This is a genomic window from Mycobacterium sp. SMC-8 (assembly GCF_025263565.1).
Lineage (GTDB): Bacteria > Actinomycetota > Actinomycetes > Mycobacteriales > Mycobacteriaceae > Mycobacterium.
This window is the reverse complement of record NZ_CP079865.1, coordinates 6,362,298-6,419,968: the sequence shown is the minus strand read 5'-3', so window position 1 is coordinate 6,419,968 and position 57,671 is coordinate 6,362,298. Positions and strand designations below refer to the sequence as shown.

Here is a 57,671-nt window from a genome sequence, read left to right as displayed (position 1 = left end):
CACCCGCTGCTATGGCGTATCCCGCGGGCGTGCAACGCGATTGGCGGGAGACCGGTGAGGTGCCGGTGCCCGGCAGGACCATCGGCCCGATCACGGTGGTCGAACGCGACTATCCGGCGGTCGCCGACAAGTGGGCGACACTCGGGCCGCTGGTGGACCGGTTGGGCGTCACGACGAAAGGCGTGACCACCTGGCCGGTGCAGGAGGTCGCCGAGCTGTCCAAGCAGTTCGGCGTGCTGGGCTCGGGTCCGGCGGCCGGCCGTCCGGCGATCACCACCGCCGAGCGGATGGCCGACGTCATCCTCGCGCTGTCCGGGACCTCCAACGGGCGGTTGGCCGTCGAGGGATTCCGCGAGTTGGAGCGGCGCACCGGCACGTCACTGGTGCATCTGGCCGAGGGCAGCGAGGAGCGCCGCATCACCTATGCCGACACGCAGGCCAGACCGGTGCCGGTGATCACCAGCCCGGAATGGTCGGGCAGCGAGACCGGCGGCCGCAGATACGCGCCGTTCACGGTCAACATCGAACAGCTCAAACCGTTCCACACCCTGACCGGCCGGATGCACTTCTATCTGGACCACGACTGGCTGGAGGAACTCGGCGAGCAGCTGCCGGTGTACCGGCCGCCGCTGGACATGGCCCGGTTGTTCGGGGAGGGCGCCGTGGGGGACCGCGACGGCATCGGTCTGACCGTGCGGTACCTGACCCCGCACTCCAAGTGGTCGATTCATTCGGAGTATCAGGACAACCTGTTCATGTTGTCGCTGTCGCGAGGCGGGCCGACGATGTGGATGAGCCCGGCCGATGCCGCCAAAATCGCCGTGCGCGACAACGACTGGGTGGAAGCCGTCAACCGCAACGGTGTCGTGGTGTGCCGGGCGATCGTCAGCCACCGCATGCCCGAGGGGGTGGTGTTCGTCTATCACGCCCAGGAGCGCACGATCGACGTGCCGCTGACCGAGACCACCGGTAAGCGGGGCGGCATCCACAACTCGCTGACCCGGCTGCTGGTCAAACCCAGCCACCTCGCCGGCGGGTATGCCCAGACGGCGTTTGCGTTCAACTACCTGGGCCCCACCGGGAATCAGCGCGACGAGGTCACCGTCGTGCGGCGGCGCTCGCAGGAGGTGGTCTACCAGTGAAACCGATGGCCCAGATGGCGATGGTGATGAACCTGGACAAGTGCATCGGGTGCCACACCTGCTCGGTGACCTGCAAGCAGGCGTGGACCAACCGGCCCGGCACCGAGTACGTGTGGTTCAACAACGTCGAGACCCGGCCCGGGCAAGGTTATCCGCGCACCTACGAGGACCAGGACCGGTGGCGCGGCGGTTGGGTGCGGGACCGGCGCGGCCGGTTGCGGTTGCGCGGTGGCGGACGATTCAGCAAGCTGCTGCACATCTTCTCGAACCCCAAACTGCCGTCGATCGAGGACTACTACGAGCCGTGGACCTACGATTACGAGACCCTGACGAATGCGCCACTGGGCGAACACATCCCGGTCGCGCCACCGCGCAGCCTGATCAGCGGCGAGCCGATGAAGGTCGAGTGGTCGGCCAACTGGGACGACAACCTGGGCGGCTCACCCGAACTGCTCTCCGGCGACCCGGTGCTGCGTCAGGTCAGCGAGCAGGTTCGGCTCGAACTCGAGCAGACCTTCATGTTCTATCTGCCGCGGATCTGCGAGCACTGCCTGAACCCTTCGTGTGTGGCCTCGTGCCCGTCGGGTGCGATGTACAAGCGCAGCGAGGACGGCATCGTGCTGGTCGATCAGGACAGCTGCCGCGGGTGGCGGATGTGTGTGTCCGGATGCCCTTATAAGAAGGTGTATTTCAACCACAAGACGGGCAAGGCCGAGAAGTGCACACTGTGCTATCCGCGCATCGAGGTGGGATTGCCGACGGTGTGCTCGGAGACCTGTGTGGGCCGGTTGCGCTATCTGGGGTTGGTGCTCTACGACGTCGACCGGGTGCTGGAGGCGGCCTCGGTACCCGAGGACACCGATCTCTACCACGCACACAAGTCGATCCTGTTGGATCCCAACGATCCCGAGGTGATCGCCGCCGCCCGCGCCGAGGGGATCTCCGATGAGTGGATCGAGGCCGCGCAGCGTTCCCCGATCTACGCGCTGATCCACACCTATCAGGTGGCGCTGCCGTTGCACCCGGAGTATCGGACCGTGCCCATGGTCTGGTACATCCCGCCGCTGTCGCCGGTGGTGGACGCGGTCAGCCGCAGCGGTCACGACGGCGAGGACGTCGGGAATCTGTTCGGCGCCCTGGAGGCGCTGCGCATCCCGATCGAATACCTGGCCGGACTGTTCACCGCGGGCGACACCGCGGTGGTCGAGGGTGTGCTGCGGCGCCTGGCGGCGATGAGGTCCTACATGCGCGACATCAACCTCGGCCGCGACACGCAGCCGCACATCCCGGAGTCCGTCGGGATGACCGAGGAACAGATGTACAACATGTACCGGTTGCTGGCCCTGGCGAAATACGATGAGCGCTACGTGATCCCGACCGCGTACGCCACCGACGGGCTCCCCGGGATCGAGGAGCCGGGCTGCTCGTTGTCGTTCGACGGGGGACCGGGCATGTACGAGTCCGGGCCGTTCGGCGAGGCCAGCGGCGTGCCGGTGCCCGTCGCGGTGGAGACCTTCCACGCACTGCGCCACCGGCAGACCAGCGAGCACATGGCGGCCAACGAGTCCCGTCCGTCCCGGGTCAACCTGCTGAACTGGGACGGACGCGGCGCACCCCCCGGGTTGTTCCCGCGGAACGGGGACCGCGGATGAGACTGCGCAGACGCTCTCCGCTGACCGACCGGCTGGTGTGGCAGTGTGCCTCGCTGGTGTTGAGCTACCCCGACACTGGGCAGCTGGAGACCGCCGCCGAGCTGCTGTGCCATATCGACGGTGCTGCGGCCGAACAACTTTCGCGCACGATCGAGGCGGTGCGCGGGGTCGATCCGATGGGCGCGGCCCAGCGGTATGTCGCGACGTTCGACATGCGCCGGCGCGCCACCCTGTACCTGACGTACTGGACCGCGGGGGACACCCGCAACCGCGGTCGCGCGATGCTGGAGTTCGCCGACGTCTACCGGCATTCCGGTGCCCGGATGCCGGCCGGTGAGGCGCCCGACCACCTGCCGGTGGTGCTCGAGTTCGCCGCCACCGTCGACCCCGACGCCGGGCGGCGCCTGCTGAGCGAGCACCGGGTCGCTCTCGAGGTGCTGCATCGGGCACTGGCGGAGGCGGACTCTGCGTATGCTCCGGCGGTCGCGGCGGTGCTCTCGACGCTGCCGCCGGCCACCGACGGCGAACTGCGCCGCGCGCACCGGTTGGCCGCGGACGGTCCCCCCGCCGAAGCCGTCGGACTGCAACCGTTCACGCTGACCGTCCCCCCGCGCCGGGTCGCGGCCGGCGCCGGGACAGAAAGGCCGCGGTGACATGTCCGGCTGGGAGATCTTCTGGGACGTCGTTCCGTACGTGACGCTGGCGATCGTGCTCGTCGGCACCTGGTGGCGGTACCGCTATGACAAGTTCGGCTGGACCACCCGATCGTCACAGCTCTACGAGAGCCGGCTGCTGCGCATCGCCAGCCCGATGTTCCACTTCGGCATCCTGGTGGTGATCGTCGGCCACGTCATCGGCCTGGTGATCCCCGAATCCTGGACCGACGCCATGGGTTTGAGCAACCACGCCTACCACATCCAGGCGCTGGTGCTGGGAGCCATCGCGGGCGTCTGCACGCTGGTCGGTATCGCGCTGCTGGTGTATCGACGGCGCACCACGGGTCCGGTGTTCATGGCCACCACCGTCAACGACAAGGTGATGTATCTGGTCCTGGTGCTCGCCATCGTCGCCGGGTTGGCGTGCACGCTGATCGGGGCGACACCCCTCGGCGCCGAGCACGACTACCGCGAGACGGTGTCCCCGTGGTTCCGCTCGATCTGGGTGCTGCAGCCGCGCGGTGACCTGATGGTGGCCGCGCCCCTGTGGTTCCACATCCATGTGCTGATCGGTCTGACGCTGTTCTGCCTGTGGCCGTTCACCCGGCTGGTGCACGCGTTCAGTGCCCCCGTCGGGTACCTGTTCCGTCCGTACATCGTCTACCGCAGCCGCGACGTGGCCCGGCAGGGTGAACTGATCGGATCGGCCCCCCACCGCCGCGGCTGGTGACCCGCTCAGGGTTGGTGACCCGCCGGGGCTGGTGTTCCGCCGAAATCGCATTCCACGTGCGTCAAGCCTGAGAGTAGGCGCACCACAGGCAATCTCGGCGACGGTCCGGCGGGGTTCTCATGCGGTCCAGTAGACCTGGCCGTCGGCGCCTAGCCGGGCACCCTCGGCCGGGGCGTGGGGCTGCAGCCTGCCGTCGTGCATCAGATGCGTGACCGGGGCACCGCAGCGCAATATCGCGACGTCGGCGACGAGGCGCCGGTGACAACGCCACCAGACCGCCTCGCTGCACATGATCGCGGTGCGCTGCCGGTCGGCTTGCCCGAGCAGTTCGGCCAGGGCGGCGCCGAATTCCTCGCTGCGGGTGTAGGCGGCGTAGGCGGCGAACTGGGCGACGCGCCACCAGGTGTCGACGGTCTCGGTATCGGAGCCCAGACGCCGACGGCCGCCCAGTCGTGGCTCCCAGCGGTAGTTCAGTCCCGCCGCGGGGGCCCAGGTCTGCATCGCGGCGCGCTCGACATCGGGATTGTGCCGGCTGGCCGGGAAGCGGCGGATGTCGACGAGCATCCGCACCCCGGCGCCGTCGAGTAGCTCAATCAGCCCGTCACGCCGCAGCGTGCCGTGGCCGACGGTGAGAAGCCCGGTCATGCCGGGCGGTGCTCGACCGGATCGATGTCGGCGGACACCGCGCGTAGCGCCGGCAGTGGTGAGGCCATGCGCCGACGCTAGCGCGTGGGTCACGGGGCGGCTGAGCCGCCGAGGATGAAGGGGCGACTGAGCCGCCGAGGACGACGGGGGGCGGGCGTCAGTAGCGCAGGCGGTCCCCGGCGACGCGGACGTCGGCCCGGGCGTCCGGGTGGGCGATCGCGTGGATCGGGTGGGTCAGCACTGGATGCCGGCAGTGCGGGCACGATGCCTGAGCGCGGTTGGCCGAGCTGAAGGTCAGATGCCGACACTCGCTACATCGCACGACGTAGAACGCGCCGATCCAGTTGGCCAGCCCCAGGAAGATCGCCAGCGTCGTCAAGGTCGCGAGCACCGTGATGAGAACGATGGTGAGCACCGTATAAACCGTCATGACCTACCTCCAACAAAGACGTCTGACGGGTGCCTTTCACGGTACGCCTGGCCCGGCGTGAATCCGGCGGAATCGGAGGCGAATCCGCCGCTCAGGCCTTCCTGGCCCGCTTGTAGACCTTCTCGAGTTCTTTGCCCCGCAGGCCGTTGAGTTCCGCCTTGCGCACCTTGTGAACCACCAGTGGGCACCGCTTGCACCGCGGTTTGCTGCGGCAGCATTTCTTCTTGGGCTTGACGCCGGCGAGCTTGGTGGCTTTCACGTGACGGGAATCTCTCGTTTTCGCGATCGGTGCACTGCACTGCGACAATCACCGGCGTGAATTCTCGTCCGGACTTTCGCAACGTCGCCATTGTGGCCCACGTCGACCACGGCAAGACCACCCTGGTCGACGCCATGCTGCGGCAGTCCGGTGCGCTGAGCCACCGCGGCGATGACGCGATCGAACGCCTGATGGATTCCGGTGACCTGGAAAAGGAAAAGGGAATCACCATCCTGGCGAAGAACACGGCCGTCCACCGGCACCATCCCGACGGCAGCATGACGGTCATCAACGTCATCGACACCCCCGGTCACGCCGATTTCGGCGGTGAGGTCGAACGCGGCCTGTCCATGGTCGACGGCGTCGTGCTGCTCGTCGATGCCTCCGAGGGGCCCCTGCCGCAGACCCGTTTCGTGCTGCGCAAGGCACTGGCCGCGCACCTGCCCGTCATCCTGGTCGTCAACAAGACCGACCGCCCCGACGCACGCATCGCGGAGGTCGTCGAGGAAAGCCACGACCTGCTGCTCGACGTCGCCTCCGATCTCGACGAGGAAGCTCAGGCCGCCGCGGAGAAGGCTCTCGACCTGCCCACGCTGTACGCCTCGGGCCGCGCCGGCATTGCCAGCACCACAGCGCCGGCCAACGGGGAGAACCCCGACGGTGAGAACCTTGACCCGCTGTTCGACGTGCTGCTCGAGCACATCCCGCCGCCGCAGGGCGATCCCGAGGCGCCGCTGCAGGCCCTCGTCACCAACCTTGATGCGTCGGCCTTCCTCGGCCGCCTCGCGCTGATCCGCATCTACAAGGGCCGCATCAAAAAGGGCCAGCAGGTCGCGTGGATGCGCGATGTCGACGGCCATCCCGTCATCACGAACGCCAAGATCACCGAACTGCTCGTCACCGAAGGTGTGGAACGCACGCCCACCGACGAGGCCTTCGCCGGTGACATCGTCGCCGTCGCCGGCATCCCGGAGATCATGATCGGCGACACGCTCGCCGACCCGGACCACGCGCACGCACTGCCGCGTATCACCGTCGACGAGCCCGCGATCTCGGTGACGATCGGCACCAACACCTCGCCGCTGGCGGGCAAGATCTCCGGTCACAAGCTCACCGCCCGCATGGTCAAGAACCGCCTCGATGCCGAGCTGGTCGGCAACGTGTCCATCAAGGTCGTCGACATCGGCCGCCCCGACGCGTGGGAGGTGCAGGGGCGAGGTGAGCTCGCGCTGGCCATCCTCGTCGAGCAGATGCGCCGCGAAGGATTCGAGCTGACCGTCGGTAAGCCGCAGGTGGTCACCCAGACCATCGACGGCAAGCTGCACGAGCCGTTCGAAGCGCTGACCATCGACAGCCCGGAGGAACACCTCGGCGCCATCACCCAGCTGATGGCCGCGCGCAAGGGCCGCATGGAGCAGATGACCAACCATGCCGCCGGTTGGGTGCGGATGGACTTCATCGTGCCCAGCCGTGGCCTGATCGGGTTCCGCACGGACTTCCTGACGCTGACCCGCGGCACCGGCATCGCCAACGCGGTGTTCGACGGATACCGGCCCTGGGCGGGTGAGATCCGGGCCCGCCACACCGGGTCGCTGGTGTCCGACCGCAGCGGCCAGATCACGCCCTTCGCCATGATCCAGCTCGCCGACCGAGGCCAGTTCTTCGTCGAACCGGGCCAGGAGACCTACGAAGGCCAGGTCGTCGGGATCAACCCGCGCGCCGAGGATCTCGACATCAACATCACCCGCGAGAAAAAGCTGACGAACATGCGGTCCTCCACGGCCGACGTGATCGAGACGCTGGCCCGCCCGCTGGAGCTCGACCTGGAGAAGGCGATGGAGTTCTGCGCCGAGGATGAGTGCGTCGAGGTCACCCCCGAGATCGTGCGCGTGCGCAAGGTCGAGCTGACGGCATCGCTGCGGGCCCGGGCCAAGGCGCGCGCCAAAGCGCAGGCAAACAGCTGACCCCGGTGGACCGTCCGCCCCTGGCTACCCTGTAGAGCATGCTGACGACCCTGCGACGCGTCAGCGCCGGTGTCAGCGCGATCGGCATGACGTTGGCCCTGGTCAGCGGCTGTACGGTGAGTCCGCCGCCGGCGCCGCAGAGCACCGACACCACCGAGGTGACCCCTCCGCCGCCGATGAAGGCGACCCAGATCATCGTGGCGATCGATTCGATCGGGCCGGGCTTCAACTCTCATCTGCTCTCCGACCAGTCTCCGGTCAACGCCGCGATCAGTTCGCTCGTGCTGCCCAGTTCGTTCCGCCCGATACCCGATTCCCGGACCCCGACGGGTTCGCGCTGGGAGATGGACACCTCGCTGCTCGAATCAGCGGAGGTCACCAGTGAGAACCCGTTCACGGTCACCTACAAGATCCGGCCCGAGGCGCAGTGGACCGACAACGCCCCGATCGGCGCCGACGACTACTGGTATCTGTGGCGGCAGATGGTGAGCCAGCCCGGCACCGCCGACCCGGCCGGCTACGACCTCATCACCGGTGTGCAGTCGGTCGAAGGCGGCAAGACGGCCGTGGTGACGTTCTCCCAGCCCTACCCGGCGTGGCGCGAGCTGTTCAACGACATCCTGCCCGCCCACATCGTCAAGGACGTGCCCGGCGGGTTCGCCGCGGGGCTGGCCCAGACGCTCCCGGTGACCGGCGGGCAGTTCCGGGTCGACACCATCGACCCGCAGCGCGATGAGATCCTCCTGGCACGCAACGACCGCTACTGGGGCAAACCCGCCACTCCGGATCTGATCCTCTTCCGTCGCGGCGGTGCACCGGCCGCACTGGCCGATTCGATCCGCAACGGCGACACACAGGTCGCCCAGGTTCACGGCGGATCGGCGGTGTTCGCGCAGCTTTCGGCGATCCCGGATGTGCGCACCGCGCGGATCGTGACCCCGCGGGTCATGCACCTGACGCTGCGGGCGCAGCAGCCCATGCTCACCGACCCGCTGGTCCGCAAAGCCGTACTGGGCCTGCTGGACGTCGACCTGCTCGCCGCCGTCGGCGCCGGCGACGACAACACCGTGACACTGGCCCAGGCCCAGGTGCGCTCACCCTCGGACCCCGGCTACGTCCCGACCGCACCGAAGGCGATGACGCGCGAGGAGGCGATCGCGCTGCTCTCCGAGGCCGGCTACCAGATCGAATCGGCTCCGGCGCCCGAGCCGCTCGAGCCGCCTGCGCCGGCTCCGCCGGACAACAACCGCGGTCAACTCACCAAGGACGGTCAGCCGCTGACGCTGGTCCTCGGTGTCGCCGCCAACGACCCGACGTCAGTCGCCGTCGCCAACACCGCCGCCGACCAGCTGCGCAATGTCGGCATCGCCGCATCGGTGTCGGCGCTGGACCCGGTCACCCTGTACGGCGATGCGCTGGTGGACAACAGGGTCGATGCCGTGATCGGCTGGCACCCGGCCGGGGGAGACCTCGCGACCTCGCTGGCCTCGCGTTACGGATGCCCGGCGCTGGAGGCCACCCCGGTGCCGACCACCCCGGGAGCGCCGGCACCCACCTCGGAGACACCGGAGACACCGGATCCGTCACCGACGGGCACGGCCCCGGCACCGATCGGCACCACCCCGGGGCCGACCGGCACGATCCCGACGCAGACCCCGACGCAGACTCCGACCCAGGCCTCCGACACCGACCGGCTCGTGCAGGCACCCAGCAACATCACCGGCATCTGCGACCACAGCATCCAGCCGAGGATCGACGCTGCGCTGCGCGGTGACGCCGACATCGCCGACGTGATCGCCGAGGTCGAGCCGAGGCTGTGGGAGATGGCCACGGTGCTGCCGATCCTGCAAGACACCACGATCGTCGCCGCCGGCCCGAGCGTGCAGCACGTCAGCCTGACCGGTGCGGTCCCCGTCGGCATCGTCGGCGACGCCGGCAACTGGGTCAAACTTCCGCAATAGCCGCGGGCTCATTTCGCCGACGCAGCACCGCGAGGCCGTACGCCGCGTAGGCGCCGACAGCGAACACCAGCAGCAGCCACAGCGGGGGACGGGCGAGTTCCCAGACGAACAACGCCGCGAACAACGGCGAGCGCTGCGTGATCGCCAGCACGCCCGCCGCGCAGCTCAACGACACGACCGCCACCGGCAACTGCGTTCCCGTCCACTGGTTCACCGCCAGCGCCACGAGCGAGCCGGCGGCCGCGCCGGTGGCCAGCGCGGGCGTGAGCAGACCGCCGACGGCGCCCGCACGCAGGAACAGCGTCGTCAACAACGGTTTGAGCAGCAGGATCAGAGCCGCCGAGGTCACCGTCAGCCCGGTCTTCATGCTGACCTCCAGGATGCTGCGGCCGTTGCCGGGTAACTCGGGAAGCCAGATCGAGCAGACGCCGGTCAGCAGGCCGGCCGCGGCGATTCCTGGAATCACGTTCCAGGACTTCAGTTTCATCGTCGGGGCGGCGTGCATCAGCCGGTCGAACGCCAGGCCCGCCGCCACCGCCACCGGAGCCATCGCCAACGCCAGAAACCCGAGCAGATAGGACAGGCGGGCATCAGGCCAGGACAGCGGATGCTCCAGGTGGGTCACGGGTGCGGCGACCAGGACGGCGATGCTCGACGTGATCAGCGCGGTGCCCAGCGCGCGCGGATGCCAGGTGCGCAGCACGATGCGGGCCGCGAAAATCGCCCCGCCCAACGGCACGCTGTACACCGCGCCCAGCCCCGCGCCGGCCGCGCACGCCAGCAGGATCTTCCGGTCCGCCGCGGTGAGCGCGAGCCGGGAGACGGCGGTGTCACTCCACGCGGAGGCGAGCTGCCGCGGCGCACCCTCACGGCCCAGCGAGGCGCCGGAACCGACCAGCAGCACCTGCAGCCCTGCGTCAGCCGTCGCCGTCAGCCCAGCCCTGTCCCGGCGGCGCCGCAACGCCCACCACCCGCAACCGGCCAGGGCGCCGCCCAGCATCGGGCCGACGGCGCGGCGAATGTGGTTGCTGCCCTCGATACCGCTGAGCAGGGTGCCGAAGCTGTAGTGGTAGGTGAGGTGCTCCACCGCGTGCAGCAGCAGCGTCGTGGCTGCGCCGGCCATCCCCGCGATCACACCGACGACGACAACGGCGCACCCGAACTGCACGGCGCGGCGGTTCACGAGCCGAATGTATGACAGGCCCGGCAACCGCGACGGCGAACGGGTTGGCAAGCTGGACCGAATGGAGACCCCGCGCCTGCTGTTCGTCCACGCCCACCCCGACGACGAGACCCTCGCCACGGGGGCGACGATCGCGCACTACGTCGGTCGCGGTGCGCAGGTGCAGGTGATCACGTGCACCCTCGGGGAGGAGGGGGAGGTCATCGGTGACCAGTGGGCGGGGCTGGCGGTCGACCGCGCCGACCAACTCGGTGGCTACCGGATCAGTGAGCTCACCGCCGCGCTGGCCGAACTCGGCGTCGACCGGCCGCGCTATCTGGGTGGGGCCGGTCGTTGGCGGGACTCGGGCATGGAGGGCACACCGGCCCGGAAGCAGCAACGGTTCGTCGACGGCGACGTCGCCGAACAGACCGCCGCGCTGGCCGCCGCGATCGACGAATTGCGCCCGCACGTCGTCGTCACCTACGACCCGAACGGCGGCTACGGACATCCGGACCACATCCACGTCCACCGGATCACGACGGCGGCGGTGGAGGCCGCGGCGTGGACTGTGCCGAAGCTCTACTGGACGGTGACGTCGGCGTCGGCGCTCACCGCGGGACTGGCCGCCCTCGGCGACGTGCCGGACGGATGGATCCGGGTGTCCGCCGATGACCTACCGCTGGTCGGCTACCCGGACGACGAGATCGACGCGGCCGTGGAACTGAGCGCACACACGCCGGCGCGGATCGCCGCGCTGCGGGCGCACGCGACGCAGGTCAGCGTCGCACCGGACGGGCGTGCGTTCGCGCTGTCGAACAACGTCGCGCTGCCGGTCGACTCCACCGAGTACTACAAGCTGGCGGCGGGAACGGCCGGTGACCGTGACCACCGCGGCTGGGAGACGGACCTGCTTTCCGGGCTGTCCCTCGGTTGACGCCGCGTTGCGCGGGGTAAGCTGCCCGCAACCCAGCGCGCGGAAGGGAAGCACATGGACCCGGATCTGGATCCCAACCTGCAGCATTGGCAGGATCGTCTCGACAGCTTCCAATGGGTGGTCGGCTCGCTGGTTTCGGTGCTCGACAGCATCCCGACCTGAGGGCGCCGGCCTCGCCGGCCCCGGGCCGGCTTCGCGTGGTTGTCCTGGTGTTACTCGCCCTCGACGGCGTGCTCTCGGCCTTGATGGCCGTCTTCTTCCTTCCGCTGCGCATCGGTGGGGTCCCGTTCCCGGTCAGCGCGCTGCTCAGTGGACTGCTCAACGTCGCGCTGGTGTGGGCCGGGCTGCAGTGGACGTCGGCGCCACGGCTGGCCGCTCTGCCCCTGTGGACCTGGCTGGCCACCGTATTCCTGTGCATGGCCGTCCGGCCCGGCGACGACATCGTCTTCGGCGGGACCGGGATCATGGAGTTCGGCACGGTCTTACTGGTCGTGCTCGGGGCGCTGCCGGCGGCGTGGTTGTTGACCAGGCTCCCGCCCTCGGCGGGGGCGGGCACCGCCGGCCGCTCGGGGTGACTACTGTGATCCCTATGTCACGCGGACTGCGGACACATGGTGTTTCAGAGAGTGAGACGCGAGGATGATCCGCGATAACGCCGGAGTTATAGGGACGTGGCTCTGAACACCCAGCGCGGTTCTGATCTGCCCAGCCCGATGGTTCCCCCGAAGGCCGGCGCGCCCAGCCCTGCCGCGGTGCGGCGGGTACTGAGGCGGGCCCGTGACGGGGTGGCCCTCAACGTCGACGAGGCCGCGATCGCGATGACCGCGCGTGGTGAGGATCTTGCTGACCTGTGCGCGTCGGCGGCGCGGGTGCGCGATGCCGGTTTGGATGCCGCCGGACGGCGGGGCGCGACGGGCCGATTGCCGGTCAGTTATTCGCGCAAGGTGTTCATCCCGGTCACCCACCTGTGCCGGGACAAATGCCACTACTGCACATTCGTCACCGTGCCCGGCAGGCTGCGCGCCGAGGGCCGAGGCATGTTCATGGAGCCCGACGAGATCCTCGACGTCGCCCGTCGCGGTGCCGAACTGGGCTGCAAGGAAGCGCTTTTCACGCTCGGGGACCGCCCCGAGGACCGCTGGGACGAGGCGCGGCAGTGGCTCGACGAGCGCGGGTATGACTCGACGCTGGACTATGTTCGCGCGATGGCGATCCGGGTGCTGGAGGAGACCGGGCTGCTGCCGCACCTGAATCCGGGCGTGATGTCGTGGTCGGAGCTGTCCCGGCTCAAGCCGGTGGCCCCGTCGATGGGCATGATGCTGGAAACCACCTCGCGACGGCTGTTCGAGACCCGCGGGCTGGCGCATTACGGCAGCCCGGACAAGGATCCCGCGGTGAGGCTGCGCGCGCTGGACGACGCGGGACGGCTGTCGATTCCGTTCACCACCGGGCTACTGGTGGGTATCGGTGAGACGCTGGCCGAGCGCGCCGAGACCGTGCACGCGATTCGCCGCTCGCACAAGGAGTTCGGCCACGTCCAGGAAGTGATCGTGCAGAACTTCCGGGCCAAGGACCACACCGTCATGGCGTCGGTCCCGGACGCCGGACTGGAGGATTTCCTGGCGACCATCGCGGTCACCCGGCTGGTGATGGGCCCGAAGATTCGCATCCAAGCCCCGCCGAATCTGGTGTCGCGGCAGGAGTGTCTGGCGCTGATCGGCGCCGGCGTCGACGACTGGGGCGGGGTGTCGCCGCTGACCCCTGATCACGTCAACCCCGAGCGGCCCTGGCCCGCGCTCGACGAGTTGGCCGAGGTGACTGCCGAGGCCGGCTTCGACCTGGTGCAACGCCTGACCGCGCAGCCGCAGTACGTGCAGGCCGGGGCGGCGTGGATCGACCCGCGGGTGATGGGACACGTGGCGGCACTGGCCGATCCCGACACCGGATACGCCCTCGACGTGAATCCGGTGGGCCGGCCCTGGCAGGAACCCGATGAGGCCACCGAATCGCTCGGCCGTACCGATCTGCACTCGGCGATCGACACCGAGGGCCGGCGCACCGAGACCCGGTCGGATCTGGGCAGCGCGTTCGGTGACTGGGAGTCGATCCGGGCGAAGGTCTCCGAGCTGGCTTCCCGGGCGCCCGAGCGGATCGACACCGATGTGCTGGCCGCGCTGCGCTCGGCCGAGCGGGACCCGGCGGGCTGCTCCGACGACGAGTATCTGGCGCTTGCGACCGCTGACGGCCCTGCCCTGGAAGCCGTTACCGCGCTGGCAGATTCGTTGCGACGCGACACGGTCGGTGACGACGTGACATTCGTGGTCAACCGCAACATCAACTTCACCAACATCTGCTACACCGGCTGCCGGTTCTGCGCGTTCGCCCAGCGCAAAGGCGACGCGGACGCGTACTCGCTGTCGGTCGACGAGGTCGCCGACCGCGCGTGGGAGGCCCACGTCGCCGGCGCCACCGAGGTCTGCATGCAGGGCGGCATCGACCCGGAGCTGCCGGTCACCGGCTACGCCGATCTGGTCCGGGCGGTCAAGAAGCGCGTGCCGTCGATGCATGTGCACGCGTTCTCGCCGATGGAGATCGCCAACGGGGTCACCAAGAGCGGACTGTCGATCCGGGAGTGGCTGACCAGCCTCCGCGAAGCCGGCCTGGACACCATCCCCGGCACGGCCGCCGAGATCCTCGACGACGAGGTGCGCTGGGTGCTCACCAAGGGCAAGCTGCCGACGTCGATGTGGATCGAGGTCGTCACCACCGCGCACCAGGTCGGTCTGCGGTCGAGCTCGACGATGATGTACGGCCACGTCGACACCCCGCGGCACTGGGTCGGACATCTGAATGTGTTGCGCGACATCCAGGACCGCACCGGCGGTTTCACCGAGTTCGTGCCGCTGCCGTTCGTGCACCAGTCCTCGCCGCTGTATCTGGCCGGCGGTGCGCGGCCGGGACCCACCCACCGCGACAACCGTGCGGTGCACGCCTTAGCGCGGATCATGTTGCACGGCAGGATCTCTCACATCCAGACCAGCTGGGTCAAGCTCGGCGTCGAGCGCACGCAGGTGATGCTGCGCGGCGGCGCCAACGATCTCGGCGGCACCCTGATGGAGGAGACGATCTCGCGGATGGCCGGTTCGGAGAACGGCTCGGCCAAGAGCGTCGCCGAACTGGTAGCGATTGCCGAGGGCATCGGCCGCCCGGCCCGCCAGCGCACCACCGACTACACCCCTCTCGCCGCCTGAACGGCCCCCGGCCCTCACGTCCGGCTGGTAGGACGGAACCATGAAGCTGCGACGGGTGATCAACGACGGCAGGCTGGAGTTGCAGTCGCTTGCGGCCGACGGCTCCTGGGTGCGCGCCGAGGGCCCGTCGCCGTTCGGCGGACGCGTGTTCGACGCCGAATGGGAGACGGTCGCCGCCCAGCGCCACCATGAGCTGGCCGGGCACGTCCTGCCCTTTCAGCCGGCGTCCTTCCGCGACTTCATGCTCTACGAACACCACGCGATCGATGCGGCCCGCGGATTGGTACGCCGCTTCCATCCGGGGCAGGCCCGTGCCGCCGGGGTGATCGAGAAGCTGACACGGAAGCCGTTCCCGCTGTTCAAGCCGAAGCCGCTGTTCTACCGGCAGCCGATCTACTACATGTCCAACCACCTGAGCTTCGTGCCCTCCGGTACGCCCGTGGCGTTCCCGTCCTACACGGCCGCGCTGGACTTCGAACTCGAGCTCGGTTTCGTGCTCGGGGCGCCGCTGCACAACGCGACCCCGCAGGAGGCCCTCGACGCGATCGGCGCCTTCGTCGTCGTCAACGACTTCTCCGCTCGGGACGTCCAGCGCAGCGAAATGGCCAGCGGGCTGGGGCCCCAGAAGGCCAAGCATTTCGCGTCGTCGATGTCGGCCGTGGCGGTGACCGCCGATGAGATCCTGCCGCTCATCGATTCGCTCACCGGAGCGGTGTCAGTCAACGGAACCAGGATCGGCACGGTCAGCACCCGCGGCATGCAGTGGTCGATCGGCGAACTGCTCGCTCATGCCTCTCGCGATGATAGACTCTATCCGGGTGAGCTTTTCGCGACCGGCACGCTCCCCGGGGGAAGCGGCATGGAAACCGGCCGCTGGTTGCGGCCGGGCGACCGGTTGACCCTGACGATCGATCAGATCGGCGACATCAGCCACCGGATCGAGGAGTGAACGCTCAGGTGATACCCACTGCGGCAGTGGGTACCACCCTTCTGGCCTCAGGCCTGCCTGGCGGCCTCGATCTCGAGGGTGATGGTCACCTTGTCGCCGACGACCGCGCCGCCGGTCTCCAGCGGCATGTCGATGTCGATGCCGAAGTCCTTGCGGTTGAGCACGGCTGACGCCTCGAATCCGGCGACCTCGCCGTTGCCCAGGCCGGGGTTCACGCCGTTGAACTCAAGCGTCAGCGAGATCGGGCGCGTGGATCCCTTGAGGGTGAAATCGCCGTCGAGGACATAGTTCTCGCCGTCGGGGCGGACAGCGGTGGAGACGAAGGTCGCCGTCGGGTACTTGTCGGTGTCGAAGAAGTCGGCGGACTTGAGGTGGGCGTCGCGCTGCTCGTTGCGGGTGTTGACCGAGTCGACGGCGATCTCTGCGCGCACCGACGGGATGCCGTCCTCGCCGACGGTGATCGCGCCGCTGAACGTGTCGAACGACCCCCTCACCTTGCTGACCATGAGATGGCGCACCGAGAAGTTGATCGACGAGTGGACCGGGTCGATGGTCCAGGTTCCGGCGGGCAGTGCGGTGGTAGCGGTAGTGGTCATGGGTGTCTCTTTCCTCGAAGTGGGTCGGTGTGGTCCGACGCGTACATCCGAGTTAAGCGGACTATGGTCCGAATTCATTCCCGCACGCCCGGCACCCCGGCCCGAATCTTCGGAGTCGGCCGCGGCGTGGGGTACTAGGCGAGCGGTATCTGCGACGTTTAGTATCAGTAACCACGCGCAACCCCTACCCGGGGCGGCGGGTAAGTTAGGGCACACTGAGACAGGCGTCCAACAACCGGCAGGGATACTTGCTGAGTTGGCCGGGCTCGGCTGAGCCCTGCCTAGACAGCAGCCCCACTGGACAGGTAGTTCGAGAGGACTAGGAGTAGTTCGTGACGTACGTCATTGCTGAGCCCTGCGTCGACGTCAAAGACAAGGCGTGCATCGAGGAGTGCCCTGTCGACTGCATCTATGAGGGCGCACGCATGCTGTACATCCACCCGGATGAGTGCGTCGACTGCGGCGCCTGCGAGCCGGTGTGCCCCGTCGAGGCCATCTACTACGAGGACGACGTCCCGGATCAGTGGAGCGCTTACACCCAGATCAACGCCGACTTCTTCGCCGAGCTGGGCTCGCCGGGCGGTGCATCGAAGGTCGGCCAGACCGACAACGATCCCCCGGCCGTCAAGAACCTGCCCCCGCGGGGCGAGGACTGAGCGACCTCCGTGTCTGCCCGCCGGCCACGGAAGTCGGCGTCGCTGCCCGTCTTCCCGTGGGACACCCTGGCTGACGCGACAGCGACCGCCCGGGCACATCCCGGCGGGATCGTCGACCTGTCCGTCGGAACCCCGGTCGATCCGGTCGCGCCGGTCATCCGCGACGCGTTGGCCGCGGCGAGCGCGTCGCCGGGATATCCGACGACGCACGGCACCCCGGCACTGCGCGGGGCCGCGGTGTCGGCGTTGGAGCGCAGGTACGGGATCACCGGGCTCTCGCCGGCCGCGGTGCTTCCGGCGATCGGGACCAAGGAACTGATCGCGTGGTTGCCCACGACGCTCGGCCTCGGCGCCGACGACATCGTGGTGGTGCCCGAGTTGGCCTACCCCACCTACGAGGTGGGGGTGTTGCTGGCCGGTGCGGCGGTGGTCCGCGCGGATTCCCTGACCCAGCTGGGCCCGTTGGTGCCCGCGCTGGTGTATCTGAACTCGCCGAGCAACCCGACCGGCCAGATCCTCGGAATCGACCATCTGCGCAAAATCGTCGGGTGGGCTCGGGAACGCGGAGTGCTGGTCGCCTCCGACGAGTGCTACCTCGGCCTCGGCTGGGACGCCGAGCCGGTCTCGGTGCTGCACCCGGAGGTCTGCGACGGTGACCACACCGGGTTGCTGGCCGTGCACTCGCTGTCGAAGACGTCGTCGCTGGCCGGCTACCGGGCGGGTTTCGTCGCCGGTGACCCGGCGGTGGTGGCCGAATTGCTGGCGGTGCGCAAGCACGCCGGCCTGATGGTGCCGACGCCGATCCAGGCGGCGATGGTGGCCGCGCTCGACGACGACGCCCACGAGCTGGAACAGCGCGCGCGTTACCGGCGCCGCCGCGACGCGCTGCTGCCCGCGCTGCGGTCCGCCGGATTCACCGTCGACCACTCCGAGGGCGGGCTGTATCTGTGGGCCACCCGCGGCGAGCCGTGCCGCGACACCGTGGCGTGGCTGGCGGCCAAGGGCATCCTCGTCGCGCCCGGCGAGTTCTACGGCCCGCGTGGTGCCCGACACGTACGGGTGGCGCTGACCGCCACCGACGAACGCATCGCCGCCGCCGTCGAGCGGCTCAGTTCTCCGGCCGGGTCGTAGACCGAGCCGCAGGCCCGGGTGACTCGGGTCCTATCCGTGCGAGTTCGCGTCGATCCGCGTTGGCGGCGGCGCGGCCGAACGTTCCGTCGCGCGCAGGCCCAGGATCAGCACCAGCCGCTCGTCGGGGTCGTCCAGAGAGGTGCGCAGCAGCTTCTCCACCCGGCGGATGCGGTAGCGCACCGTGTTCGGGTGCACGTGTAAGCGCGCGGCGACGACGGCGATGTCGCCGAAGCCGTCCAGGTAAGCCTGCAGCGTCGAGGCCATCAGCGGATCCTCGGCCCGCAGCCGCCGCACCCGCGGGTCCACCAGCCGGCCCTGGGTCGCGATGTGCGACACGATTTCGTCGAGCAGCACCGTCGGACGCGCCTGCTCCAGTGAGGTGACCAGACCGATTGCGCCGGGGTGTCTTTCGGCGCTGTCGAGCACTCGGTCGACCTCGGCCCGGACGGTCGCCGCGGCGGCCAGCCCCGGCAGCGGGGCGGTGACCGCACGCACCTGGAATCCGAGTTCTCGCGCCAGCGTGGACACCACGCCGTGCGCCCACGACGACAGCACCTCCGTGGCCCGCAGCTCGGGGAACAGCACGTACACTCGGTCGCCGTCCGCCGCCACCTGGGCATCTGGACGAAAAGCACTGGCGCTCAACGCCAGAACGTCCGTGGGCGGCGGTCCGCCGTGGCGGTGGAACCCGACCAGCGCGGCGCGTCCGTCGGCGGGGATGCCGAGCTCGCGGGCCAGCGCGGCGACGTCGTCGACGGCACCGCCTGCCACGCCGAGCAGCTGGTGCACACGCGCCGTGTGCTGGGACGGGGTCGCCGCCAGCCGCGACATGATCCGCGCCGCCAGCACCGCGCCGCCGCGCAGGATCTCCTCGGCGTCATCGGCCCACGGGGCGGACCCCTGCTGCAGCCAGATGGTCCCCGAGAACCGCGGCGAGTGCGCCGGGTCGGCGGGCAGGTGGATGCCGGCGGCCAGCCGCGGCCTCAGGCCGAGCTCTGGACGTTCGGCGACGCGGACCACGTCGGGACCCGACCGCAACGCGTCGAAAATGCCCCACTGCCCGATCCATTCGAGATGCTCGGGCGGTCCGGCACGGCCGAGGATCGTCAGCCGGCGCAACTCGTCGGCTTCGTCGCTGGCCGAGTAGGCCAGCATGTGGCTGTCGGCGTCCTCGATGCAGACCATGCCCCGGGTCCGGTCGGCGATGGACTGTGCGAGGCCGAACAGGTCGGTGCCCGAGTCGCGCAGCGGGTCGCCGCGATCTCCGTGGTGTTCCAGGGCGTGGTTGACCAGACGGTACAGATGCTCCCAGCGGGCACAGGGGTCGACGGTGACGACGGCGGTGCCGAGCGCGGCCGCGCGGGCCACCGCCGCAGGGGTCGGCTCCTTGACGAAGATCGCGACCGGCCGGTCGGCATGCTGTTCCAGCCAGCACAGCGCCTCGGTGTCGGACACCCCGAGCAGGAAGAACAGGTCGGCCGATCCCGGGCCGACGGCCAGCCCCAACCTGATGTCGTCGGCGTCGACGAGCGCGACCGAGCTCACGGGCATGTCCAACCCGCGCGGTGCCTCGATCAGCGTGACCATGGTCCGATCCAGCGCCAGCAGCAGCTGGCCGAGACCGAGACCTGCGAGCGTGGACACCATCGCGGCTCCTTTGTCCGATATCACCATCGAGTGTCCCACCGGTTGTCCATTCGGCCATCGATTTCGTGGATGGAGTGGACCAGTCTCACGTCATGAACCCCATCACCGCCATCACCGATGTGCCGATGCCGGCCAACGAGCCGGTGCACAACTACGCCCCCGGATCCCCTGAACGTCATCGACTGGAGGACGCGCTGTCCGACCTCGCGGCGGAGCCGGTCGATCTGCCCCATGTCATCGGCGGGGAGCGCCGGATGGGTGCCGGCGCCACCATCGAGGTGGTCCAGCCCCACCGGCACGCCGAGCGTCTCGGCCTGTTGACCAACGCCGAGCACGCCGACGCCGAGGCCGCCGTCGAGGCGGCTGTCGCTGCCAAACCCGGATGGGAGGCCACCCCGTTCGACGAACGCGCCGCGGTGTTCCTGCGCGCGGCGGACCTGCTCGCGGGCCCGTGGCGGGAGAAGATCGCCGCCGCCACCATGCTCGGGCAGTCCAAGACCGCCTACCAGGCCGAGATCGACGCGCCGTGTGAACTCGTCGACTTCTGGAGGTTCAACGTCGCGTTCGCACGGCAGATCCTGGCCCAGCAGCCGGTCAGCTCAACCGGGGTGTGGAACCGCACCGACTACCGGCCGCTGGAGGGCTTCGTCTACGCGATCACACCGTTCAACTTCACCGCGATCGCGGGCAACCTGCCGACCGCGCCCGCGCTGATGGGCAACACCGTGGTGTGGAAACCGTCGCCGACCCAGACGTTCGCGGCCTACCTGGTCATGGAGTTGCTCGAGGCAGCGGGTCTGCCGCCCGGTGTGGTCAACATGCTCACCGGGGACGGCAAGGCGGTGTCGGAGGTGCTGCTGGCCGACCGGAGGCTGGCCGGAATCCACTTCACCGGATCCACCGCGACGTTTCAGCACCTGTGGCGCGAAGTCGGCGCCCACATCGAGCGGTACGACTCCTACCCGCGGTTGGTCGGCGAGACCGGGGGCAAGGACTTCGTCGTCGCGCACACCTCGGCGCAGCCGGAAGTGTTGCGCACAGCGCTGATCCGGGGTGCGTTCGACTACCAGGGACAGAAGTGTTCGGCCGCATCGCGGGCCTACATCGCGCGGTCGGTGTGGCAGAAGATGGGCGACGATTTCCTCGACGTCACCGAGTCGCTGCGCTACGGCGACGTCACCGATTTGACCAACTTCGGCGGCGCGCTGATCGACGAACGCGCGTTCGCCAAGAACGTCGCCGCGATCGAACGGGCCAAGGACGCGGCCGGGGTCACCATCGCGGTGGGCGGCGAATACGACGACAGCGAAGGGTTTTTCGTGCAGCCGACGGTGCTGCTGTCCGACGACCCGGCCGACGAGGCGTTCAGCACCGAGTACTTCGGCCCACTGCTGGCCGTGCACGTCTACCCCGACGAGGACTACGAGCGCATCCTCGACGTCATCGACACCACCGCCCGCTACGCGTTGACCGGCGCCGTGATCGCCGACGACCGTGCCGCGGTGCTTGCCGCCGAACAACGTCTGCGGCACACGGCGGGCAACTTCTACGTCAACGACAAACCGACCGGCGCGGTCGTCGGCCAGCAGCCGTTCGGCGGGTCGCGGGCCTCCGGAACCAACGACAAGGCCGGGTCCCCGCTCAACCTGCTGCGGTGGACCTCCGCGCGCTCGATCAAGGAGACGTTCGTGCCGCCGACCGACCACACCTACCCGCACATGGAGGCATGACCCATGGGCGTGTTCGACACCGTCGCCCGGCCGGTGATCCTGGCGGCGTCGCGTCGAGACGGGCTGCGGCGCGCCGCCGAGCGGATGCCGGTGACGCGAGAGGTGGTGCGCCGCTTCGTGCCGGGGGAGAGCCTCACCGATGCCATGACATCGGTGCGGCAGCTCCGCGAGTCAGGGCGGTTGGTGTCGATCGACCACCTCGGCGAGGACGTTGTCGACGCCGACACTGCCGGCGCGACCGTGACCGCGTACCGCGAGCTGATCGACGCATTGGATGCCCGTGGTGAGACCGCCGCCGACATACGGCCGCTGGAGGTCTCGTTGAAACTGTCGGCGCTGGGCCAGGCGCTGCCGCGTGACGGCGACAAGATCGCGCTGGAGAACGCGCGCGCCATCTGCGAACGTGCGGCGCGCGCGGGGGTTTGGGTGACCGTCGACGCCGAGGACCACACGACCACCGATTCGACGCTGTCGATCGTGCGCGAGCTTCGGGTGGACTTCGACTGGGTGGGCACGGTGCTGCAGGCCTATCTGAGACGCTCGCGGGCCGACTGCGCCGAATTCGCGGCCTCAGGAGCCCGAATTCGGTTATGCAAGGGTGCCTACGACGAGCCGGCGTCGGTCGCGTTCCGGGACCGCGACGACGTCACCGACTCTTACCTGCAGTGTCTGCGGATCCTGATGGCGGGCAACGGGTATCCGATGGTGGCCTCGCATGACCCCGAGGTCATCGGCGCGGTCCCCGGGCTGGCGCGCGAATACGGCCGCGGCACAGACCGGTTCGAATACCAGATGCTGTACGGCATCCGCGATGGCGAGCAGCGCCGAATCGCCGAGTCCGGCAGCGCGATCCGGGTCTATGTGCCGTTCGGAACACAGTGGTACGGCTACTTCGTGCGGCGGCTGGCCGAACGGCCGGCCAACCTCGCGTTCTTCGTTCGCGCGCTGGTGGATTGACGCGCTCAGGCGGGATATGCGGCGACCGGCATGATCACCGTGCCCTTGCAGATTCCTTCCAGGATCTCGGTGCGCCACGTTCCGTACATCGTGCCGTCGGCGGTCGGGGCGTAGAACACCAGCGACCGGGCGGCGGCGTACTCACGCGGCACATCCGCGCCGCGGAAGCACTCCCACTGCCAGTTGTAGTTGAACACCCACTGCCGGCCGTCCCACGTGTACCGCGGCGGTTGGGGGATCGTCGGGTTCGACGGAGCCGGGCCGTCGGACGCGACGGCGACACACGTGCCCGCGCACGACGTGCTGAACGTGTACTGACCGCTGAAGTCGGGTTCGGGCTGGCGCGCCGCGATACTGGTGCCGAGCTTCTCGGACGCGAACGTCACCACCGTGTACCTGCCGCTCCAGTCGGGTGTCGCGGCGTCGGCGGTGGTCTCGGCGCACATGCACGCAGCCGCGACGAAAGTCGCGGAGGCAAGAGCACTACGCGCACGTCGCGCCGGCATGGCTCCCTCGCAGTCTGGTGGGTCTGGCAACACGAACGTAATTGCCCCACCCGTCAAGGTGCCTGATCGACACGGCCTGTTCGGGCACGGTTGGATCACGGCTTGGTATCGGCTTCCGTGTGCGAATGGCGTTCGCGCAGCCGGTATTCGGATGGTCAGTGACCACGCAGCAGCATCAGGGTCCAGGCTGCCAGGGTCTGGGCGTCGGTGATGATCCCGTCACGCATCATCTGCTCGACCTCGGCGCGAGCGAACCAGGCACTGCGCATGTCCTGCTCCTCGTGCTCGCGCTCGTGCGGCCCCTCGCTGATACCGGTCGCCAGAAAGATCCGGCCCCGCTGGCTGCTCATCCCCGGTGCCACGTCCAGCAGCCCGATCTCGGTCATCGTCGACGCGACCAGGCCGGTCTCCTCGCGCAACTCCCGCGCGGCGAGCTCGGCGCCGTCGAGCTCGGCCTGCCCGGGGGCGGTGCCCTGCGGGAACTCCCACCGGCGCAACCCGATCGGGTAGCGGAACTGCTCGACGAGGTGGAAGCGGTCCCCGTCGCGCGGGATCACCAGCGCATAGGTCGGCTTGTCCACGACCGCGTAGATGCCGGCGCTGCCGTCGGCTCTGCAGATCTCGTCCTCGCGGATGGTCAACCAGTTGTTGCGGTACACCTCACGCGTGCCCAATGCCCGGATCGAATCCACCGCACCAGTATGACCACCCCCGGGGAGTAGCCTCGGTTCCTGTGTTGCTGGCGTCCTTGAATCCTGCGGCCGTGGCGGCGGGGGCAGATCTCGGTGATGCGGTGCGCATCGACGGGGTGTCGTTGAGTCGAAGCGACCTCGTGGGCGCGGCGACGTCGGTGGCCGAACGTGTCGCGGGCGCATCCCGTGTCGCGGTGCTGGCCACCCCGACCGCCGCGACGGTGCTGGCGGTCACCGGCTGCCTGATCGCCGGGGTGCCCGTCGTCCCGGTTCCCGCGGATGTCGGCGCCGCCGAGCGGCGTCACATCCTGGCCGACTCGGGTGCGCAGGCCTGGCTGGGCGATCTGCCCGGCGAGACAGACGGTCTGCCGCACATCCCGGTGCGGCGCCACGCCCGGTCCTGGCACCGTTATGCCGAGCCCCCGCCGGACGCGCCCGCGCTGATCATCTACACCTCGGGCACCACCGGTCTGCCCAAGGGGGTGGTGGTCAGCCGCCGCGCCATCGCCGCGGACATCGACATGCTCGCCCAAGCCTGGGAGTGGACGCCGCAGGACACTCTGGTGCACGGCTTGCCGCTGTACCACGTGCATGGTCTCGTGTTGGGACTGCTGGGATCCCTGCGGATCGGAAACCGGTTCGTGCACACCGGAAAGCCGAAACCGCAGGCGTACGCCCACGCGGTGGGCGAGCTCGGCGGGACGCTCTTGTTCGGGGTGCCGACGGTGTGGTCGCGCATCGTCGAGGACGGCGCCGCGGCACGGGCGCTGACGCCGGCCCGGCTGCTGGTGTCCGGCAGCGCGGCGTTGCCGGTCCCGGTGTTCGAGGGGCTCGCCGCGTTGAGCGGACACCGCGCCATCGAGCGCTACGGCAGCACCGAGACCCTGATCACGCTCAGCACGCTCGTCGCCGGGGAGCGCAGGCCTGGCTGGGTCGGGTTGCCGCTGGCGGGGGTGTCGACGCGGCTGGTGGCCGAGGACGGCACGGAACTGCCCCGCGACGGAGAGGCGATCGGGCAGCTGCTGGTGCAGAGCCCGACGCTGTTCGACGGCTACCTCAACCGCGCCGACGCCACCGCCGAGGTGCTCGGTGAGGACCGCTGGTACCGCACCGGCGATGTCGCGGTGATCGGTGCGGACGGTATGCACCGCATCGTCGGCCGCGAATCGGTTGACCTGATCAAGAGTGGCGGCTTCCGGATCGGGGCAGGGGAGATCGAGACCGTGCTGTTGGCACATCCCGACGTGCGCGAGGCCGCGGTGATCGGCGCGCCCGACGAGGACCTCGGACAGCGCATCGTCGCGTTCGTCGTCGGCGACGCCCGTCCCGACACGCTGATCGAGTATGTGGCGCAGCAACTCTCGGTCCACAAGCGGCCCCGCGAGGTACGGGTCGTGGACAGCCTGCCCCGCAACGCGATGGGAAAGCTGCTGAAGAAGGAATTGGCGCAATGGGTTTGAGGTTCAGCGAGGTCTGTGTCGACGCCAACGACGTGCGGGCACTGGCGGCCTGGTGGTCACAGGTGCTGGGCGGGCCGGCCGAGGACACCGACGACGGTGACGTCGTGCTGCGGGCACCGGGCGGCGTCGGGCCGGACTGGTTGTTTCTCGAGGTGCCCGAGGGCAAGGCCGTCAAGAACCGCATTCATTTCGACTTCACCCCCGACGACCAGGACTCCGAGGTGGAGCGGGTGATCGCCCTCGGCGCTCGCCGGGTCGACATCGGCCAGGGCGAGCAGAGCTGGGTGGTGCTGGCCGACCCCGAAGGCAACGAGTTCTGCATCTTGGCGGCCGACGGGTGACCCGGCCCGCACGGCACGTTCCCGGGGCGCCTGCGACCCCGCGAGCGTGCGTGTCGGCGGCCGACACGCGGGCACAATCGGCGACTACACGCACGCTCGTCGCCACCCTCGGGGTGCTCGCCGTCGCACTGCTGTCGGGGTGCGGCCAGTCGCCGGACGTGATGCTGGTGCAGACCAGCATCGTGGTGCCGCCGGCGCCGCCACCGCCGGCACCGCCACCTGTCGAGCCGCTCACGATCGGCCCGGCGGCCGTCGACACCACCGGCGGCTGGCTCGCGGACGGAACCATGCTGTCACCGTTCGACACCGCCAATCCGATACTGTCGCAGCTGGATCCGGCTCTGCTGGCGGCAGTGCAAGAAGCGGCCAGGGCGGCGGAGGCCGACGGCGTGCAACTCGAAGTGACCTCCGGCTGGCGCTCCAAGGGCTTCCAGCAACGGTTGTTCGACGACGCCGTCCTGACCTACGGCAGCGCGCAGCGGGCCGCCGAATTCGTCGCCACCCCGGAAGTCTCCAAACATGTTGTGGGCCAGGCCGTCGACATTGGTCCGGCCGAGGCCGACCGCTGGATGATCGCCAACGGTCCGCGATTCGGGTTGTGTCAGATCTACGCCAACGAAATATGGCACTTCGAGCTCGTCGCGGACGACCAGGGGAACTGCCCGCCACTGAAACCGAACGCGGCCGGCTGAGAGCTAGGGCCGCGACGGAAAAGCCCTGCGCGACACCAGCGCCACCGCGAGTCCGGCCCCGATCAATGCGGCGCCGGCCCACGGTAGCGAGGACAGGCCCGTCGTCGCGAGCAGACCTGCCCCGATCGCCGATCCGCCCGCGATGCCCGCGTTGGCCGTCGCGTTGATCCAGGCGCCGGCACGTTCGGGAGTCACCGCCCCGGTGCGCACCGCACACGACTGGTAGATCGACGGGACCCCACCGAAAGCGGTGCTCCACACCGCGATCAGAGCCAGTGCCACCCCCACCGCAGACCACGGCCCCGCCAGGGCCGCCACCGCGACCGCGATGGTCGCGAGCAGCGCGAGCGTGGTCCGCCGCGGGTTCCGGTCCAGGCCCCGCCCCGCGTACCACAACCCGAGCAGGCCGCAGACGCCGCACATCAACAGGACCGGTCCCACCAGCGTCGGCCGCACTCCGCCGGCCATGAGTATCACGCTGATGAACGTGTACACGGTGAACTGTCCGAGAAACACCAGCATGTTCGACATCGCCACCGCGGCCAGCCGGCGCCTGCCTCCCGGCTGCGCCGCCGCCCCGGCCGCATCGTGGTCCACCGCGGGCAACACGCGGCTCAGCGCGAGGAATGTGAGTACCGACAGCACGGCCAGAACGACGAACGGCACGCGCCACCCGGCCGCGGTGCCCAGCGACGTCAGCACCGGTACTCCGAGCACCAACCCCACCGATGCGCCGCTGCCCGCCAGCGCGAGCGCCCTGCCGACGTGCGCACCGGACACCAGTCGCGGCGCGTACCCGATCACCAACGAGAAGAACAGAGCGTGCGTCACCCCGCCGACCGTGCGTCCCGCCGCGACGACGGCGAACGCGGGCGCGACTGCGACCACCGCGTTGCTGATCGCGTAACCGGCCACGGTCGCCAGCAGCAGCGGCTTTCGGGCGAACCGCGACGTGATGGCGGTCAGCGGCACCGCCAGGGCGGCCACCATGACGGCATAGAGGCCGACCAGCAGCCCGGTCGCCGATTCGGACACCTGGAACGCGTCGGCCATCCGGGGGAGCAGGCCCACGGGCAGCATCTCGGTCGTCACCGCCAGGCACGACGCCGCCGCCAGCGACAGCAGGCCGGTGAGGTTCGTACGCAGGCCGGCGGTGCGCGGTGCGGTCAAGGTCACCGACGCGAATATACTCGGCTATCGAGTTTAATCAACTGCAATACTTTTCGGCGATGTCCGACGATCCCCGCCACGCCGCACACCTGCGGTGGGTCGGCGCCGCCCAGCTGCTGGGGGTGGTTCGTGCCGAACCCGGCATCACCCGCGCCGCCGCCGCGCAGCGCCTCGGGATCAGCAGCGGCGGTGCCACCGATCTGGTGGCGCGGTTGAGGCAGGCGCGGCTCCTCGACGAGGCGCCGGCACCCGCACAGGGCCGCGGCAGGCCGACGACGCTGCTGGTCCCGCATCCCGAGGGCCCGCTGGTGCTGGCGGCGGACCTGAGGGCCACCGATTGGCGGCTCGCGCTGGCCGGCCTCGACGGCGCCCCCAGGATCGTGGCCGGCGGGGCCTACAAGGATCCGGGCCTCGACGTCGCCCTCGCGACACTGACCGACGCCATCGCCGCGGTTCATCGACGGAAAGCCAAGCAGCTCAGCGCATTGGCGGTGTCGGTCGCCGGCACGGTGAGCGACGCGAAGCTGGTCCAGTTCACCCCGAGGGGCCGGCGCGACGTGGACTTGTCGCTGCTGACGAGCACGCTTCCGCGCCGCGCGGACGTGCCGATGCTGCTGGGCAACGACGCCACGCTGGCGGGTCTGGCCGAGGCCCGCACGGGGGCGGCCAGGGCGGCGGGCACGTCGCTGCATCTGATCGTCGCGACCGGTATCGGCGGCACGCTCGTCGTCAACGGCGAGCCGATGTCCGGCGCCCACGGTGCTGCTGGGGAGTACGGCCACATCCCGTTCGGCGACCCCGCACTGGCCTGCCCGTGCGGCGCGCGCGGCTGCTGGGACCTGACCGTGGACGGGCGCGCGCTGGCCCGGTACCGGGGCGACCCACCGCCCGACGATCCGGTCGACTACGTGCACCGCCTGCTCGGGCGCCCCGGCGACGACGTGGCCACCCGGCAGGCGTTCGAAGCCGTCGCGGCGTCACTAGGCCGCGGTATCGGCGGTCTGGTGAACCTGCACGACCCGGACGTGATCACCTTGGGCGGTGTGGGCGCGCTGCTGCGGGGAGCGGCGGCGGAGACCTTCGAGGCCGCCTACCGCGAAGGCCTGATGGCCTACCGCCAGGACGCCCCGCCCCCGGTGCGCGACGCGGAGCACGGTGAGGAGGGGTCACTGCGCGGTGCGGTGATCATGGCGATGGATCACGTCACCGCGCCCGCGGGACTGGCGGATTGGGCGCAGCGCCAGTCGATGTGAGCGTGCGTGAACTTCGTGAATCACCCGGCGTGTCGCCCGCAGGCGCGCACGCTCGCGCCACGGGGCGGCGCGCGCAGAACGGAGGGTCAGTTGGCGTGCAGCGCCTCGTTGAGCGTGATGCCCGTGCCGTCGCGCTTGACCACCTCGACGGCGCCGGTCACCGAATTGCGGCGGAACAGCAGGTTGTCGGCGCCGGAGAGTTCGCGGGCCTTGACCGTCTCGCCGTCTGATGTGGTGACCTTGGTGCCCGCGGTGACATACAGGCCCGCCTCGATGACGCAGTCGTCGCCGAGGGAGATGCCCAGACCGGCGTTGGCGCCGAGCAGGCAGCGCTTGCCCACCGAGATCACCTGGGTGCCCCCGCCCGACAGCGTGCCCATGATCGACGCGCCGCCGCCGATGTCGGAGCCGTCGTCGACGACCACGCCCGCCGAGATCCGGCCCTCGACCATCGAACTGCCCAGCGTGCCCGCGTTGAAGTTGACGAAGCCCTCATGCATCACCGTGGTGCCGGGCGCCAGATGCGCGCCCAGGCGGACCCGGTCGGCATCGGCGATGCGGACCCCGGAGGGCAGCACGTAATCGACCATGCGGGGGAACTTGTCGACGCCGTAGACCGCGACCTGCCCACGCCGGCGCAGCCGGGCCCGCACCATCTCGAACCCGTCGACCGCGCAGGGTCCTTGACTAGTCCACACCACATTGGTGAGCACCCCGAACAGTCCGTCGGCGTTCAGCCCGTGCGGGGCGACCAGGCGGTGCGAGAGCAGGTGCAGGCGCAGGTACGCGTCGTAGGCATCGACAGCCTTGTCCGCCAGCGACCCGATCACCGTGCGGACGACGACGATGTCGACGTCGCGGTCCTCGTCGCGACCGGCGAGCGCCGCGAGCTCCTCGGGCACCTCGGCCACCGAGAGGCGCACCGTGCCGGGCTCGCCCGCGGAGGTCAGTTCAGCGGTCAGTTCAGCGGTCAGTTCCGGGGCGGGGAACCACGTGTCGAGAACCGATCCGTCGGCCGCGATGGTCGCCACGCCCACACCGGATGCTCCAGAAGCAGAAGTCACGGTGCTTCAGGTTACCGGTGGGCCTAGCATCGCTTCACAGGGTCCCGACCAGGTCAGGAGGCGAGCCACGACCGTCGATGTGACGCTGCGTCAACTGCGCTACTTCGCTGTTCTGGGCCAGGAGCTGAACTACCGGCGGGCCGCCGAGAAACTGTTCATCACCCAGCCGGCGCTCTCGACCGCGATCAAGCAACTCGAGCACCAGTTCGGGCTCGTGCTGTTTCACCGCAACACCCGGGAAGTGGCCCTGACCGATCTGGGCGCGGCATGGCTGCCCCAGGTGCAGCAGGCGCTGTCCGGCGTGGACGCCGTCGTCGAGAACCTGATCATGCTGTCGGGCACCCGGCGGGGGGTGCTGCGGGTCGGCTACCTCATCGGCACCGGCGCCGACCTCTTGTTCCGGCTCGTCCGCCACTTCGAGGCCGCCTACCCCGACGTCACCGTCGAGCCCATCGAGTTCGATTTCGCCGACCCGACGGCCGGGCTGGCCGATGGCAGCACCGAGGTCGCCATCATTCGGCCCCCGGTCGACCTGCCCGAGCATCGGATGCTGATTCTCGACTCCGAGTCGTGGGTGGCCTGCCTGCCGCGCGATCACCGCCTCGCCGAACGTGCCGAGATCGAGATCGCCGAGCTGCTCGACGATCCGATCGTCTGCGCTCCGCTGACCGCGGGCACCTGGCGCGATTACTGGCTGGCGATGGACGTCCGCGGCAACCGGCCGCCGACCATCGCCGCCGTGGCGGCCACCTACGAGGCCGAGACCACAGCCATCGCCCGTGGGCTCGGTATCAGTTTCACCACCTCGTCGGTTGCCCGGTTCTACGACCGGCCCGGCATCGTCTACGTGCCGATTTCCGACCGGCCACCAAGTCACACCGCATTGGCGTGGAATCCCGCCGACCTGACCCCGCAGGCTGATGCGCTGGTCAGACACGTGCGCTCGGAATGGAGTTTCGGGGACTCCGATGCAAGTCAGGGGCCGCCGACCACCGCTGATAACCCCAGGTTATGAGCAGATCAAAACTGCGAACTTCCGGTGTCCGCGCGGCGGCGGTTTTCTGTCTGCAGGTGTTCTTCCCGATGGCTTGACCTGGAGCGACCATGACCGATGCGATATCCCCACCCACTCATTCACAGCAGCGCCCCTGCACGCTGAGCGCCGAGGACGCCAAACTCGCCGAACTGGGCTACGACCAGAAGCTGGACCGTTCGGTGGGCACGCTGGCCTCGTTCGCGATCGGATTCGCGACCATCAGCGCCACCACGGCCGTGTTCACCGGCTTCGGCGCCGGCTACTTCACCGCGGGAGCGCCGTTCGTGTGGACGCTGCTGCTGGCAGGCGCGGTATTCGCGTTGTGGGCGTTCATCGCCGCCGACCTCACCGCAAAGCTGCCGCTGGCGGGCTACTCGTATCAGTGGATCAGTCGGATCAACGGTCCCGATCTGGCGTGGTTCACCGGCTTCATCGCCCTGATGGGTTGGGTCTGCGGCATGACCGGGGTCGGCTTCATCCTGTCCGGATACCTCGGCGGTCTGCTCGGCTGGAGCATGACGCAGACCACGCAGATCCTGCTCGCCATCGCGGTGGTGTTCGTCTGCGTGCTGATCAACATCTACGGTGTCCGGTTCGCCACCATGGTCAACAACATCGGCGTCAGCCTGGAGTTGGTGATCACCGTCGGCGCGACCGCACTGGTCGCGATCATCGCGTTCAGCGCACCGGAGAACCACCAGCCGATCTCGTCGCTGTTCACCGGTGGGGAGTCCGGTGACAAGGACTCCTACCTGCTGGCGTGGCTCGCGGCGGCACTCGGTCCGTTCTTCGGCCTCATCGGTGTGGAGTCCGGCGCCGACGTCGCCGAGGAAACCAAGGATGCGCGCCGCGTCGTGCCCAGGACGATGTTCTACGCCCTGGTCACCTCGATCGTCATCGAGTTCCTGATGTACGTCGTGTACGTGCTGGCCATCAAGGATCCTGCCGCGGTGCAGGCCAATTCGGCTGCGCCGATCGAGGAGATCATCACCCAGCAGGCCGGTCCCGCGGTGACCAAGGTCATCGTCGCGATCGCGCTGACGAACATCCTGGCGTGCCTGCTGGCCAACATCCTGGTCGCCACCCGGCTGACCTACTCGATGGCCCGCGACAACATGCTGCCGTTCTCCCATGTGTGGCGCCACGTGTCGACCAAGAGCAAGGCGCCGACCTACGCAGTCATCGGATTGGGTTGTCTGTCCACAGTTCTGCTGCTGTCCGCGCTGGTCAACGAGAAGGCGTTCAACTACATCATCGGCATCGCGTCACTGCTGTTCTTCTTCGTCTACATCCTGCAGACCATCGGCCTGCTGGTCGGCTACCGGCGCGGAACGATCCCCGCGGCCGAACCCGGCACCTTCGACCTCGGCAGATTCCGGCTGCCGCTCTACGTCACGGCGCTGGTGGTGTTCCTCGCCGTGGCGGTGGCCCTGCTGTTCCTGCCCCAATTCACCACGAACAAATGGGTTTTCCTCGGCATCGTCGTGATTGCCGCCGCTTGGTGGGCCACCTGCCTGAAGTCACGGCTGAGCCGCGGGGACGCCGGCGCCGATTACGCCAAGACTCACAGCGTGTGATCGCCGATCCCTGCACTGCGCTTCCACTCTCAACCCCCGATTCAATCCCCGATCCTGCGAAAGGACCGTCCCATGAGCGTCGACACCGGAACCTCCAATCTCGTCGCCGTCGAACCCGGTGCCATCAGAGAGGACACCCCACCGGGGTCGGTGATTCAGTACAGCGACTACGAACTCGATTACTCCAGCCCGTTCGCCGGAGGGGTGGCCTGGATCGAAGGCGAGTATCTGCCGGCCGAGGACGCCAAGATCTCGATCTTCGACACCGGGTTCGGGCACTCCGATCTCACGTACACCGTCGCGCACGTGTGGCACGGCAACATCTTCCGGCTCGGTGACCACCTGGACCGGCTGCTCGACGGAGCGCGCAAGCTGCGCCTGGACGCCGGTTACACCAAGGACGAACTCGCCGATATCACCAAGCGGTGCGTGTCGATGTCGCAGCTGCGCGAGTCCTTTGTCAACCTGACCGTCACCCGCGGCTACGGTAAGCGCAAGGGCGAGAAGGACCTATCCAAGCTGACCCACCAGGTGTACATCTACGCGATCCCGTACCTGTGGGCGTTCCCGCCCGCCGAGCAGATCTTCGGCACCACTGCCATCGTGCCGCGTCATGTCCGCCGGGCCGGGCGCAACACTGTCGACCCGACCATCAAGAACTACCAGTGGGGCGATCTGACCGCGGCCAGCTTCGAGGCCAAGGACCGCGGGGCGCGGACCGCAATCCTGCTCGACTCGGACAACTGCGTCGCCGAGGGGCCCGGCTTCAACGTCTGCGTCGTCAAGGACGGCAAGCTGGCGTCGCCGTCGCGAAATGCGTTGCCGGGCATTACCCGCAAAACCGTCTTCGAGATCGCCGACGCCATGGGGATCGAGGCCACGCTGCGTGATGTCACCAGCCACGAACTGTACGACGCCGACGAGATGATGGCGGTCACCACGGCCGGCGGCGTGACGCCGATCAACACCCTCGACGGCGTCGCGGTCGGCGACGGGAAGCCCGGCCCGGTGACGGTGGCGATCCGGGACCGCTTCTGGGCGCTGATGGACGAGCCGGGGCCCCTGATCGAGCCGATTCGGTACTGAGGGTGCCGGTGAGCGGCGGTGCGACGGGTTAACGTGGTCGTGTGCTGGACCTACACGGTGACCCGATCGCGTTGACGGCCGCGCTGGTCGACATCCCGAGCGAATCGCGCCACGAGAAGCGCATCGCCGACGAGATCGAGCAGGCGCTGCGCGAGCAGACCACCGGCTTCGAGATCGTCCGCAACGGTGACGCGGTCCTGGCCCGCACCGACTTCGGCCGCCCGTCCCGCGTGCTGCTGGCCGGGCACACCGACACCGTGCCCGCCGCCGGCAATCTGCCGAGCCGGCTGGCCGACGGAGTGCTGCACGGTTGCGGAACCTCGGACATGAAATCCGGCGACGCGGTGTTCCTGCATCTGGCCGCCACCGTCACCGAACCGGTTCACGACATCACGCTGGTCATGTACGACTGCGAGGAGATCGAGGCCTCCGCCAACGGGCTCGGCCGCATCGAACGCGAGCTGCCCGAGTGGCTGGCGGCCGACGTCGCGATCCTCGGCGAACCGTCGGGCGGCTTCATCGAGGCCGGCTGCCAGGGCACCCTGCGGGTGATCGTCAGCGCCACCGGCACCCGCGCCCACTCGGCCCGATCGTGGCTGGGGGACAATGCGATCCACAAACTCGGTGCGGTTCTGGCCCGCTTGGAGTCGTACCCGGCCCGCAGTGTCGACATCGACGGCTGCGTCTACCGCGAGGGACTGTCGGCGGTGCGCATCGACGGCGGGGTCGCCGGAAACGTCATCCCGGACGCGGCGAGCGTGACGGTCAACTTCCGGTTCGCTCCGGACCGCAGCGTCGAGCAGGCCTATGCCCACGTGTGCGAGGTGTTCGACGGGCTCGGCGTCGCAACCGAACTCACCGACTCCGCCGCCGGTGCGCTGCCGGGGTTGACGCGGCCCGCGGCTGCGGCACTCGTCGAGGCGGCCGGCGGCCGGGTGCGCGCCAAGTACGGCTGGACCGACGTGTCGCGGTTCGCGGCGCTGGGCATCCCGGCGGTCAACTACGGTCCCGGCGACCCGAATGTGGCGCACCGCGTCGACGAGCGCGTCGAGGTCGAGCAGATCACCACGGTGACGGACATGCTGAGGCGTTACTTAATCGGTTGACGGTGCCGCTAGCCTGGAAGCCATGCTGGGAGAAGACATCACCGGGTAGTACCCGGACGGGTCCCCTTTTTCGGTAGGCGTCACGCCGCGACCGTCGCCAGGCGTTACGCCCCAACGAGAGCATTCCCGCATGTCTTCTGTTGTGTGCAACCACCTTTCCTACTCCTGGCCCGACGGCACCAGCCAGTTCACCGACCTGACGCTCACCGTCGGTGCGGGCCGCACCGGGCTCGTCGCTGCCAACGGCGCCGGCAAGAGCACCCTGCTGCGGCTCATCGCCGGAGAACTGACTCCCACCGTCGGCGCCGTGACCGTCGACGGCGTGATCGGTTATCTGCCCCAGACCCTGCCGCTGCTCGACGACCGCAGCGTGGCCGAGATGCTCGGTGTCGCAGCGGTGATCGACGCATTGAACGCGCTGGCAGCAGGGGACCCGAGCACCCGCCACTTCGCGGTGATCGGCGACGACTGGGACATCGAGGAACGCACCCGGGTCCAGCTCGACCGGCTCGGTCTCGGGCGCATCGGTCTGAACCGGCCGCTGGGCTCGCTCTCCGGTGGTGAGGTCGTCAGCCTCGGCCTGGCGCGGGAGTTGTTGCGCCGCCCCGATGTGCTGCTCCTCGACGAACCGACGAACAACCTCGACGCCGACGCGCGGCACCGGCTCTACGACGCGCTCGACGATTTCACCGGGTGTCTGCTGGTGGTCAGCCACGACCGGGTGCTACTGGACCGGATGGACCGCATCGCCGAGCTCTACCGCGGCGAGGTGACCGTCTACGGCGGCGGCTTCACCGCGTATCGGGATGCGCTCGGGGACGCCCAGCGGGCGGCCCAGGGTGCGGTCCGCAACGCCGAGCTGATACTCAAACGCGAAAAACAGCACCGGCAACAGGCCAGGGAACGGGCCGACCGGCGCGCAGGCACCGCGGCCCGCACCCTCTCCGACGCCGGCCTGCCGAAGATCGTCGCCGGCGCCCGCAAGCGCCGCGCGCAGGAGTCTGCCGGCCGCTCCGACGAGGTGCACGCACGGCGGATCGACGACGCCCAGAGTCGGCTCGACGACGCCGAACGCACCCTGCGTGAGGACGAGGCACTGATGCTTGCGTTGCCTGCGACGCTGGTGCCGGCGGGCCGGAACATCGCTCGGCTCAACGGGATCCGGGTGTGTAGCGGTGGTCGCGACGTGCTCGGCGGTGTCGATCTGGCGGTGCGGGGTCCGGAGCGGATCGCGCTGACCGGACCCAACGGCGCAGGCAAAACCACGTTGCTGCGGAGTCTGCTCGGCGAGATCGCGCCCGACGCGGGCACCGTGGACGTCGCCGAGGGACGGGTCGCCTATCTGTCGCAGCGGTTGGATCTGCTCGACGAGGACCGGTCGGTCGCGCAGAACCTGGCCGCGTTCGCGCCCGGTCTGTCCGTCACCCGCCGTCATCATCTGTTGGCGCAGTTCCTCTTTCGTGGTGGCGTTGTCGACCTGCCGGTCGGCGCGCTGTCAGGAGGGGAGCGGCTGCGGGCGACGCTGGCGTGTGTGCTGTTCGCCGAACCTGCACCGCACCTGCTGCTCCTCGACGAACCGACCAACAACCTGGACCTGGTCAGCTCCGGGCAGCTGGAGAGTGCGTTGGCCGCCTATCGGGGCGCGTTCATCGTCGTCAGTCACGACGCGTCGTTCGTCGACGCGATCGGTGTGGATCGCGTACTTCGCCTGGCCCACGGCGTGCTGACCGAGATCTAACCGACGGCCGGCCGGGTGGGCGCTGGACGCGGTGGCGGCGCGGGCTGCGGAGCGGCACCGAACCCCGGAGGCGTCGCCGGCGCGGCGTCGCCGGCGACCTCACCGTCCCGGTCGGCCCGACGTTCGTCTTCCGGGTCCTGCTCGGCGCGGTCCGCGTCCCGGCCGGGGTCGGCCACCTCCGGCGCGCCGGGAACTTCCGGTGCGTCGGAAACGGCCCCCGCGCCGGGGACACCCGTGGCCGCCGAAGCTTGACCGGCCTGCGCGAAACCCTGTGCGAGGCCCTGGGTGAGCAGCTGCGGTAGTTGCGCGAACGGTTGAGCCAGCGCCGCGATCGGAGCCGCCAGTTGCTGGCCCACCTGACCGAGCTGGCCGAGTTGACCGACCGCCTGCCCGAGCGGGTCCGCCGCACCCCCGGCGGTACCGGCCGGGCCTGCCCCGCGCTCGGAGCGCGACATGTGGTCGGCGGCAGCACGGATCGCCTCCGCTCCGCGCTTGTCGCCCCGTTCGTAGGCCAGGGCCGCCTGCCGGAGCAGCTCGGAGATGGTGTCCCCGGCGGCCTGGGTGGTTGACATGGTGCCCGACCTGCTGCTGAGCGCCCCGGCCAGGGCCGTGTCGACCGCTGCGGCGATGCTGCCGTGGGACTGCGCGACTGCGGCCGGCCCGGGTGACCCGGCGACCAGGGAGCCCAGGCCGTCGGCCACGTTTCGGTGGACCTCGCCCAGCGAACGCACTCCACGGGTGTCCACCGACAACGGTTCGGTCATCGCGCGCCTCCAGATCGATCGCATCTGATTCTAAGAGCGCGCGTCAGGGGGGCCGGTCGGCAATATCGGCGCGGTCAGGCCGGGCCGGTGGGCGCGGCCAGCGCCGCCCGGCCGAACGCGCAGTCGAGCTCACCGCACAGCCGCGACAGGGTGTCCGCGGCCCGCGGGTCGCCCAGTTGCCGCGCGTCGGCCGCGGCCCGCAGCGCGACTGCCTGCTGTCCGCCACGCTCGGCGGCCTTCACGGCTTCGCGCGCAGCCGTCACGGCACCGTGCGCGTCGTGCCGCGCCGCAGTGGTCCAGGCCCGCGCCAGCGCCAGCTCGGGGGCGAACAGCATCGACTTCAACCCGTGCCGGGACTCGGCGCGCGCCAGCGCTTTTCCGGCCTCGACGGTCTGGCCGAGCCGGCCGAGCGCCTGCGCCAACAGCATCCATGCCAACGGACCCCACGAGTACCCGGTGGGGGCGAGCGTCGCTGCGGCCTCGCGGAGCAGCGGCACCGCGAGCGCGAGTTCCCCACGGGCGATCAACGCATCGCCGATCAGCACCTCACCTATCGCGCGGGCGGGTTGCCTGCGCTGGGCGAAATCGGTAATCCGCTGGGCCAATTCGAGCGCAAGGTCCGGCTCGCCGGTCATCAGCAGCGCCGTGGTCTGACCCAGCCCGCTGGTGAACCGCAGCAGACCCGGCTGCCCGGCGGCCAGTGCCTGCTCGGCGAGCACGTCGACGTCGGAGAATCTGCCCATCCGCGCCGAGCTGAGCGCCGCCGCCGACGCCGCCCATCCGACCGCCGTCTCGTCGGCATCAGGTGATGACAGCACCTCACCGGTGAGTTCGACTGCACGACTGAGGTTTCCGGCGTTCATCGCGAACGTCGCCGACAGCGCGTCAAGAGTCACGCGGGCCGCCGGTGAGCTCACCTTTTCGCGGGTGGCGCGCAGGAACGCGGTCGCGCGTTCCGGCTCGGACAGCATCCAGAACCGATTCGCCGCCGTCGGCAGCGCCCACGCCATCAGCTGGTCCTCGCTCAGCGCCGCCGGGTCGATCTCGGCCAGTACCGCATCGGCCTCCCGGCCGCGGCCCTGCCAGGCCAGCGCATATCCGAGCGTCAGGCGGCTGCTCAGATCCGGCGCCCTGTCCAACACCGCGCGGCCCAGCCGCTCGCACAGCTCAAGATCACCCAGCCGCAACGCATCCCGTGCCGCGGCGGACAGATCCGGCAGCGGCAGCGGACGGTCGCTGTCCAGCGCCAGCACGGCCAGGCGCAGCCGGCCCACCACGCCGATACAGCCGGTCGAGATCTGCGCGACCATCGCGGTCCGCAGCCGGCGCAGGTCGGGGCCGCCGAGTGCGTCACGGATCGCGTCGAGGAACAGCGGATGCGCCGGGCGCAGCTCGTCGTCCTCGACGACCACCGCGCCGGAGCGCAACGCATCGTCCACGGTGTCGAGGTCGGTCAGCGCCTCGGCGTCGGCTCGGCTCAGCGGATCCGACACGGCGAGGAACTCCAGGATGCGATGCGCACCGGCCGGCACCGCCGCGACGAACTCATCGATCCGCGTCATCAACCGGCCGTCGTCGTGGCCCGGCGGCTCCACGTCGACCCGCGCGACCAGGCCGTCCCGCCACAACGCCGCGATCTCGGCGGGTACCCCGACCCCGCCGGCGGTGGCGGTCAGCAGCAGCCGCGCCGTCCGACCGGCCGCGAGCTGGTACACCAGCGTCGCGGACAACGGGTCCAGCAGGTGCGCGTCGTCGACGACGATCAGGCGGCCGTCGCCGAGTGCGTCCCCGGCGGTCCGCAGAACCGTTGTGGTGGTGCCCGTCTCGGGGACTTCGAGCAGCCTCTCGAACGCCGCGAACGGGACGGACCGGCGCGACGCCGTCGCCCGCACCCGGTCGACCCGGGGGAAGTCGGCGCCCAGCCGGTCGGCGGCGTTGCGCGCCAACGTCGTCTTGCCGACGCCGGCGGGGCCGATCAGCACCGCCCCGGCGCGGGTCCGCACGCCGGCTTCGAGCTGCTCGAGAGCGGGTTCGGGCGGCGCGGTCACCCATCCGAGAGGCTGCGGCACATCGCGGAGTCTATGTGGCTAAGTTGGTGCTGTGTCCCGAGATCAAGATCGTGAGTGGGCTGTCTGCGTCTACTGCGCCTCGGGTCCGACGCACCCGGATCTGTTGGAGTTGGCGCGCACGGTCGGAGAGGGGATCGCCGAGCGCGGGTGGACGTTGGTCTCCGGCGGAGGCAACGTCTCGGCGATGGGCGCGGTGGCGACCGCGGCCCGCTCACGCGGCGGCTACACCGTCGGTGTCATCCCGAAGCGCCTGGTGCACCGGGAGGTCGCCGACACCGAGGCCGATGAACTCGTCGTCACCGACACCATGCGGGAACGCAAACAGGTCATGGAGGACCGCGCCGACGCGTTCCTCGCCCTGCCCGGAGGCATCGGCACGCTGGAGGAATTCTTCGAAGCCTGGACAGCGGGCTATTTGGGTATGCACACCAAACCGATCGTGATGCTCGACACTCTCGGGCACTACGACGGGCTGTTGGCCTGGTTGCGCGGGCTGGTCGGAAGCGGCTACGTCGCCGAGGACGCGATGCGGTGCCTCACCGTCGTCGACGACGTCGAAGCCGCTCTGTCCGCGTGTGCGCCCGGCTAAGTTGACCCACACATCGACGACGGAGGAAGAGCAGCAACTATGACGAACAGGTCGGGGACCCGGAGCAGCGTGGGGCTGCTCGACATCGCCAAGCAGGTACCAGGTCTGCTCATGGACACGCCGACCATCGTGCGTGGCGTCGTGACCGGGTTCGGGGCCCGCCCCAGTGCCAAGACGTCGATCGGCAAGGTCTTCCAGGACCGCGCCGCCCAGAACGCCAACAACGTGTTCCTGAGATTCGAAGACCGCGAGATCACCTACGGCGAGGCCAACGAGACCGTCAACCGGTACGCCGCCGTGCTGGCGGCGCGCGGGGTCGGCCACGGCGACGTCGTCGGCATCATGATGCGAAACTCGCCGGAGCCGGTGCTGCTGATGTTGGCCGCGGTCAAATGCGGTGCGATCTCCGGGATGCTCAACTACCACCAGCGCGACGAGGTGCTCAAGCACAGCCTGGGCCTGCTGTCGGCCTCGGTGGTCGTCGCCGAGACCGACTTCATCGAGCACATCACCGAATCCGGTGCCGACACCGACGGGGTGATCACTCTCGACGAGCTCAAGAAGCTGGCCGAGACCGCGCCGACCACCAACCCCGCCACCACCTCTGCCGTGCTGGCCAAGGACAAGGCGTTCTACATCTTCACCTCCGGCACCACCGGCATGCCGAAGGCCAGCGTGATGACGCACTACCGCTGGCTGCGCGCGCTGGCCGGCTTCGGCGGGCTCGGCATGCGCCTCAACAGCAACGACACGCTGTACTGCTGCCTGCCGCTCTACCACAACAACGCGTTGACGGTCGCACTGTCATCGGTGCTCAACTCCGGAGCGACGCTGGCGCTGGGCAAGTCGTTCTCGGCGTCGAAGTTCTGGGACGACGTGATCCGCTACGACGCCACCGCCTTCGTCTATATCGGCGAGATCTGCACCTATCTGCTCAACCAGCCCGAAAAGCCCACCGACCGCCAGCACAAAGTGCGGGTCATCTGCGGAAACGGTCTGCGGCCCGCCATCTGGGACGCGTTCACCGAGCGCTTCGGCATCAAGCGGGTCTGTGAGTTCTACGCCGCCAGCGAGGGCAACACCGCGTTCGTCAACGTCCTCAACATCGACAAGACCACCGGGATCTGCCCGTCCCCGATCGCGTTCGTCGAGTACGACGAGCACACCGGCGAACCGGTGCGTGGCGAGGACGGCCGGGTGCGCAAGGTCAAGAAGGGTGAACCCGGCCTGCTGCTGTCGAAGGTGAGCAACTTCCAGCCGTTCGACGGCTACACCGACGAGAAGGAGTCGGAGAAGAAGCTCGTCCGTGACGCGTTCAAGGAAGGCGACGTGTGGTTCAACACCGGCGACCTGATGCGCGCACAGGGCCTCGGGCATGCGGCGTTCACCGACCGGCTCGGTGACACGTTCCGCTGGAAGGGCGAGAACGTGGCCACGACCGAAGTGGAGGCGGCGGTGGCCACGCACCATCAGGTCGAGGAGTGCACCGTCTTCGGCGTCGAGGTGCCCGACACCGGCGGCCGGGCCGGGATGGTCGCGATCCAGCTCAAGGAGGGCCACGAGTTCGACGGCAAGGCGCTGGCCAAGACGGTGTACGAGAAGCTTCCCGGCTACGCGGTGCCGCTGTTCGTGCGAGTGGTGGAGGAGCTGGCGCACACCTCGACCTTCAAGAGCCAGAAGGGCGACCTGCGCAAGGAGGGCTACGGCGGCTCCAGCGGCGAGGGCGACGACGACGACGTCAAGGTCGACGATCCGCTGTACGTGCTGTCCGGCCGCGAGGAAGGCTACGTCGAGTTCTACGAGGAGTACCTGACCGAGGTGAAGGAGGGCAAGAAGCCCAAGTAGCCCGCGAGGGGTGATCACGCTGGAAAAGCGGGTCGGCGCGCGAAACGTAGCCTGAAGGCGTGCAGTCGACGTTTCTGGGACACCCCGTGGCCGGGGATCGCGCGCTGATCATGGCGATCGTCAACCGCACGCCGGACTCGTTCTACGACCGCGGCGCGACGTTCACCGATGAAGCCGCCAAGGAAGCCGCCCACCGCGTGGTCGCCGACGGCGCCGACATCGTCGACGTCGGCGGGGTCAAGGCGGGTCCCGGCGCGACGGTGGACGTCGACGAGGAGATCGCCCGCGTCGTGCCGTTCATCGAGTGGCTGCGGGCCGAGTTCCCCGACCAGGTGATCAGTGTCGACACCTGGCGCGCCGAGGTCGCCAAGCAGGCGTGCGCGGCCGGCGCGGACCTGATCAACGACACCTGGGGCGGGGCGGACCCCGCGCTGGCCGGCGTGGCCGCCGAGTTCGGCGCCGGATTGGTCTGCTCACACACCGGCGGCGCCGTGCCGCGGACCCGTCCGTTCCGGGTGAACTACGGCCTGACCGAGCGGGGAGTCGTCGACGACGTCATCGCCGAGGTGACGGCGGCGGCCGAACGGGCGGTCGCGCTCGGGGTGCGCCGGGACCGGATCGTCATCGATCCGACCCACGATTTCGGCAAGAACACTTACCACGGTCTTAGTTTGTTGCGTCATGTGAAAGACCTTGTAAACACTGGATGGCCGGTCCTGATGGCCCTGAGTAACAAGGATTTCGTCGGGGAAACTCTGGGTGTGGGTTTGACCGAACGCCTTGAGGGCACCCTGGCGGCCACCGCTCTCGCGGCGGCCGACGGGGCGCGGCTCTTTCGGGTGCACGAGGTCGGACCCACACGTCGGGTACTTGAGATGGTTGCGTCGATCAAGGGCGCCCGTCAGCCGAAACGCACGGTGAGGGGACTGGCATGACTGTGTTGTCTGATCGCGTCAACGATCTGGAAACGTTCGGTGTCGCCGACCATCGCTGGCTCAGCGAGCGCAGCTGGTGTCGGCCGAGCTGGACGGTGGCCGAACTGGAGGCCGCCAAGAAGGGCCGCACCGTGTCGGTGGTGCTGCCCGCGCTCAACGAGGAAGAGACGGTCGCCGGCGTCGTCGAGACCATCACCCCGCTGCTGGGCGGGCTGGTCGACGAGCTGATCGTGCTCGACTCCGGGTCCACCGACGACACCGAGATCCGGGCCGTCGCCGCCGGGGCCCGGGTGGTCGGCCGCGAGGTTGCCCTGCCCGAGGTCGCCCCGCAGCCCGGCAAGGGCGAGGTGCTGTGGCGGTCGCTGGCCGCGACGACGGGTGACATCATCGCCTTCGTCGACTCCGACCTGCTCGACCCCGATCCGATGTTCGTGCCCAAGCTGCTGGGCCCGCTACTCACCGCCGACGGCGTGCACCTGGTCAAAGGGTTCTACCGGCGCCCGCTGAAGGTCAGCGGGCGCGAGGACGCCAACGGCGGCGGCAGGGTCACCGAACTGGTGGCGCGCCCGCTGCTGGCCGCGCTACGCCCCGAGTTGATGTGCCTGTACCAGCCTCTGGGCGGGGAGTACGCCGGAACCCGGGAGCTGCTCACGGCGGTACCGTTCGCGCCCGGCTACGGCGTCGAGATCGGGTTGCTGGTCGACACCTACGACCGGCTGGGTCTGGACGGAATCGCCCAGGTCAATCTCGGCGTGCGGACACACCGCAACCGGCCGCTGACCGAGCTCGCGTCGATGAGCCGGCAGGTGATCGCCACGCTGCTGTCCCGGTGCGGGATCCCGGACTCCGGGGTTGGGCTCACCCAGTTCTTCGCCGACGGCGAGGACTACGCCCCGCGCACGTCGACGGTCTCGCTGACCGACCGGCCGCCGATGATCACGCTGCGCCCGCGGTAGCACTTCCCGCCGATGGCCGGGGCGTCCTGACCGGTCGATGTCGGCGCCATCCGGCAGTATCGAGGGGTGACTCTCGTTCTGCTGTACCTCGTCGTGCTGGTGCTCGTCGGGATCGTCCTGTTCGCCATCGGCAGTGTGCTGTTCGGTCGCGGCGAGACGCTGCCGCCGCTGCCGCAGGCCACCACCGCCACGGTGCTGCCCGCATCGGGCGTCACCGGTGCCGATGTGGACGCCGTGAAGTTCAGCCAGGCGCTGCGCGGCTACAAAACCAGCGAAGTCGACTGGGTGCTGGATCGACTGGCCCGTGAGCTCGACATGCTCCGCGGCGAGCTCACCACGTTGCGCGCCGCCCACGGTCTTGACGAGGCCGCCCACGGTCCCGAAGACGACCACGCGGTGTCGTCGCAGCGCGCCCGGGATGACGCGTGACCTCCGCGGCCGCCGATCCGCTGATCAGGTGCGGGTGGATCGACCGGTCACGGCTGTCGCCGGCCGATTATGAGCTGTATCGCGACTACCACGACACCGAGTGGGGTCGTCCCCTGCGCGACTCGGCGGCACTGTTCGAACGGGTCAGCCTCGAAGCGTTCCAGAGCGGGTTGTCCTGGCTGATCATCCTGCGCAAGCGGGACAACTTCCGCGCCGCCTTCGACGGGTTCGACGTCGAGCGGATCGCCCGCTACTCCGACCGGGACGTCGAGCGGTTGATGGCCGATCCCGGCATCGTGCGCAACCGTGCCAAGATCGACGCCACCATCGCCAACGCGCGAGTGGCCGCGGATATGGCCGACGCCGGCGAGGACCTCGGCGAGCTGCTGTGGTCCTTCGCGCCGGCCGACCGGGGGGCGCGGGCCCGGCCGGCGAGCATGTCCGAGATCGCCGCCGTCACCCCGGAATCGAAGGCGATGGCCAAAGAACTTAAGAAACGGGGGTTCCGGTTCGTCGGGCCGACGACGGCGTACGCGCTGATGCAGGCCACCGGGATGGTGGACGACCATGTCGACAACTGCTGGGTACCGCGCATCGGCGAAGGGCAGTGACCGTCGTGTCCGGGCAGCGGGAAGCCGTGGCGCGCGCACCGCGGTTGTGGTGGCGGCCATCCGCGTCAGGGAGTCAGCGCGCGAGGACCGCCTGTTCACCGACCCGTTCGGCGGTAGCACGCTCCCGCCGCGCCCGCAGATGTGCCGGGGGCGCCGCGCGGCTACTTGCTCAGGGCGGTCAAGAAGGACCGGGCCGGGGCACGATCCCCCTCATCACGGCAGCTATAGCCGGGTCTTCGCACACGAGCAGCCTCGGATAGGGAACAATAGAGCCCTGTAGCAGTTCAGAGCCGGGTGCTATCAGAGCACGTCGAAGGTGCGGGCCCGGCTCACGGACAGACCGGGCCCTGACGGGCACGCCCATGTGGAGGGAGCACTCGATGGCGGCGATGAAGCCCCGGACCGGAGACGGTCCACTGGAAGCAACCAAGGAGGGGCGAGGCATCGTGATGCGAGTACCACTGGAAGGCGGTGGCCGGCTCGTCGTGGAGCTCACTCCCGAAGAGGCCGCCGCGCTGGGCGACGAACTCAAGGGCGTGACAAGCTAGCCCGCTGTGTCCGCTAGACGGAGACCCTGCGGTAGATCTGCAGGGTCTCCTCGGCGATACGCGCCCAGGAGAACTCCTCGATGCACCGTTGGCGACCGGCGACCCCGTAGCGCCGCGCGCGGTCCGGGTCGTTGACCAGGGAGTTGACCGCTTCGGCCAGGCCGCGTTCGAACGACGCGGTGTCGTCGGGGTCGTAGTGCACGAGCAGGCCCGTCTTTTCGTGCGCCACCACCTCGGGAATCCCTCCGACGTCGGACGCCACCACCGCCGTCGCGCACGCCATCGCCTCGAGGTTGACGATGCCGAGCGGCTCGTAGACCGAGGGGCAGACGAACACGGTTGCCGCCGACAGGATTTCGCGAATCTTGGGGGTCGGCAGCATCTCCCGCACCCAGAACACCCCGGTGCGGGCGCGGGACAGTTCCTGCACCGCCGACGCGACCTCCTCGGCGATCTCCGGGGTGTCCGGAGCGCCCGCACACAGCACCAACTGCACGTCCGGCTCGAAGCGGTGCGCTGCCGCCACCAGATGCGCCACTCCCTTTTGCCGGGTGATCCTGCCGACGAACGCAACGATCGGCCGTTGCAGGTCGACACCGAGTTCAGCAAGCACCGATTCGTCGGGGTCTGGCTCGGCGGGATACCAGACCTCGGTGTCGATACCGTTACGCACCACGTGCACCCGGTCCGGGTCCAGCGCCGGATAGGTGCGTAGCACGTCCTGCCGCATCCCTGAACTGACCGCGATGACCGCGTCGGCGGCCTCCACTGCGGTCTTCTCCACCCACAACGAGATGCGGTAGCCGCCGCCGAGCTGCTCGGCTTTCCACGGCCGCATCGGTTCCAGAGAGTGCGCGGTGAGCACGTGCGGGACGTCGTAGAGCAGCGCGGCCAGGTGCCCGGCCATCCCGGTGTACCAGGTGTGCGAGTGCACGATGGTGGCCGCCGACGCGGCGTTGACCATGTTCAGGTCAGCCGACAGCGTGGCCAGCGCCGGGTTGGCTCCGGACAGCGCGGGATCGGGCTGCGCCACCGTGACCCCGGCCCGCGAAGCGCCCATACAGTGCACATCGACCTCGCACAGGTGGCGTAACTGGGCCACCAGTTCCGTGACGTGGACACCAGCACCGCCGTATACCTCGGGCGGATACTCCCGAGTCATCATCGCCACCCGCATCCTGTGACCGTATCCAACTTCGGAACCGGCCGCGCCGCATACCCAATTGTCTTGACGGACAGCCCGAGAAGCCGTCCGGGGCGGTATGCCGGCGCCACGCCCGGCGTGGCAATGACGGGAATGGGTGGCCGCGGTCTCCACGTGCGGATAGGTTGGCAGCATGAGGGAAGCGCCACATGTGTTGGGCATCGTCCTCGCCGGCGGAGAAGGCAAGCGTCTCTACCCGTTGACAGCCGATCGCGCCAAGCCCGCCGTCCCGTTCGGGGGCGGCTACCGGCTCATCGATTTCGTGCTCTCCAACCTCGTCAACGCCCGCTACTTGCGGATCTGCGTGCTGACTCAGTACAAGTCACATTCGCTGGACCGTCACATCTCGCAGAACTGGCGGCTGTCCGGGCTCGCCGGTGAATACATCACCCCGGTTCCGGCCCAGCAGCGGCTCGGCCCGCGCTGGTACACCGGTTCGGCGGATGCGATCTATCAGTCGATGAACCTGATCTACGACGAGGATCCGGACTACATCGTGATCTTCGGCGCCGACCACGTCTATCGGATGGACCCCGAGCAGATGGTCCAGCAGCACATCGAGAGCGGTGCGGGTGCCACCGTCGCGGGCATCCGGGTGCCGCGGGCCGAGGCCAGCGCGTTCGGCTGCATCGACGCCGACGACTCGGGGCGCATCCGCGGGTTCATCGAGAAGCCGGCCGATCCGCCGGGCACCCCCGACGATCCCGAGCAGACCTTCGTGTCGATGGGCAACTACATCTTCACCACCAAGGTGCTCATCGACGCGATCCGGGCGGACGCCGAGGACGACGACTCCGACCACGACATGGGCGGCGACATCATCCCCCTGCTGGTCGCCGACGGGATGGCCGCGGTGTACGACTTCAACGACAACGAGGTGCCCGGCGCCACCGAGCGCGATCACGGATACTGGCGCGACGTCGGAACCCTCGATGCGTTCTACGACGCGCACATGGACCTGGTGTCGGTGCATCCGGTGTTCAACCTCTACAACAAGCGCTGGCCGATCCGGGGCGGCGCCGAGAACCTCGCACCGGCGAAGTTCGTCAACGGCGGGTCCGCGCAGGAATCCGTGGTCGGCGCCGGCAGCATCATTTCGGCTGCGTCCGTGCGTAATTCGGTGCTGTCGTCCAATGTCGTCATCGACGACGGCGCGATCGTCGAAGGCAGCGTGCTGCACCCCGGGGTGCGCATCGGACGGGGAGCTGTCGTGCGCCACGCGATCCTGGACAAGAACGTGGTGGTCGGCCCAGGGGAGATGGTCGGGGTGGACCTCGACAAGGACCGCGAACGGTTCTCGATCAGCGCCGGCGGAGTGGTCGCGGTCGGTAAGGGCGTCTGGATCTGACCGCCGGTCAACCGGCCGGGACGCGGCGGGCGCGGTCGGACGCCGGCCACACGTAGGGCAGGTCGTCGGGCACGTCGGGGAACAGTGGCCGGTAGTGCGCCCAATCCTTGCGCACCAGCGCCGACCGATGGCTGAGGTGAAACGCGTCGTCCCCGAGCCAGGGCGGAAGCTCGCGAGCGGCGGCGAGTTCGTCGTACGGGCGGATCTGCGAGAGCCCCGTCCCGGCGGTGAGGTCACTGACCAGTGTCGCCGCGCATGTGTCACCGCGCCCCGATGCAGACCACACGGCGCACATCTGGAGCCCGTACCGGACCAGGGCCTCCTCGTAACCGGCCCACATCGCGGCGGCGGGATGGTGACGCCAGCCGTAGCCGCGACCGTCAGCGCCCGCAGAATCTGGATGGTCTCCACTCGCTGTTTGCCCAGCCGGCGGGCGTCCAGTACACGGGCCGAGTCGGCGAAGCCCGGATACGGCAGGAACGTCTGCATGGCGACGGGGTACCCAGTGGCGCGCGGTTCAGGTGGCGCGCGGGGAGCGACGGCGCCGGATCAACCGCACGGCGGCCCACGCCAGCGCGACGGTGATCACCAGGACGAGGATGGGGACCAGGATCGCGACGAAGGCCAGCCCGATGCTGATCACGTCCTCGGTGGTGCTCAGCACGGGTGCAGCGACCCCGCCCGTCGCGACGTTGGCCGCGGGCCGCACCGTCGACTTGGTCAGCGACACCGCCAAGGCCACCACTGCTCCGACCGCGACCGGGATCCACTGACCGGATTGGGCGAACGCTCCCGGGTCGGTGACCGCCGTCGTCTGGGCCGCGGTGCCGGAACCGAACACGATGCCGCCCGCGGTGGGACGGACGAACGTCTGCACGGTGTCGTTGACGGTGTCGAGCGCGGGCACCTTGTCGGCGACGATCTCGACGGCCAGCAGCACCGCGACGATCGTCATCACCCAGCCGTTCTCCAGCCAGGCCCAGCCCGCGGGCAGCGTGACCAGGTCGGTGAACCGCGCAAGCAGCCCGAGCGCGAGCAGCGGGATGTAGGCGTTCAGTCCCGCCGCCGTGGCCAGGCCGAACCCGGTGAGCAGCTCCATCCGATCAGTATGCGGCGATCGCCACATCCCGGGGACCAGCCGGTAACGCACCCGCTGGGGTCTCCTCGTCGAGGATGCGTGCCACCACCAGCCCGTACAGGCCGGTCGACGCCAGCGGCGGACCGGCTTGCACCCGCACGGTCACGGCCGCGTAGTGGTTCTGCACGATCACCAGCGCAGCCGCCCCCAGCCCGGCGGCCACCATGACGTTGCTGACGACAACCAGCCACACCGGCACCGACGACCAGCCGAACCGGTGATCCAGCGCCGACATCGCGAAGGTCACAGCGACAAGCGCCGTCGTCGCGGTGATGATGACCCGCTGGGCGGGCCGGGTCTCCGCGGCGAAGAACACCGCACCGACACCCTCGACGCGAGCGCTTGTGCGATCAGCTCCACGGTCGGCCTCCCGCCGATTTCAGACCGCGTCGCGGTTCCGGTACAGTCCGGCTGCGATCACCGCCAAAGCCGCTCCCACGCAGCACATCACGATCCAAGCGAGGGTGGGAACCTCGTTCGGGTAGGTGGTGTGGCCCACCGGCGAGAGGTCGAGCAGCCAGTCGGGCAGCCGCAGCAGTGCGCCGAGGTACAACGCGGCCACGACGAAAGTCACGGCCAGCCAGGCGGTCCAGGCCTGACGGAGCGCGACCGACAGCGCGGCGACGCCGGCCAGCACCGCCAGGGCCGGCACGAACGCCAGCCCGGCCACGGTGAGCCTGAGCACCGTGACGGGCTCACCGAGGGTCAGTCCGGCGCCGAGGCCGTTGCCCATGCCTGCGAAGAACATCAACACCGTCGCGCCGAGCACCGCCGAGGCCACCGCGCTCAACAACCACCGCTCTCGCGAAACCGCTCCTGCCAGAACCGCTTCGCCCAGACCGGACTGCTCGTCGCCGTACACGCGCAACACCGCGGACACCACGTAGGCGGCCGCAGCGGCGGCGAGGAACTGCGACATCGTCGTGTAGACCCCGTCCACTCCCTGGTCCGAGACGATCGCGGCGATCAGCTCGTTGTCCCGGGCGGCATCCAGCAGCGAGTCCGTCATCGAACCGAAGGCCAAGCCCGCGGCGAACAGGCCGACCGACCATCCGATCGTCTGACCGCGCTGCAAACGCAGGTGCAGCGCGAGCAGGCCCCGTACCGGCCGGGCGCCGGGGCGTTCACTCCTCGACGCGATCGTGCCTTCGTCGTACTGGCGGCGCGCCTCCAGCCCCGCCGCCGCGGCGATCAGGATCAGCGCCAGCAGTAGCAGCGGAATCAACGGCCACCAACGCAACTCGACGAAGGCCCGCATCTGCTGGGCCCACGCGATGGGCGAGACCCAGCTCAGAGGGCTGCCCGCCGGGTCGATGACATCGCCCACGCCGCGGATGAGCGCGGCCGCGGCGAGGACGGCCATGGCGGCTCCCGTTGCGGCCCGCGCCGACCGCCACATCTGCGCGGTGACTGCGGCGACGGCGCCGAACAGTGTGGCGACCGCGGTGACCCCGAGACACATTGCGGCGGAGTTCACCACGTCGAAGCCGTTGGCGGCCGTGGCCGCGGTCATCGTCGCGGCGAGAACGACGTTGACGGCCGCCACCACCGCCAGTGCCGCGGTGGTGCGCGCGTAGCGGCCGACGGCCGAGGACAGCACCAGTTCTGCTGTGCCGCTTTCCTCCTCGGCCCGGGTATGCCGAATTACCGTGAGCACGGCCAGGATCGACGTGGCAATGATCAGTGTGAGCATCAGTTCGTTGGCCACCATCGCACCGAGCTCGGTCTCTTTGACACCGAACATCGGCCCGCCCAGCATCATCCCGGCGGGGGTCTTCAGCAGGTCCACCCTGGCCTGGCGCTGAATCTCCTCAGGGTAGGCCAGCTCGATGGTGCCGGGGGAGTAGGCCATCATCGCGGTCAGGGCCACGATCCACACGGACAACCGGATGCGGTCACGCCGCAGCGCGAGGCCGACCAGCCGGGCGGTGCCCGTCCACGGTGAGCTCGACGTCCCGGAGGCGTGCCGTGGACCTCCGAAGCGCAACTCGACGGCGGTGCTCATCGCCCGGCCCCCTGATACTCGCGGAGGAACAGGTCCTCCAGCGAGGTCGGTGCGACGGTCAGCTCGTCGATGCCGAGGCTGCTGAGATCGGCCATGGCGCGGTCGAGATCACCACGGTCGACCGAGAACCGCAGATCCCCGTCGTCGGTGCGCAGGTCGTGGATATAGGGCGCACGTTCCAGTCGGCTGCGGTCCCCCCGGGTGCGTGCGGTGACGGTGGTGCGCATCAGATATCGCAGGTCTGCCAGTGCTCCGGACCGCACGGTCCGCCCGGCGCGCACGATGGTCACTGTGTCACAGAGCTTCTCGACCTCGGCCAGGATGTGGCTGGACAGCAGGACCGCTGCGCCCTGGCCGGCGACCTCGCGCACGCACTGCTGAAAAGCCTGTTCCATCAGCGGGTCCAGGCCCGAGGTCGGCTCATCCAGCACGAACAGTTCACTGCGGGTGCTGAACGCAGCGATGATCGCGACCTTCTGACGGTTGCCCTTGGAGTACGTGCGGGCCTTCTTGTGCGGGTCGAGTTCGAAGCGTTCGATGAGTTCGTCACGACGCGCCCGGTCCACGGTGTCCGCACCCCGCAGCCCGGCCAGGAAGTCGATGGCCTGCATCCCGGTCAGGTTGGGCCACAGAGTGACATCGCCAGGCACATAGGCGATCCGGCGATGCAAAGCGACCGCGTCGTGCCACGGATCACCGCCCAGCAGCGAGACCGTGCCGCCGTCGGCCCGCAGCAGCCCGAGCAGCACCCGGATGGTGGTGGACTTGCCGGAGCCGTTGGGGCCGAGGAATCCGGCGACGGTGCCGGGAGCGACGGTGAGGTCGAGTCCGTCCAGAGCCTTGGTGCGGCCGAAGGACTTTCGCAATCCCTGGATGTCTACGGCCGGTGTGCGGTCAGTCATCGTGCGCTCCTTCGGTGAATCCGATGCCTCGCTGCCGTTGAGCGAGGAACGCGTCGTACATGATGGAGTCGGCCATCAGACCGTTGGTGTAGAGCTCCAGGGCGGGCAGCACCATGTCCTCGCTGTAGTCGCGCAGCACCGCCCGCAGGTCTGTCGGGTCGTCGTGTAACTGCAGGTAGAGCAGGAAGCCGCCGCCGGCGGCCATCGCCAGGAATCGCGCCCTGCCCAACGGATCCGCGCTCGGCTTGACGGTGCCGGCCCGCACCCCCTCCTCGATGTACTGCTCGGCATTGTCGATCATGGTGCGCCAGAACGCTTTTGCCAGATCGCCACCGGACTGCATGCTGCGTACCAGGTAGGCCATCAGCGGGGCGTACTCCTCGATCTCGGCCATCTGGGCTAACCACGTCGCCGGATCGGAGGACTGGATCGTCTCGGTCTTGCTGGCCCGCACGGTCTCGGTGACGAAGTCGTCGCACGCCTTGCGCAGGCCCTCCTTGGAGCCGAAGTGATGGATCACCAGGCCGGGGCTGACACCTGCGGCCGCCGCGATCGCCCGCACGCTCACCCCGAAGCCATCGCGGCCGAAAAGGTCGACCGCGGCGTCGCGGATCCGCGCCACCGCGGTCAGATCATCTGCTGAACGCATGTTCAGTACATTAAACGCTCGTTCAGTAGGCGGTCAAGGATCAGACCCGTCAAGGATTCGTCAAGAAGCGCCGGAATAGCCGTTCCTGGTCACTCATACCGGAGGCCTGAGTGCAGCCGGCAACGCTATTCCGCGGGGGCGGGGAGTGGAAAGGGAAAAGCCTTAGTCCCGGGCAGCCACGAGCAGGCCGTCGCCGAGCGGGATGAGCACCGGCGTCAGCCGGTCGTCCTCGGCGATCAAACGGGCCGCCTCGCGCACCGCGGCGACCTCGCTGTCCTTGGCCGAGGCGTCACCGGCCCGGCCGCCGAGCGCGGAGCGGTGCACGACGATCGCGCCGCCGGGGCGCAGCAGTCGCACGCCTTCGGTGACGAAGTGGGGCTGGTCGGCCGGTGTGGCGTCGATGAACACCAGGTCGTAGGACTCGTCGGCCAGCCGGGTCAGCACCTCCTGGGCGCGGCCGCTGATCAGCCTGGTCCGGCCCGGGCCCACCCCTGCCTCGGTGAACGCCTGCTTGGCGATGCGCTGGTGCTCGGGTTCGACGTCGATGGTGGTGAGCACGCCGTCCTCGCGCATGCCCGAGAGCAACCACAGGCCGCTCACGCCGGCGCCGGTGCCGACCTCGACGACCGCGCGCGCTCCGGTCAGCTTCGCGAGCACACACAGCAGCGCGCCGACGGCGGGGGTCACCGCGCCGGCGCCGATGTCGACTGCGCGCTCACGGGCCGCGGCGACGATGTCGTCCTCAGAGATCGAGTGTTCGGCGTGGTTGACGATCGCTTCCGCCCGACGGGCCCGCGCGGTGGAATCGCCGGACTCGGCGCCGGGCTCGTCGGTGCTGGCCATGCCCGCAGCGTAGAGCCAAGTCCGCGTGGTCCGCGTGTGCGACACGCCCGGCCCGCGACGCCGGGAGCGTCTGTCGGGCAGGTCGGTTTCCGCTGGTCGAAAACGGGTAGCGATGTTTCTCAGGAAAAGTTCAGTTTGCTCATATGCCCGCCACACCAGCACAGGAGACGGTGATCGCATGACAGACGGCGCATTCAGCGCACGCACCGACTCCTCGCGTGCCGGGAACAAGGTCCCGGCACGTGTTGTTGTCGACAACGAGCAGCCGTCAACCGGGGGCCGCTCTCCGCACGACCTGGAGGTTCCGACGACCATCACACACGGCCCTGTCTCCGCTCCTGTGGCCGCTCCGGTGACCATGGCGCATCTGGAGCAGTTCACCGATGCCGAGTGGGTGGAACCGGCCGATGAGTTGACCGGCACGGCGGTGTTCGACGCCACCGGCGACAAGACCGCGATGCCGAGCTGGGATGAACTCGTCCGCCAGCACGCCGACCGGGTGTACCGCCTGGCCTACCGGCTCTCCGGCAACCAGCACGACGCCGAGGACCTGACCCAGGAGACGTTCATCCGCGTCTTCCGTTCGGTGCAGAACTATCAGCCGGGCACGTTCGAGGGCTGGCTGCACAGAATCACCACCAACCTGTTCCTCGACATGGTGCGCCGCCGCGGCCGGATCCGGATGGAGGCGCTGCCCGAGGACTACGACCGGGTGCCCGCCGACGAGCCCAACCCCGAGCAGATCTACCACGACTCCCGGCTGGGGCCGGACCTGCAGGCCGCACTCGACTCGTTGGCTCCGGAGTTCCGCGCCGCCGTTGTCCTGTGCGACATCGAGGGGCTGTCCTACGAGGAGATCGGCGCGACGCTCGGTGTCAAACTGGGCACCGTCCGCAGTCGTATCCACCGGGGCCGGCAGGCTCTGCGCGAGTATCTGGCCCGGCACGCCGAGGCCGGCGCCGCACAGGACGCCGCCAGGTCTGCCTGACATTCGGGCGATGCCGCCCAGCGCGCCGCGCTACATTCGAGGGCATAGTCGGCAGCACGCCCCACACGACGCCGAGCGGAGAGGAGTCAGGTGGTATTCGATCCTGGACATGCGTTCCGCCGGGCGTTCTCCTGGCTTCCGACTCAGCTCGCCTCGCAGACCGGTGATCCGGTTGGCCCACGCCAGTTCGGTTCGACAGAGCATCTGTCGATCGAGGCGATCGCGGCGTTCGTCGACGGCGAGCTGCGCATGTCGGCGCACCTGAGAGCCGCTCACCACCTGTCGTTGTGCCAGGAGTGCGCGCTGGAGGTCGATGCGCAGCGGCAGGCGCGCGAGGCGTTGCGCGAGTCACGCCCGGTCGCGATCCCGAGTGATCTGCTGGGTCTGCTGTCCCAGATTCCCCACCGCACTCCGGTCGAGAGGCCGCAGCCGGTGGAGCACCCGCAGTTGGCTGACGGCACCCAGCGTTCCCGCCGTAAGCGCCGGTAGGGTAGAAGCGAAAAATCGACCGCGATCGCTGACACGTCGCCGCGGGCGTCGGAAGGCTGCAGCGGGGTACGAAAGGGCGATGTACGGGTGACCAATCTGGACCAGACCGGTCGGGAACGCCTCGAGCCGCGGCCGGTGTCGCGTCCGCCGGTCGATCCGGCGGCTCAGCGTGCATTCGGCAGGCCCGCCGGGGTGAACGGTTCGTTCCTCGGCGCTGACAAGCATCGTGATCAGGGTGAGTACACTCCCACGGATCAGGCGCCGGATCCGGTGCTGGCCGAGGCTTTCGGCCGCCCCCACCCCGGCGGGGATTCGTTGCAGCGTCATCCCACCGACGCCGGCGCGCTGGAGGCCGAACGGGACGGCGATGACGACGGCGTCGACGATCCCTGGCGTAATCCGGGGGCGCCGGTGGCGCTGGGCACCCCGGCGCTGCCCCCGACCGGGTCCGCGCAGGCCACCGCCCCGATGGGCAAGCTCGGCGTGCGGGACGTGCTGTTCGGCGGCAAGGTGTCCTACACCGCGCTCGTCGTGCTCGGCATCGCGGCGCTGCTCATCGGTGTGGCCGGCGGCTGGGTGGGACGCACCACCGCCGAGGTGGTCTCGGCGTTCACCACGTCGAAGGTCACGCTGGAGACCAGCAGTTCCGGCGAGGGCGAGCCCGAGGGGCAGTTCGCCGAAGTAGCTGCGGCGGTGGCTGATTCGGTGGTGACGATCGAGGCGACCAGCGACCGAGAGGGATCGCAGGGTTCCGGCGTCGTCATCGACGGGCGCGGATACATCGTCACCAACAACCACGTGATCTCCGAGGCCGCCACCAACCCCAGCGAGTTCAAGATGTCGGTGGTGTTCAACGACGGCTCCGAGGTGCCCGCGAACCTGGTGGGTCGCGACCCGAAGACCGATCTGGCGGTGCTCAAGGTCGACAACGTCGACAACCTGTCGGTGGCCCGGATGGGTGACTCCGAGAAGTTGCGCGTCGGCGAAGAGGTGATCGCCGCGGGCGCCCCGCTAGGACTGAGGAGCACTGTCACGCACGGCATCATCAGCGCGCTGCATCGACCGGTCCCGCTGTCGGGTGACGGCTCGGACACCGACACGGTCATCGACGGCGTGCAGACCGACGCGTCGATCAACCACGGCAACTCCGGCGGTCCGCTGATCAACATGCGGTCTGAGGTCATCGGCATCAACACCGCAGGCAAGTCGCTGTCCGACAGCGCCAGCGGCCTGGGGTTCGCGATCCCTGTCAACGAGGTCAAGCAGGTCGTCGAGACGCTGATCAAGAACGGCAAGATCGCCCATCCCACACTCGGGCTGACCGCACGGTCGGTCAGCAACGACGTGGCCAAGGGGGCGCAGATCGCCGATGTCTCCCCGAACAGCCCGGCCGAGCGCGCGGGCATCCTGGAGAACGACGTGGTCGTCAAGGTCGGTGACCGCAAGGTCGCCGACGCCGACGAGTTCATCGTTGCGGTGCGTCAGCTCAAGATCGGCGAACCGGCACCCATCGAGGTACTCCGGGAGGGGCGCCCGGTCACGCTGACGGTGACGCCCAACGGCGACGACAGCACGTAGAGCCATGTTCGCGAACGTAGGCTGGGGCGAGATGCTGGTCCTGGTGATCGCCGGTCTGGTGATCCTCGGGCCGGAACGGCTGCCCGGCGCCATCCGCTGGACCGCGGACGCGGTGCGTCAGGTGCGTGACTATGTCACCGGTGCGACCACGCAGCTGCGTCAGGAACTGGGCTCGGACTTCGACGACCTGCGGGAGCCGTTGTCGGAGTTGCAGAAGCTGCGCGGCATGACGCCGCGCGCGGCGTTGACCAAGCATCTTCTCGACGGCGACGACTCGATCCTCACCGGCAAATTCGACCAGAACGGCAGGCCGACCGGCCCGCCGGAGAAGCCCCAGTCGGGCCCCGGTCCCGCGGCCGCGGCCCACGATGTCCGCGAGCCCGGCGCTCAGCCGTCATCAGGTGCGCCGACGCCAGGTGCGGCGACCCCGGGCGCGCCGTCTTCGGGTGGGACGGAGTCGCTTGCGACGCCGTTCGATCCCGACGCGACCTGATCGCCGCTGCGGAAACCTGGGCGAAACCGCGTTCCACGCGGTCCGGCCGCCCCGAAGGCCGCGTGGAATGCGGTTTCGGCGAACGGGGCCGGGGCGGCTAGCGGCCGGCGGGATCCAGTCCCAGCGACATCCCGGCCAGTCCACGCTTGCGGCTGGACAGTGCGTCGGCGATCTTGCGCAGTTCCTGACCGGCGGCGGAGTCGGGTGCGCTGAGAACCAGCGGCACGCCCGAGTCGCCGGCGGTCACCAGCGCCGGATCCAACGGCACTTGGCCCAGCAGCGGCACGTCGGCGCCGACGGCGCGGGACAGGCTCTCCGCGACGTGGCGGCCGCCACCCTCGCCGAACATCTTGATGACGGGGCCGTCGACCATGTTCTCCACCACGCCGGCGATGCGCTGACGGGTCTGCAGCGCGATCGCGCCGGCCCGTTCGGCCACCTCGGCGGCGGCCAGCTGCGGGGTGGTGACCACCAGGATCTCGGCGCCGGGGATCAGCTGAGCGACCGAGATCGCGATGTCTCCGGTGCCTGGAGGCAGATCGAGCAGCAGGACGTCCAGGTCGCCCCAGTAGACGTCGGCGAGGAACTGCTGCAGCGCGCGGTGCAGCATCGGTCCGCGCCACACCACGGGGGTGTTGCCCTGGGTGAACATCGCGATCGAGATGACCCGCACGTCATGGGAGACGGGTGGCAGGATCATCGAGTCGACCTGGGTGGGCCGATCGGTGGTGCCCATCATCCGAGGCACGGAATGCCCGTAGATGTCGGCGTCGAGCAGCCCGACCGACAACCCACGGGCGGCCATCGCGGCAGCCAGATTCACAGTGACACTGGACTTTCCGACACCGCCCTTACCGGACGCGACCGCGTAGACCCGGGTCAGCGATCCAGGTTGGGCGAATGGGATCACGGGTTCGCGGGAGTCACCGCGCAGTTGCCTGCGCAGTTCAGCCCGCTGCTCGTCGTTCATCACGTCGAGAGTGACCTTCACCGCGCCGGTGCCGGGGACGTCGCGCACCGCGCGGGTGACGCGGTCCGAGATCTCGGTCTTCTTCGGGCACGCCGCGGTGGTCAGGTAGATCTCGACGTGAACCGAGGAGTCGGGGTCGACC

53 protein-coding genes and 3 pseudogenes (2 of these 56 cut by a window edge) are annotated in these 57,671 nt (G+C 69.2%); 35 read left to right on the top strand and 21 right to left on the bottom strand.

All coding sequences use genetic code 11. The annotated features are described in order from the left end of the window. From KXD97_RS30770 to narI, 4 genes and pseudogenes are all read left to right on the top strand, one after another. On the top strand, positions 1–1,142 hold the end of the coding sequence (locus tag KXD97_RS30770) for a nitrate reductase subunit alpha (RefSeq protein ID WP_260754771.1). It extends 2,554 nt beyond the left edge of the window; the window shows 1,142 of its 3,696 coding nt (coding positions 2,555–3,696); its start codon lies off the left edge, out of view; the stop codon is at positions 1,140–1,142. Next, on the top strand, positions 1,139–2,794 hold the full coding sequence (gene narH / locus KXD97_RS30765) for a nitrate reductase subunit beta (protein ID WP_260754770.1): 1,656 nt from the start codon (positions 1,139–1,141) through the stop codon (positions 2,792–2,794). Before KXD97_RS30770 ends, narH begins: the two co-directional genes overlap by 4 nt. Continuing rightward, a pseudogene (gene narJ, locus KXD97_RS30760) lies at positions 2,791–3,423 on the top strand (nitrate reductase molybdenum cofactor assembly chaperone); the annotation flags it as partial. The gene narH and the pseudogene narJ, both read left to right, overlap by 4 nt. Positions 3,424–3,435: 12 nt before the next feature. Continuing rightward, a pseudogene (gene narI, locus KXD97_RS30755) lies at positions 3,436–4,180 on the top strand (respiratory nitrate reductase subunit gamma); the annotation flags it as partial. Positions 4,181–4,297: 117 nt separating this feature from the next. Here narI and KXD97_RS30750 read toward each other — a convergent pair. The 3 genes from KXD97_RS30750 to KXD97_RS30740 form a co-directional block, all read right to left on the bottom strand. After that, positions 4,298–4,825, bottom strand: coding sequence for a DUF488 family protein (locus tag KXD97_RS30750; protein WP_260754768.1), 528 nt, complete (start codon positions 4,823–4,825; stop codon positions 4,298–4,300). 157 nt (positions 4,826–4,982) lie between these two features. Then, complete coding sequence (locus KXD97_RS30745) at positions 4,983–5,255, bottom strand: hypothetical protein (RefSeq protein ID WP_260754767.1); 273 nt, start codon at positions 5,253–5,255, stop codon at positions 4,983–4,985. Positions 5,256–5,346: 91 nt separating this feature from the next. Then, positions 5,347–5,514 carry a hypothetical protein gene (locus KXD97_RS30740; RefSeq protein ID WP_260754766.1) on the bottom strand — a complete coding sequence of 56 codons (168 nt, stop codon included), beginning with the start codon at positions 5,512–5,514 and terminating at the stop codon, positions 5,347–5,349. Positions 5,515–5,570: 56 nt separating this feature from the next. Between KXD97_RS30740 and typA the strand changes: the two genes are divergently transcribed. Further along, positions 5,571–7,478: a translational GTPase TypA gene (typA, locus tag KXD97_RS30735; RefSeq protein WP_260754765.1), complete on the top strand. Its 1,908-nt coding sequence runs from the start codon at positions 5,571–5,573 to the stop codon at positions 7,476–7,478. A gap of 38 nt (positions 7,479–7,516) precedes the next feature. Then, a complete protein-coding gene (locus KXD97_RS30730; RefSeq protein WP_260754764.1) occupies positions 7,517–9,439 on the top strand; it encodes an ABC transporter family substrate-binding protein in 1,923 nt (640 codons plus the stop codon). Here the strand turns inward: KXD97_RS30730 and KXD97_RS30725 are convergent. Then, positions 9,423–10,622, bottom strand: coding sequence for a chloride channel protein (locus KXD97_RS30725; protein WP_260754763.1), 1,200 nt, complete (start codon positions 10,620–10,622; stop codon positions 9,423–9,425). The two genes, KXD97_RS30730 and KXD97_RS30725, sit on opposite strands and share 17 nt — an antisense overlap. 61 nt (positions 10,623–10,683) lie before the next feature. On the opposite strand from KXD97_RS30725, the gene mshB reads away from it, so the two are divergent. From mshB to KXD97_RS30705, 4 genes are all read left to right on the top strand, one after another. Beyond that, on the top strand, positions 10,684–11,538 hold the full coding sequence (gene mshB, locus KXD97_RS30720) for an N-acetyl-1-D-myo-inositol-2-amino-2-deoxy-alpha-D-glucopyranoside deacetylase (protein WP_260754762.1): 855 nt from the start codon (positions 10,684–10,686) through the stop codon (positions 11,536–11,538). 113 nt (positions 11,539–11,651) lie between these two features. Continuing rightward, positions 11,652–12,113, top strand: coding sequence for a hypothetical protein (locus tag KXD97_RS30715; RefSeq protein WP_260754761.1), 462 nt, complete (start codon positions 11,652–11,654; stop codon positions 12,111–12,113). A gap of 138 nt (positions 12,114–12,251) precedes the next feature. After that, positions 12,252–14,789: a bifunctional FO biosynthesis protein CofGH gene (locus KXD97_RS30710; RefSeq protein ID WP_260758238.1), complete on the top strand. Its 2,538-nt coding sequence runs from the start codon at positions 12,252–12,254 to the stop codon at positions 14,787–14,789. Positions 14,790–14,829: 40 nt separating this feature from the next. After that, entirely contained in the window at positions 14,830–15,738 is a 909-nt protein-coding gene (locus KXD97_RS30705; RefSeq protein ID WP_260754760.1) for a fumarylacetoacetate hydrolase family protein, read from the top strand. Between the two features lie 47 nt (positions 15,739–15,785). Here the strand turns inward: KXD97_RS30705 and KXD97_RS30700 are convergent, their stop codons facing one another. Then, entirely contained in the window at positions 15,786–16,334 is a 549-nt protein-coding gene (locus KXD97_RS30700; RefSeq protein WP_260754759.1) for a YceI family protein, read from the bottom strand. 332 nt (positions 16,335–16,666) lie between these two features. Here KXD97_RS30700 and fdxA point away from each other — a divergent pair, with 332 nt between their 5' ends. Next, the gene (fdxA, locus tag KXD97_RS30695; protein WP_260754758.1) at positions 16,667–16,990 is read left to right on the top strand and encodes a ferredoxin; all 324 of its coding nucleotides are present in this window, start codon (positions 16,667–16,669) and stop codon (positions 16,988–16,990) included. A gap of 9 nt (positions 16,991–16,999) precedes the next feature. Further along, complete coding sequence (gene dapC, locus KXD97_RS30690; protein ID WP_260754757.1) at positions 17,000–18,121, top strand: succinyldiaminopimelate transaminase; 1,122 nt, start codon at positions 17,000–17,002, stop codon at positions 18,119–18,121. Between the two features lie 30 nt (positions 18,122–18,151). Here the strand turns inward: dapC and KXD97_RS30685 are convergent, their stop codons facing one another. Then, positions 18,152–19,768, bottom strand: coding sequence for a CdaR family transcriptional regulator (locus KXD97_RS30685; RefSeq protein ID WP_260754756.1), 1,617 nt, complete (start codon positions 19,766–19,768; stop codon positions 18,152–18,154). Positions 19,769–19,869: 101 nt separating this feature from the next. Between KXD97_RS30685 and pruA the strand changes: the two genes are divergently transcribed. Both pruA and KXD97_RS30675 read left to right on the top strand, forming a co-directional pair. Further along, positions 19,870–21,498: an L-glutamate gamma-semialdehyde dehydrogenase gene (gene pruA, locus KXD97_RS30680; protein WP_260758237.1), complete on the top strand. Its 1,629-nt coding sequence runs from the start codon at positions 19,870–19,872 to the stop codon at positions 21,496–21,498. Between the two features lie 3 nt (positions 21,499–21,501). Further along, positions 21,502–22,455 carry a proline dehydrogenase family protein gene (locus KXD97_RS30675; RefSeq protein ID WP_260754755.1) on the top strand — a complete coding sequence of 318 codons (954 nt, stop codon included), beginning with the start codon at positions 21,502–21,504 and terminating at the stop codon, positions 22,453–22,455. A gap of 5 nt (positions 22,456–22,460) precedes the next feature. Here KXD97_RS30675 and KXD97_RS30670 read toward each other — a convergent pair whose 3' ends face one another. Both KXD97_RS30670 and KXD97_RS30665 read right to left on the bottom strand, forming a co-directional pair. Beyond that, a complete protein-coding gene (locus KXD97_RS30670; RefSeq protein WP_260754754.1) occupies positions 22,461–22,961 on the bottom strand; it encodes a hypothetical protein in 501 nt (166 codons plus the stop codon). A 155-nt stretch (positions 22,962–23,116) separates the two neighbouring features. Beyond that, positions 23,117–23,653 carry an NUDIX hydrolase gene (locus KXD97_RS30665; RefSeq protein WP_260754753.1) on the bottom strand — a complete coding sequence of 179 codons (537 nt, stop codon included), beginning with the start codon at positions 23,651–23,653 and terminating at the stop codon, positions 23,117–23,119. Positions 23,654–23,694: 41 nt separating this feature from the next. Here KXD97_RS30665 and KXD97_RS30660 point away from each other — a divergent pair, with 41 nt between their 5' ends. The 3 genes from KXD97_RS30660 (at position 23,695) to KXD97_RS30650 (ending at position 26,146) form a co-directional block, all read left to right on the top strand. Further along, on the top strand, positions 23,695–25,113 hold the full coding sequence (locus KXD97_RS30660) for an acyl-CoA synthetase (protein ID WP_260754752.1): 1,419 nt from the start codon (positions 23,695–23,697) through the stop codon (positions 25,111–25,113). After that, positions 25,104–25,454, top strand: a complete 351-nt coding sequence (locus KXD97_RS30655) for a VOC family protein (RefSeq protein WP_260754751.1) — start codon at positions 25,104–25,106, stop codon at positions 25,452–25,454. The genes KXD97_RS30660 and KXD97_RS30655 overlap by 10 nt, the downstream gene beginning before the upstream one ends. Positions 25,455–25,615: 161 nt before the next feature. Beyond that, positions 25,616–26,146 (top strand): M15 family metallopeptidase, encoded by a 531-nt coding sequence (locus KXD97_RS30650; protein ID WP_260758236.1) that lies wholly within the window; start codon positions 25,616–25,618, stop codon positions 26,144–26,146. Between the two features lie 3 nt (positions 26,147–26,149). Here the strand turns inward: KXD97_RS30650 and KXD97_RS30645 are convergent, their stop codons facing one another. Further along, positions 26,150–27,322 carry an MFS transporter gene (locus KXD97_RS30645; protein WP_260754750.1) on the bottom strand — a complete coding sequence of 391 codons (1,173 nt, stop codon included), beginning with the start codon at positions 27,320–27,322 and terminating at the stop codon, positions 26,150–26,152. Positions 27,323–27,375: 53 nt separating this feature from the next. Here KXD97_RS30645 and KXD97_RS30640 point away from each other — a divergent pair, with 53 nt between their 5' ends. Beyond that, a complete protein-coding gene (locus KXD97_RS30640; RefSeq protein WP_260754749.1) occupies positions 27,376–28,569 on the top strand; it encodes an ROK family transcriptional regulator in 1,194 nt (397 codons plus the stop codon). Between the two features lie 86 nt (positions 28,570–28,655). Here the strand turns inward: KXD97_RS30640 and dapD are convergent, their stop codons facing one another. Further along, positions 28,656–29,633 (bottom strand): 2,3,4,5-tetrahydropyridine-2,6-dicarboxylate N-succinyltransferase, encoded by a 978-nt coding sequence (dapD, locus tag KXD97_RS30635; protein WP_260754748.1) that lies wholly within the window; start codon positions 29,631–29,633, stop codon positions 28,656–28,658. 79 nt (positions 29,634–29,712) lie between these two features. Here dapD and KXD97_RS30630 point away from each other — a divergent pair, with 79 nt between their 5' ends. The 5 genes from KXD97_RS30630 (at position 29,713) to KXD97_RS30610 (ending at position 36,176) form a co-directional block, all read left to right on the top strand. Continuing rightward, positions 29,713–30,648, top strand: a complete 936-nt coding sequence (locus KXD97_RS30630; RefSeq protein ID WP_260754747.1) for a LysR family transcriptional regulator — start codon at positions 29,713–29,715, stop codon at positions 30,646–30,648. Positions 30,649–30,737: 89 nt separating this feature from the next. After that, the gene (locus tag KXD97_RS30625) at positions 30,738–32,246 is read left to right on the top strand and encodes an APC family permease (RefSeq protein ID WP_260754746.1); all 1,509 of its coding nucleotides are present in this window, start codon (positions 30,738–30,740) and stop codon (positions 32,244–32,246) included. Between the two features lie 72 nt (positions 32,247–32,318). Then, positions 32,319–33,332, top strand: a complete 1,014-nt coding sequence (locus tag KXD97_RS30620; RefSeq protein WP_260754745.1) for an aminotransferase class IV — start codon at positions 32,319–32,321, stop codon at positions 33,330–33,332. A 41-nt stretch (positions 33,333–33,373) separates the two neighbouring features. Next, positions 33,374–34,438: a succinyl-diaminopimelate desuccinylase gene (gene dapE, locus KXD97_RS30615; protein ID WP_260754744.1), complete on the top strand. Its 1,065-nt coding sequence runs from the start codon at positions 33,374–33,376 to the stop codon at positions 34,436–34,438. A gap of 130 nt (positions 34,439–34,568) precedes the next feature. Further along, positions 34,569–36,176: an ABC-F family ATP-binding cassette domain-containing protein gene (locus KXD97_RS30610; RefSeq protein WP_260754743.1), complete on the top strand. Its 1,608-nt coding sequence runs from the start codon at positions 34,569–34,571 to the stop codon at positions 36,174–36,176. Here KXD97_RS30610 and KXD97_RS30605 read toward each other — a convergent pair. Continuing rightward, positions 36,173–36,940, bottom strand: a complete 768-nt coding sequence (locus KXD97_RS30605; RefSeq protein WP_260754742.1) for an ESX-1 secretion-associated protein — start codon at positions 36,938–36,940, stop codon at positions 36,173–36,175. The genes KXD97_RS30610 and KXD97_RS30605 overlap by 4 nt on opposite strands. Before the next feature lie 74 nt (positions 36,941–37,014). Continuing rightward, positions 37,015–39,009, bottom strand: a complete 1,995-nt coding sequence (locus KXD97_RS30600) for an AAA family ATPase (protein ID WP_260754741.1) — start codon at positions 39,007–39,009, stop codon at positions 37,015–37,017. Between the two features lie 31 nt (positions 39,010–39,040). Here KXD97_RS30600 and KXD97_RS30595 point away from each other — a divergent pair, with 31 nt between their 5' ends. From KXD97_RS30595 to KXD97_RS30565, 7 genes are all read left to right on the top strand, one after another. Beyond that, a complete protein-coding gene (locus KXD97_RS30595; RefSeq protein ID WP_260754740.1) occupies positions 39,041–39,598 on the top strand; it encodes a TIGR00730 family Rossman fold protein in 558 nt (185 codons plus the stop codon). 39 nt (positions 39,599–39,637) lie between these two features. Then, positions 39,638–41,443, top strand: a complete 1,806-nt coding sequence (fadD6, locus tag KXD97_RS30590; protein ID WP_260754739.1) for a long-chain-acyl-CoA synthetase FadD6 — start codon at positions 39,638–39,640, stop codon at positions 41,441–41,443. 110 nt (positions 41,444–41,553) lie between these two features. After that, positions 41,554–42,378, top strand: coding sequence for a dihydropteroate synthase (gene folP / locus KXD97_RS30585; RefSeq protein WP_260758235.1), 825 nt, complete (start codon positions 41,554–41,556; stop codon positions 42,376–42,378). Continuing rightward, complete coding sequence (locus KXD97_RS30580) at positions 42,375–43,334, top strand: glucosyl-3-phosphoglycerate synthase (RefSeq protein ID WP_260754738.1); 960 nt, start codon at positions 42,375–42,377, stop codon at positions 43,332–43,334. Before folP ends, KXD97_RS30580 begins: the two co-directional genes overlap by 4 nt. Before the next feature lie 66 nt (positions 43,335–43,400). Continuing rightward, complete coding sequence (locus KXD97_RS30575) at positions 43,401–43,763, top strand: DivIVA domain-containing protein (RefSeq protein WP_260754737.1); 363 nt, start codon at positions 43,401–43,403, stop codon at positions 43,761–43,763. Continuing rightward, positions 43,760–44,374, top strand: a complete 615-nt coding sequence (locus KXD97_RS30570) for a DNA-3-methyladenine glycosylase I (protein WP_313901333.1) — start codon at positions 43,760–43,762, stop codon at positions 44,372–44,374. Before KXD97_RS30575 ends, KXD97_RS30570 begins: the two co-directional genes overlap by 4 nt. 380 nt (positions 44,375–44,754) lie before the next feature. Beyond that, a complete protein-coding gene (locus tag KXD97_RS30565) occupies positions 44,755–44,922 on the top strand; it encodes a DUF3117 domain-containing protein (protein WP_003931055.1) in 168 nt (55 codons plus the stop codon). 13 nt (positions 44,923–44,935) lie between these two features. On the opposite strand, the gene glgA is transcribed toward KXD97_RS30565, so the two are convergent. Continuing rightward, positions 44,936–46,099: a glycogen synthase gene (gene glgA, locus KXD97_RS30560; protein WP_260754736.1), complete on the bottom strand. Its 1,164-nt coding sequence runs from the start codon at positions 46,097–46,099 to the stop codon at positions 44,936–44,938. Positions 46,100–46,259: 160 nt separating this feature from the next. On the opposite strand from glgA, the gene glgC reads away from it, so the two are divergent. Then, on the top strand, positions 46,260–47,474 hold the full coding sequence (glgC, locus tag KXD97_RS30555; RefSeq protein WP_260754735.1) for a glucose-1-phosphate adenylyltransferase: 1,215 nt from the start codon (positions 46,260–46,262) through the stop codon (positions 47,472–47,474). A gap of 7 nt (positions 47,475–47,481) precedes the next feature. Here the strand turns inward: glgC and KXD97_RS30550 are convergent. The 7 genes and pseudogenes from KXD97_RS30550 to KXD97_RS30520 form a co-directional block, all read right to left on the bottom strand. After that, positions 47,482–47,963 (bottom strand): annotated as a pseudogene (locus KXD97_RS30550) (MSMEG_6728 family protein). 28 nt (positions 47,964–47,991) lie between these two features. Next, positions 47,992–48,573, bottom strand: a complete 582-nt coding sequence (locus KXD97_RS30545; RefSeq protein WP_260754734.1) for a DUF4126 domain-containing protein — start codon at positions 48,571–48,573, stop codon at positions 47,992–47,994. Positions 48,574–48,577: 4 nt separating this feature from the next. Continuing rightward, entirely contained in the window at positions 48,578–48,928 is a 351-nt protein-coding gene (locus tag KXD97_RS30540; RefSeq protein WP_260754733.1) for a hypothetical protein, read from the bottom strand. A gap of 63 nt (positions 48,929–48,991) precedes the next feature. Further along, positions 48,992–50,617 carry an ABC transporter permease gene (locus KXD97_RS30535; RefSeq protein WP_260754732.1) on the bottom strand — a complete coding sequence of 542 codons (1,626 nt, stop codon included), beginning with the start codon at positions 50,615–50,617 and terminating at the stop codon, positions 48,992–48,994. Beyond that, a complete protein-coding gene (locus KXD97_RS30530; protein ID WP_260754731.1) occupies positions 50,614–51,519 on the bottom strand; it encodes an ABC transporter ATP-binding protein in 906 nt (301 codons plus the stop codon). Before KXD97_RS30530 ends, KXD97_RS30535 begins: the two co-directional genes overlap by 4 nt. Then, a complete protein-coding gene (locus KXD97_RS30525) occupies positions 51,512–52,168 on the bottom strand; it encodes a TetR/AcrR family transcriptional regulator (protein WP_260754730.1) in 657 nt (218 codons plus the stop codon). Before KXD97_RS30525 ends, KXD97_RS30530 begins: the two co-directional genes overlap by 8 nt. A 162-nt stretch (positions 52,169–52,330) precedes the next feature. Further along, positions 52,331–53,011: an O-methyltransferase gene (locus KXD97_RS30520; protein WP_260754729.1), complete on the bottom strand. Its 681-nt coding sequence runs from the start codon at positions 53,009–53,011 to the stop codon at positions 52,331–52,333. Positions 53,012–53,189: 178 nt separating this feature from the next. Here KXD97_RS30520 and sigE point away from each other — a divergent pair, with 178 nt between their 5' ends. From sigE to tatB, 4 genes are all read left to right on the top strand, one after another. Next, positions 53,190–53,999 (top strand): RNA polymerase sigma factor SigE, encoded by an 810-nt coding sequence (sigE, locus tag KXD97_RS30515; protein WP_260754728.1) that lies wholly within the window; start codon positions 53,190–53,192, stop codon positions 53,997–53,999. Positions 54,000–54,089: 90 nt separating this feature from the next. Continuing rightward, on the top strand, positions 54,090–54,488 hold the full coding sequence (gene rseA / locus KXD97_RS30510) for an anti-sigma E factor RseA (RefSeq protein WP_260754727.1): 399 nt from the start codon (positions 54,090–54,092) through the stop codon (positions 54,486–54,488). An 87-nt stretch (positions 54,489–54,575) separates the two neighbouring features. After that, entirely contained in the window at positions 54,576–56,066 is a 1,491-nt protein-coding gene (locus tag KXD97_RS30505; RefSeq protein ID WP_260754726.1) for a S1C family serine protease, read from the top strand. A 4-nt stretch (positions 56,067–56,070) separates the two neighbouring features. Then, positions 56,071–56,559 (top strand): Sec-independent protein translocase protein TatB, encoded by a 489-nt coding sequence (tatB, locus tag KXD97_RS30500; protein WP_260754725.1) that lies wholly within the window; start codon positions 56,071–56,073, stop codon positions 56,557–56,559. Positions 56,560–56,656: 97 nt separating this feature from the next. Here the strand turns inward: tatB and KXD97_RS30495 are convergent, their stop codons facing one another. Further along, a protein-coding gene (locus KXD97_RS30495) for an Mrp/NBP35 family ATP-binding protein (protein ID WP_260754724.1) crosses the window boundary here: on the bottom strand, positions 56,657–57,671 show its 3' portion. The gene runs 113 nt beyond the window's last position; only the last 1,015 of its 1,128 coding nucleotides appear in the window; its start codon lies beyond the right edge, outside the window — the gene reads right to left on this strand; it ends in the stop codon at positions 56,657–56,659.

Excerpts from the sequence above, each read along its gene's own strand:
- KXD97_RS30535 (WP_260754732.1), bottom strand. The coding sequence starts at position 50,617 with ATGAGCACCGCCGTCGAGTTGCGCTTCGGAGGTCCACGGCACGCCTCC.
- glgA (WP_260754736.1), bottom strand. The coding sequence starts at position 46,099 with ATGCGGGTGGCGATGATGACTCGGGAGTATCCGCCCGAGGTATACGGC.
- KXD97_RS30520 (WP_260754729.1), bottom strand. The coding sequence starts at position 53,011 with ATGGCCAGCACCGACGAGCCCGGCGCCGAGTCCGGCGATTCCACCGCG.
- KXD97_RS30710 (WP_260758238.1), top strand. The coding sequence starts at position 12,252 with ATGGTTCCCCCGAAGGCCGGCGCGCCCAGCCCTGCCGCGGTGCGGCGG.
- KXD97_RS30750 (WP_260754768.1), bottom strand. The coding sequence starts at position 4,825 with ATGACCGGGCTTCTCACCGTCGGCCACGGCACGCTGCGGCGTGACGGG.
- KXD97_RS30705 (WP_260754760.1), top strand. The coding sequence starts at position 14,830 with ATGAAGCTGCGACGGGTGATCAACGACGGCAGGCTGGAGTTGCAGTCG.
- KXD97_RS30675 (WP_260754755.1), top strand. The coding sequence starts at position 21,502 with ATGGGCGTGTTCGACACCGTCGCCCGGCCGGTGATCCTGGCGGCGTCG.
- KXD97_RS30610 (WP_260754743.1), top strand. The coding sequence starts at position 34,569 with ATGTCTTCTGTTGTGTGCAACCACCTTTCCTACTCCTGGCCCGACGGC.
- KXD97_RS30605 (WP_260754742.1), bottom strand. The coding sequence starts at position 36,940 with ATGACCGAACCGTTGTCGGTGGACACCCGTGGAGTGCGTTCGCTGGGC.
- KXD97_RS30685 (WP_260754756.1), bottom strand. The coding sequence starts at position 19,768 with ATGGTGTCCACGCTCGCAGGTCTCGGTCTCGGCCAGCTGCTGCTGGCG.
- KXD97_RS30730 (WP_260754764.1), top strand. The coding sequence starts at position 7,517 with ATGCTGACGACCCTGCGACGCGTCAGCGCCGGTGTCAGCGCGATCGGC.
- sigE (WP_260754728.1), top strand. The coding sequence starts at position 53,190 with ATGACAGACGGCGCATTCAGCGCACGCACCGACTCCTCGCGTGCCGGG.
- KXD97_RS30670 (WP_260754754.1), bottom strand. The coding sequence starts at position 22,961 with ATGCCGGCGCGACGTGCGCGTAGTGCTCTTGCCTCCGCGACTTTCGTC.
- glgC (WP_260754735.1), top strand. The coding sequence starts at position 46,260 with ATGAGGGAAGCGCCACATGTGTTGGGCATCGTCCTCGCCGGCGGAGAA.
- folP (WP_260758235.1), top strand. The coding sequence starts at position 41,554 with ATGGCGATCGTCAACCGCACGCCGGACTCGTTCTACGACCGCGGCGCG.
- KXD97_RS30625 (WP_260754746.1), top strand. The coding sequence starts at position 30,738 with ATGACCGATGCGATATCCCCACCCACTCATTCACAGCAGCGCCCCTGC.
- KXD97_RS30715 (WP_260754761.1), top strand. The coding sequence starts at position 11,652 with ATGGGTGGTCGGCTCGCTGGTTTCGGTGCTCGACAGCATCCCGACCTG.
- KXD97_RS30530 (WP_260754731.1), bottom strand. The coding sequence starts at position 51,519 with ATGACTGACCGCACACCGGCCGTAGACATCCAGGGATTGCGAAAGTCC.
- KXD97_RS30640 (WP_260754749.1), top strand. The coding sequence starts at position 27,376 with ATGTCCGACGATCCCCGCCACGCCGCACACCTGCGGTGGGTCGGCGCC.
- KXD97_RS30745 (WP_260754767.1), bottom strand. The coding sequence starts at position 5,255 with ATGACGGTTTATACGGTGCTCACCATCGTTCTCATCACGGTGCTCGCG.
- KXD97_RS30565 (WP_003931055.1), top strand. The coding sequence starts at position 44,755 with ATGGCGGCGATGAAGCCCCGGACCGGAGACGGTCCACTGGAAGCAACC.
- KXD97_RS30525 (WP_260754730.1), bottom strand. The coding sequence starts at position 52,168 with ATGCGTTCAGCAGATGATCTGACCGCGGTGGCGCGGATCCGCGACGCC.
- KXD97_RS30700 (WP_260754759.1), bottom strand. The coding sequence starts at position 16,334 with ATGACCACTACCGCTACCACCGCACTGCCCGCCGGAACCTGGACCATC.
- tatB (WP_260754725.1), top strand. The coding sequence starts at position 56,071 with ATGTTCGCGAACGTAGGCTGGGGCGAGATGCTGGTCCTGGTGATCGCC.
- KXD97_RS30650 (WP_260758236.1), top strand. The coding sequence starts at position 25,616 with ATGCTGGTGCAGACCAGCATCGTGGTGCCGCCGGCGCCGCCACCGCCG.
- KXD97_RS30620 (WP_260754745.1), top strand. The coding sequence starts at position 32,319 with ATGAGCGTCGACACCGGAACCTCCAATCTCGTCGCCGTCGAACCCGGT.
- fadD6 (WP_260754739.1), top strand. The coding sequence starts at position 39,638 with ATGACGAACAGGTCGGGGACCCGGAGCAGCGTGGGGCTGCTCGACATC.
- KXD97_RS30655 (WP_260754751.1), top strand. The coding sequence starts at position 25,104 with ATGGGTTTGAGGTTCAGCGAGGTCTGTGTCGACGCCAACGACGTGCGG.
- mshB (WP_260754762.1), top strand. The coding sequence starts at position 10,684 with ATGGAGACCCCGCGCCTGCTGTTCGTCCACGCCCACCCCGACGACGAG.
- KXD97_RS30545 (WP_260754734.1), bottom strand. The coding sequence starts at position 48,573 with ATGGAGCTGCTCACCGGGTTCGGCCTGGCCACGGCGGCGGGACTGAAC.
- KXD97_RS30580 (WP_260754738.1), top strand. The coding sequence starts at position 42,375 with ATGACTGTGTTGTCTGATCGCGTCAACGATCTGGAAACGTTCGGTGTC.